Source organism: Candidatus Eisenbacteria bacterium, assembly GCA_035712145.1.
Lineage (GTDB): Bacteria > Eisenbacteria > RBG-16-71-46 > RBG-16-71-46 > RBG-16-71-46 > DASTBI01.
In genome coordinates this window covers 1-56783 of sequence record DASTBI010000182.1, presented here as the reverse complement: position 1 = coordinate 56783, position 56783 = coordinate 1, and the positions used below count along the sequence as shown (strand labels likewise).

The 56783-nt window shown below is 67.9% G+C and carries 54 protein-coding genes and 2 pseudogenes (1 of these 56 running past the window's edge); 44 read left to right on the top strand and 12 right to left on the bottom strand.

Annotated elements, in window-relative coordinates; all coding sequences use genetic code 11:
* Positions 1–567 carry the final stretch of a diacylglycerol kinase family protein gene (locus VFQ05_12550; GenBank protein ID HET9327594.1) on the top strand. The gene continues 678 nt to the left of window position 1, outside the view, so 567 of the gene's 1245 nt are visible here — the last part of the coding sequence; its start codon lies off the left edge, out of view; it ends in the stop codon at positions 565–567.
* Positions 568–576: 9 nt separating this feature from the next.
* On the opposite strand, the gene VFQ05_12545 is transcribed toward VFQ05_12550, so the two are convergent.
* From VFQ05_12545 to VFQ05_12535, 3 genes are all read right to left on the bottom strand, one after another.
* Positions 577–3945 (bottom strand): DEAD/DEAH box helicase, encoded by a 3369-nt coding sequence (locus tag VFQ05_12545; protein ID HET9327593.1) that lies wholly within the window; start codon positions 3943–3945, stop codon positions 577–579.
* Positions 3946–4008: 63 nt separating this feature from the next.
* A complete protein-coding gene (locus tag VFQ05_12540; GenBank protein HET9327592.1) occupies positions 4009–4947 on the bottom strand; it encodes a hypothetical protein in 939 nt (312 codons plus the stop codon).
* 198 nt (positions 4948–5145) lie between these two features.
* Positions 5146–5349, bottom strand: coding sequence for a cold-shock protein (locus VFQ05_12535; protein HET9327591.1), 204 nt, complete (start codon positions 5347–5349; stop codon positions 5146–5148).
* 317 nt (positions 5350–5666) lie between these two features.
* Here VFQ05_12535 and VFQ05_12530 point away from each other — a divergent pair, with 317 nt between their 5' ends.
* The 21 genes and pseudogenes from VFQ05_12530 (at position 5667) to VFQ05_12430 (ending at position 22461) form a co-directional block, all read left to right on the top strand.
* Positions 5667–6749 carry a DUF481 domain-containing protein gene (locus tag VFQ05_12530; GenBank protein HET9327590.1) on the top strand — a complete coding sequence of 361 codons (1083 nt, stop codon included), beginning with the start codon at positions 5667–5669 and terminating at the stop codon, positions 6747–6749.
* Positions 6750–6782: 33 nt separating this feature from the next.
* Positions 6783–7529 (top strand): SDR family oxidoreductase, encoded by a 747-nt coding sequence (locus VFQ05_12525; GenBank protein HET9327589.1) that lies wholly within the window; start codon positions 6783–6785, stop codon positions 7527–7529.
* Positions 7526–7927, top strand: a complete 402-nt coding sequence (locus tag VFQ05_12520; protein ID HET9327588.1) for a DUF1801 domain-containing protein — start codon at positions 7526–7528, stop codon at positions 7925–7927. The genes VFQ05_12525 and VFQ05_12520 overlap by 4 nt, the downstream gene beginning before the upstream one ends.
* On the top strand, positions 7924–8418 hold the full coding sequence (locus VFQ05_12515; GenBank protein HET9327587.1) for an STM3941 family protein: 495 nt from the start codon (positions 7924–7926) through the stop codon (positions 8416–8418). Before VFQ05_12520 ends, VFQ05_12515 begins: the two co-directional genes overlap by 4 nt.
* A 59-nt stretch (positions 8419–8477) precedes the next feature.
* Positions 8478–9677 (top strand): annotated as a pseudogene (locus tag VFQ05_12510) (NADP-dependent isocitrate dehydrogenase).
* A 58-nt stretch (positions 9678–9735) separates the two neighbouring features.
* Positions 9736–9951, top strand: a complete 216-nt coding sequence (locus tag VFQ05_12505; protein HET9327586.1) for a hypothetical protein — start codon at positions 9736–9738, stop codon at positions 9949–9951.
* A gap of 126 nt (positions 9952–10077) precedes the next feature.
* Positions 10078–10623: a MerR family transcriptional regulator gene (locus tag VFQ05_12500; GenBank protein HET9327585.1), complete on the top strand. Its 546-nt coding sequence runs from the start codon at positions 10078–10080 to the stop codon at positions 10621–10623.
* Positions 10620–10943: an iron-sulfur cluster assembly accessory protein gene (locus VFQ05_12495; protein HET9327584.1), complete on the top strand. Its 324-nt coding sequence runs from the start codon at positions 10620–10622 to the stop codon at positions 10941–10943. The genes VFQ05_12500 and VFQ05_12495 overlap by 4 nt, the downstream gene beginning before the upstream one ends.
* 79 nt (positions 10944–11022) lie before the next feature.
* Positions 11023–11826 carry a Fe-S cluster assembly ATPase SufC gene (sufC, locus tag VFQ05_12490; GenBank protein ID HET9327583.1) on the top strand — a complete coding sequence of 268 codons (804 nt, stop codon included), beginning with the start codon at positions 11023–11025 and terminating at the stop codon, positions 11824–11826.
* Entirely contained in the window at positions 11823–13232 is a 1410-nt protein-coding gene (gene sufB / locus VFQ05_12485; GenBank protein ID HET9327582.1) for a Fe-S cluster assembly protein SufB, read from the top strand. Before sufC ends, sufB begins: the two co-directional genes overlap by 4 nt.
* Positions 13229–14569 (top strand): Fe-S cluster assembly protein SufD, encoded by a 1341-nt coding sequence (gene sufD, locus VFQ05_12480; protein ID HET9327581.1) that lies wholly within the window; start codon positions 13229–13231, stop codon positions 14567–14569. The genes sufB and sufD overlap by 4 nt, the downstream gene beginning before the upstream one ends.
* 25 nt (positions 14570–14594) lie before the next feature.
* A complete protein-coding gene (locus VFQ05_12475) occupies positions 14595–15860 on the top strand; it encodes a cysteine desulfurase (GenBank protein ID HET9327580.1) in 1266 nt (421 codons plus the stop codon).
* Positions 15861–15865: 5 nt separating this feature from the next.
* On the top strand, positions 15866–16270 hold the full coding sequence (locus VFQ05_12470) for an SUF system NifU family Fe-S cluster assembly protein (GenBank protein ID HET9327579.1): 405 nt from the start codon (positions 15866–15868) through the stop codon (positions 16268–16270).
* On the top strand, positions 16267–16593 hold the full coding sequence (locus tag VFQ05_12465) for a non-heme iron oxygenase ferredoxin subunit (GenBank protein ID HET9327578.1): 327 nt from the start codon (positions 16267–16269) through the stop codon (positions 16591–16593). The genes VFQ05_12470 and VFQ05_12465 overlap by 4 nt, the downstream gene beginning before the upstream one ends.
* Positions 16590–16979 (top strand): metal-sulfur cluster assembly factor, encoded by a 390-nt coding sequence (locus tag VFQ05_12460; GenBank protein HET9327577.1) that lies wholly within the window; start codon positions 16590–16592, stop codon positions 16977–16979. Before VFQ05_12465 ends, VFQ05_12460 begins: the two co-directional genes overlap by 4 nt.
* Positions 16980–16981: 2 nt before the next feature.
* Positions 16982–17440, top strand: a complete 459-nt coding sequence (locus VFQ05_12455; protein HET9327576.1) for a DUF2214 family protein — start codon at positions 16982–16984, stop codon at positions 17438–17440.
* 65 nt (positions 17441–17505) lie between these two features.
* Positions 17506–18729 (top strand): ATP-binding protein, encoded by a 1224-nt coding sequence (locus tag VFQ05_12450; GenBank protein HET9327575.1) that lies wholly within the window; start codon positions 17506–17508, stop codon positions 18727–18729.
* 11 nt (positions 18730–18740) lie between these two features.
* Positions 18741–18899, top strand: a pseudogene (locus VFQ05_12445) (type I restriction enzyme endonuclease domain-containing protein).
* Positions 18900–18919: 20 nt separating this feature from the next.
* Positions 18920–20674: a hypothetical protein gene (locus VFQ05_12440; GenBank protein ID HET9327574.1), complete on the top strand. Its 1755-nt coding sequence runs from the start codon at positions 18920–18922 to the stop codon at positions 20672–20674.
* Between the two features lie 28 nt (positions 20675–20702).
* Positions 20703–21479, top strand: a complete 777-nt coding sequence (locus VFQ05_12435; protein ID HET9327573.1) for an SDR family oxidoreductase — start codon at positions 20703–20705, stop codon at positions 21477–21479.
* A complete protein-coding gene (locus tag VFQ05_12430) occupies positions 21457–22461 on the top strand; it encodes an alpha/beta hydrolase (protein HET9327572.1) in 1005 nt (334 codons plus the stop codon). The genes VFQ05_12435 and VFQ05_12430 overlap by 23 nt, the downstream gene beginning before the upstream one ends.
* A 3-nt stretch (positions 22462–22464) precedes the next feature.
* Here VFQ05_12430 and VFQ05_12425 read toward each other — a convergent pair whose 3' ends face one another.
* The 4 genes from VFQ05_12425 to VFQ05_12410 all read right to left on the bottom strand — a co-directional run bounded on the left by VFQ05_12425 (position 22465) and on the right by VFQ05_12410 (position 26528).
* Positions 22465–23070 carry a hypothetical protein gene (locus tag VFQ05_12425; protein HET9327571.1) on the bottom strand — a complete coding sequence of 202 codons (606 nt, stop codon included), beginning with the start codon at positions 23068–23070 and terminating at the stop codon, positions 22465–22467.
* Between the two features lie 157 nt (positions 23071–23227).
* Positions 23228–25195 (bottom strand): hypothetical protein, encoded by a 1968-nt coding sequence (locus tag VFQ05_12420; GenBank protein HET9327570.1) that lies wholly within the window; start codon positions 25193–25195, stop codon positions 23228–23230.
* Positions 25141–25992 carry a hypothetical protein gene (locus VFQ05_12415; protein HET9327569.1) on the bottom strand — a complete coding sequence of 284 codons (852 nt, stop codon included), beginning with the start codon at positions 25990–25992 and terminating at the stop codon, positions 25141–25143. The genes VFQ05_12420 and VFQ05_12415 overlap by 55 nt, the downstream gene beginning before the upstream one ends.
* Positions 25993–25997: 5 nt before the next feature.
* Positions 25998–26528: a hypothetical protein gene (locus VFQ05_12410; protein ID HET9327568.1), complete on the bottom strand. Its 531-nt coding sequence runs from the start codon at positions 26526–26528 to the stop codon at positions 25998–26000.
* A 708-nt stretch (positions 26529–27236) separates the two neighbouring features.
* Here VFQ05_12410 and VFQ05_12405 point away from each other — a divergent pair.
* The 4 genes from VFQ05_12405 to VFQ05_12390 are packed head-to-tail and all read left to right on the top strand — an operon-like array spanning position 27237 to position 32618.
* Positions 27237–27590 carry a hypothetical protein gene (locus VFQ05_12405; GenBank protein HET9327567.1) on the top strand — a complete coding sequence of 118 codons (354 nt, stop codon included), beginning with the start codon at positions 27237–27239 and terminating at the stop codon, positions 27588–27590.
* Positions 27590–28963 carry an efflux RND transporter periplasmic adaptor subunit gene (locus VFQ05_12400; protein HET9327566.1) on the top strand — a complete coding sequence of 458 codons (1374 nt, stop codon included), beginning with the start codon at positions 27590–27592 and terminating at the stop codon, positions 28961–28963. The genes VFQ05_12405 and VFQ05_12400 overlap by 1 nt, the downstream gene beginning before the upstream one ends.
* A 5-nt stretch (positions 28964–28968) precedes the next feature.
* A complete protein-coding gene (locus VFQ05_12395; protein ID HET9327565.1) occupies positions 28969–32067 on the top strand; it encodes a CusA/CzcA family heavy metal efflux RND transporter in 3099 nt (1032 codons plus the stop codon).
* Positions 32064–32618 (top strand): TlpA disulfide reductase family protein, encoded by a 555-nt coding sequence (locus tag VFQ05_12390; protein HET9327564.1) that lies wholly within the window; start codon positions 32064–32066, stop codon positions 32616–32618. The genes VFQ05_12395 and VFQ05_12390 overlap by 4 nt, the downstream gene beginning before the upstream one ends.
* On the opposite strand, the gene VFQ05_12385 is transcribed toward VFQ05_12390, so the two are convergent.
* From VFQ05_12385 to VFQ05_12375, 3 genes are read right to left on the bottom strand one after another with little or no spacing between them, the layout of a single operon-like run.
* The gene (locus VFQ05_12385) at positions 32599–34173 is read right to left on the bottom strand and encodes a phospholipid carrier-dependent glycosyltransferase (GenBank protein HET9327563.1); all 1575 of its coding nucleotides are present in this window, start codon (positions 34171–34173) and stop codon (positions 32599–32601) included. The two genes, VFQ05_12390 and VFQ05_12385, sit on opposite strands and share 20 nt — an antisense overlap.
* Positions 34170–34448, bottom strand: coding sequence for a lipid-A-disaccharide synthase N-terminal domain-containing protein (locus VFQ05_12380; GenBank protein ID HET9327562.1), 279 nt, complete (start codon positions 34446–34448; stop codon positions 34170–34172). The genes VFQ05_12385 and VFQ05_12380 overlap by 4 nt, the downstream gene beginning before the upstream one ends.
* Entirely contained in the window at positions 34445–35170 is a 726-nt protein-coding gene (locus VFQ05_12375) for a glycosyltransferase family 2 protein (protein HET9327561.1), read from the bottom strand. Before VFQ05_12375 ends, VFQ05_12380 begins: the two co-directional genes overlap by 4 nt.
* 162 nt (positions 35171–35332) lie before the next feature.
* On the opposite strand from VFQ05_12375, the gene VFQ05_12370 reads away from it, so the two are divergent.
* Together VFQ05_12370 and VFQ05_12365 are read left to right on the top strand one after the other, a co-directional pair.
* The gene (locus VFQ05_12370; GenBank protein ID HET9327560.1) at positions 35333–35896 is read left to right on the top strand and encodes a hypothetical protein; all 564 of its coding nucleotides are present in this window, start codon (positions 35333–35335) and stop codon (positions 35894–35896) included.
* 9 nt (positions 35897–35905) lie between these two features.
* Positions 35906–37093 carry an RtcB family protein gene (locus VFQ05_12365; GenBank protein HET9327559.1) on the top strand — a complete coding sequence of 396 codons (1188 nt, stop codon included), beginning with the start codon at positions 35906–35908 and terminating at the stop codon, positions 37091–37093.
* A gap of 6 nt (positions 37094–37099) precedes the next feature.
* Here VFQ05_12365 and VFQ05_12360 read toward each other — a convergent pair whose 3' ends face one another.
* Positions 37100–37564 (bottom strand): AAC(3)-I family aminoglycoside N-acetyltransferase, encoded by a 465-nt coding sequence (locus tag VFQ05_12360; protein ID HET9327558.1) that lies wholly within the window; start codon positions 37562–37564, stop codon positions 37100–37102.
* Positions 37565–37741: 177 nt separating this feature from the next.
* Here VFQ05_12360 and VFQ05_12355 point away from each other — a divergent pair, with 177 nt between their 5' ends.
* The 14 genes from VFQ05_12355 to ftsY all read left to right on the top strand — a co-directional run bounded on the left by VFQ05_12355 (position 37742) and on the right by ftsY (position 54635).
* Positions 37742–38161 (top strand): (deoxy)nucleoside triphosphate pyrophosphohydrolase, encoded by a 420-nt coding sequence (locus VFQ05_12355; protein ID HET9327557.1) that lies wholly within the window; start codon positions 37742–37744, stop codon positions 38159–38161.
* A gap of 21 nt (positions 38162–38182) precedes the next feature.
* Positions 38183–38356, top strand: coding sequence for a hypothetical protein (locus VFQ05_12350; protein ID HET9327556.1), 174 nt, complete (start codon positions 38183–38185; stop codon positions 38354–38356).
* Positions 38357–38595: 239 nt separating this feature from the next.
* Positions 38596–39423 (top strand): hypothetical protein, encoded by an 828-nt coding sequence (locus tag VFQ05_12345; GenBank protein ID HET9327555.1) that lies wholly within the window; start codon positions 38596–38598, stop codon positions 39421–39423.
* The gene (locus VFQ05_12340) at positions 39420–40238 is read left to right on the top strand and encodes a hypothetical protein (protein ID HET9327554.1); all 819 of its coding nucleotides are present in this window, start codon (positions 39420–39422) and stop codon (positions 40236–40238) included. The genes VFQ05_12345 and VFQ05_12340 overlap by 4 nt, the downstream gene beginning before the upstream one ends.
* A 38-nt stretch (positions 40239–40276) precedes the next feature.
* Positions 40277–40852 carry a LemA family protein gene (locus VFQ05_12335; GenBank protein HET9327553.1) on the top strand — a complete coding sequence of 192 codons (576 nt, stop codon included), beginning with the start codon at positions 40277–40279 and terminating at the stop codon, positions 40850–40852.
* A gap of 127 nt (positions 40853–40979) precedes the next feature.
* On the top strand, positions 40980–43805 hold the full coding sequence (locus VFQ05_12330; GenBank protein ID HET9327552.1) for a T9SS type A sorting domain-containing protein: 2826 nt from the start codon (positions 40980–40982) through the stop codon (positions 43803–43805).
* Positions 43806–43923: 118 nt separating this feature from the next.
* The gene (locus VFQ05_12325; protein HET9327551.1) at positions 43924–44811 is read left to right on the top strand and encodes an NAD-dependent epimerase/dehydratase family protein; all 888 of its coding nucleotides are present in this window, start codon (positions 43924–43926) and stop codon (positions 44809–44811) included.
* Positions 44812–44815: 4 nt separating this feature from the next.
* A complete protein-coding gene (locus VFQ05_12320; protein ID HET9327550.1) occupies positions 44816–45898 on the top strand; it encodes a Gfo/Idh/MocA family oxidoreductase in 1083 nt (360 codons plus the stop codon).
* Complete coding sequence (locus tag VFQ05_12315) at positions 45895–46791, top strand: hypothetical protein (GenBank protein ID HET9327549.1); 897 nt, start codon at positions 45895–45897, stop codon at positions 46789–46791. Before VFQ05_12320 ends, VFQ05_12315 begins: the two co-directional genes overlap by 4 nt.
* 375 nt (positions 46792–47166) lie before the next feature.
* Positions 47167–48249: an HNH endonuclease signature motif containing protein gene (locus tag VFQ05_12310; GenBank protein HET9327548.1), complete on the top strand. Its 1083-nt coding sequence runs from the start codon at positions 47167–47169 to the stop codon at positions 48247–48249.
* 55 nt (positions 48250–48304) lie between these two features.
* Complete coding sequence (locus VFQ05_12305; GenBank protein ID HET9327547.1) at positions 48305–48643, top strand: hypothetical protein; 339 nt, start codon at positions 48305–48307, stop codon at positions 48641–48643.
* Between the two features lie 82 nt (positions 48644–48725).
* Positions 48726–50120: an L-seryl-tRNA(Sec) selenium transferase gene (selA, locus tag VFQ05_12300; protein ID HET9327546.1), complete on the top strand. Its 1395-nt coding sequence runs from the start codon at positions 48726–48728 to the stop codon at positions 50118–50120.
* Between the two features lie 18 nt (positions 50121–50138).
* Positions 50139–53726 (top strand): chromosome segregation protein SMC, encoded by a 3588-nt coding sequence (smc, locus tag VFQ05_12295; GenBank protein ID HET9327545.1) that lies wholly within the window; start codon positions 50139–50141, stop codon positions 53724–53726.
* Between the two features lie 9 nt (positions 53727–53735).
* On the top strand, positions 53736–54635 hold the full coding sequence (ftsY, locus tag VFQ05_12290; protein HET9327544.1) for a signal recognition particle-docking protein FtsY: 900 nt from the start codon (positions 53736–53738) through the stop codon (positions 54633–54635).
* A 9-nt stretch (positions 54636–54644) separates the two neighbouring features.
* On the opposite strand, the gene VFQ05_12285 is transcribed toward ftsY, so the two are convergent.
* Positions 54645–55598, bottom strand: coding sequence for a hypothetical protein (locus VFQ05_12285; protein ID HET9327543.1), 954 nt, complete (start codon positions 55596–55598; stop codon positions 54645–54647).
* A gap of 60 nt (positions 55599–55658) precedes the next feature.
* Between VFQ05_12285 and radC the strand changes: the two genes are divergently transcribed.
* Both radC and VFQ05_12275 read left to right on the top strand, forming a co-directional pair.
* Positions 55659–56342 carry a DNA repair protein RadC gene (gene radC, locus VFQ05_12280; protein ID HET9327542.1) on the top strand — a complete coding sequence of 228 codons (684 nt, stop codon included), beginning with the start codon at positions 55659–55661 and terminating at the stop codon, positions 56340–56342.
* Positions 56343–56370: 28 nt separating this feature from the next.
* Positions 56371–56783 (top strand): CoA pyrophosphatase (locus VFQ05_12275; protein HET9327541.1); only part of this gene is annotated, 413 nt, incomplete at its 3' end.

Here is a 56783-nt window from a genome sequence, read left to right as displayed (position 1 = left end):
GCGGGCCAGGAGTTCGTGAAGCGACGCTGGTACCACCTCCCGGGAGCGTTTCGAAAGTTCGTCGAGGCGAAGCGAGGCGCCATCAAAGTCGAGATGGACGGGACTCTCGTCGAGGCCGCGACCGGTATCGTCACGGTCTCGAACGCCCCGCTGATGGCGCACAACATGCTCGCGGCGCCGGGGGCGAAGATGGACGACGGGCTGCTCGACGTGCACATCTACGACGGCATGAACGATGCCGCGCTGGTGAAGCATTTCATGGCGGCGTCGTCGGGATCGCCCGACGATCTCAAGACCTATCGTGTGCGGCGCGTGCGGATGACCGCCGAGGAGCCGGTGCCCGGCAACTCCGACATGAACATCACCCCACAGCGGCACGTGATGGAGATCGAAGTGGTGCCGGGGGCGGTGTCGATGGTCGTGGGCAATGGCATCGCCCTCACCGTGCCTGTCGAGTCCGCGCCCAACGCGCCCACCTTCGCCCCCGACCCACCGCACACCAACGGGGCGGAGGCCAAGAACTCCGCTGAAACGCAGCCCTCGGACGCTGCTTCCAACCTTCGCTAGCCCGCGCCCTCACTCCTCCTCAAACAAATACTGCAAGGCCTCGCGGTCGAGCGTCCGGGCGAATCCCTCCTCGCCGAGCACGTCGCTGGCGAGCGCGGCCTTGCGCTGCTGCAGCTCCCAGATCTTCTCCTCGATCGTTCCGCTGGCCAGCATGCGATAGGCGATCACCGTCCGTGTCTGACCGATGCGGTGGGTGCGATCGATGGCCTGGGCTTCGACGGCGGGGTTCCACCAGGGATCGAACAGCACCACATAGCTCGCCGCCGTGAGATTGAGGCCGGTGCCTCCGGCCCGCAGCGAGATCAGGAACACGCAGGGCTCGGAATCGGACTCGAATGCCGTCACCACCTCTTCGCGCCGCGTCGTCGAGCCGGTGAGCATGTGACGCCCGATGCCGCGCGCCTCCATCTCCTGGTCGAGCAGCTTCAGGCACTCCACGAATTGCGAGAACAGAAGCACCTTGTGGCCCTCGGCGAGCAGCGGCTCGAGCAGCTCGAACACCGCGTCGAACTTGCCGGAGCCGAGCGACGGTTTGCCGCCGGCCAGCGCCGGGTGGCAGCAGATCTGGCGCAGTCGGGTGAGCACGCTCAGGATCTCGAGCCGGCTCTGCTGCACCTCCCTGGGTGTGATGAGTCGGGCCATCAACGCGCGCCCACGCTCGAGCTCGAGCAGGTAGAGCTTTCTCTGGCCCGTGGTCAGCTCGCAGTCGCGCTGCTCCTCGATTCGATCGGGCAGCTCGAGCGCCACCTGGCTCTTGAGCCGCCGGAGGAGCATGGGGCGCAGGCGGGCAGCCAGCAGCCGTCGCCGATAGGGCGGCGCGTCGGGAGCGTCGTAACGGGCCACGAACGCCTTGCGACTGCCGAGGTATCCGGGGTTCACGAACTGCATGATGCTCCACAGGTCGAGCGCACGATTCTCGAGCGGTGTCCCGGTCAACGCCATCCGGTGACGGCACTGGAGCTGCTGCACGGCGCGGCTCACCGCGGCGTCGGGATTCTTGATGTTCTGCGCTTCGTCCAGGATCACGGCCCGCAATGCGACGTTCCGCCAGTCGGCCAGATCGCGGCGCACCAGCGCGTAGTTGGTGACCACCAGGTCGACGTTCGAGATCTCCTGCCGGAGCGCGTGCCGTTCATGCCCGCTGGTCAACGCCAGCACGCGGAGGTGTGGCAGGAACCGCTGGGATTCGCGGATCCAGTTGTGCACCACCGACGCCGGGCACACCACCAGCACCGCTCCGCCGGCGGGATCCGCCTGGCGCGCGTGCTCGATCCACGCCAGGGCCTGGATGGTCTTTCCCAGGCCCATGTCGTCGGCCAGGATCGCGCCGAGGCCGAGGCCCGTGACGTAGGCGAGGAAGTCGAGACCCTCCTTCTGATAGTGGCGAAGCTCGCCGCGGAAGGTGTCGGGGACGGGCACCGCGGGCAATCCGGCGAACGATCCCACGCGCTCCCGCAGCTCCCGGATCTGCCGCGCGGTGTCGGTTTCGAGCGATTCGAGCGCGGCCAGGCTCTCAGGCCGCGCGCGAGCGACCTGCCACAGCGTGAGTCGTTGCTCGCCGGCATTGACCTCGATGCCCATGTCCGCCAGCAGCTCAGCCGTTTGGTCGTGCTCGGCCACGCGCTCGCGCCGCACCCAGCCCGTCGACAGCTTCACGAAGCGCGATCGTGACGAGCGCAAGCGGGCGAGGTCCTCCTCGGTGAGCGCACGTCCTTCGGCCTCCCAATCGGCGCGCACCGAGAACCAGTCCACACCACTCGCGGTCACCCGAACCCGAGCGCGAAGGGGGGCGCCGGCCAGCAGCTCACGCATGCGCCCGTTCCCGATGTAGGTGACATCCCGAGGCCGTCGGTCCCAGGCCTCGGCCAGCGTATCCAGACTGCGCGCGTCGATCCGCATCCACCCCGTGAGGCGGCTCTCGGATGCAAGCGCGCCTCCCTTTCGCTCGGGCACCAGCGGCAGGAACGCCAGCCACTCGCGCGCGACGCGCACCGATTCGGGATCGGGCATGTCGAGCAGCCAGTCGCCACCGGTCTCGAGGGCGGCAGAGCTCCCGCCTCCGCCATCCTCGGACGGTCCCGTGGATCGGCCCGGCTCCATGGTCACCAGAGCGTCCTCCGCGTGCCCGGTCTCGGTGAGTCGCTCCCAGCGCCCCTCGCCGTCCAGCGCGAACACGGGGCCGCCCGCCTGGCCCGGGCGCCACGCGGGATCGGGCGCGGCGTAGAGCCGCACGCTCAGCCAATCGGACAGCTCCATCACCACGATGGGGTGCGCGCGATGCACTCTCGTGAGGGGGGCCAGCGCTTCGGCCACGCTGTCGAAGCTCGCCGCCAGGAGCTCGAGGAAACGCTCGCGTCCCTTGATCGGAACCTCGACACCCGCGTCGCCGGCCAGGCGCAGCAGCAGAGCGCGGGGCGGTTCCTCGTTCACGCGCCAGAATCCGCCGCCGGCCAGGACCAGGCTCGGGTGGAGATCGTCATGGCTCTGCAGATACACCACCTGGTCGAGCGTCCGCTGGCGTCCATCGGCCCAGCGGACGGCAAGCGAGATGCGCATGGCCTCGCCCTTCACCTGACACACCGGCGCCACGTCCACCAGGCCGTCCTCGAGGCGCGCGCGCGCTCCGGCCACGACGCCGGCGCGCGCGGCCAGATCCGGATCGAGCGGCGCGCCCCAGGTCACGAAAGGCGAGCTCGGGAAGGCGTCGAGCAGCTGGTTGAGGACAACCACCGGGACCTCGATCGTGTGTCCGTGACGCTCCCGCAGTCCGCGCACCCGTTCGGCGAGCAATCGGGCCAGCCTGGCTTGAGGTGGCGACAGCCCATGGCGTCCGCCCTGCGCGTCATACGCCATCTGGGCGATCTGCTGCTGCGAACGGGTCTGGTCCTTGAGGCGAGGGCTCGTGACGCGCGCCTCCAGCACGACGCCGGGGCCGTCGTCGCGATGCTCGAGGCCCAGCACCACGCGCAGGCTGCGCGACGGAGGAGTGGTGTGGCGATGCGCCCACTCCTCCAGCTCGGTCGCGACGCTGGATGACGGACGCTCCGTCCATGTCGTCTCGACGGCGCCACCGCGGTCGTGCTCGCGGAGTACGGCCAATGCAAGCGCATAGGAGTGTTTGCAGAAAGGACCCACCGGGCACGAGCACTGCGGATTGGCCTCGTGGCCGTTCCACCGCCAGCCGCTCTTGTAGGTACGGGTACCGTAGACCTTGGCCTGGATGGTGTCGGGCCGCAGCTCGATGGATCCGACACGCCGGCGGTGGAAATAATCGGCGCCGCGGGTGCGCACGTACGCCGGAAAGCGCTCGCGAGCGCGCCGGAGCGCGTCGATCAGACTGCTGGAAAGCGGCTCGAAGCCACGCGAAGGGGATGCCATAGCGTCCGGCAGACTCTCACACGCCGCTGGCCCCGGGGCCAGCGGGGCATCGCCGCGGTCGAGCTAGCCCGCCAGGACGCGCTTGCTCTCCAGGTGCTCCAGCGCGGCCAGCATCAGCGCCTGCATTGGCGCGAGTGATTCGACGTCGTTCAGTGTCCCCGGGCACTCCAACCGCATCTCGGCCAGGCCGGCGGTCGAGGTCGGGCAAAGGGTCCAGTCCCAGCGCCGCGTTCGCTCGTTCAGCGCACCAATGGCCGAAGTCACGGTCCTGGACATGAGAAGGGCTCGCGCGGCATCGGAGTGGTTCGCGCGCAGGACGACGGCGCGATCGAGCGCATCGTTGCCGAGTGTGATCGGCGGCTCGGCCAGGTAGGCGAACGGGGCCGCGGCCACCGCCGCACGCGGGTCGTCCGTTCGGGCGGCCACCTGGCGCATCGCGTGGCCCAGTGCCCATGGGTGGAGCCCGCGCATCACCGCCGGCTCACGGTCTACCCCGCGCGCCGCGAAGCTGAACCCCGATTCCGTCTGCAGCACAACCTTGGCGACCGTCCGTGCGTGGCCATCGCTCTTCCACGTGCCCACCACCATCGACCACCGTCCAAGCGGAACGCGAAGGCCCGGCCCTGCGGGAAGACCGTCGGTGGGATCGATGCCGCGTCGCGTCACGAGGGTTGCGCCCATGGCGCGCGCGAGCTTGTCGTGGGCGGCGCGCTGCTGCGGTGTGTTGAGTAGCTCGAGCACCGAGATCAATCCGAGCAGTGCGAGAGGCGGCGCCGCCAGCCAGAGTACCCAGCGATGATGGAGCAGCCAGCGTGCGATCCCCTCGCCGCCGACGTAGTCGAGGAAGTGCGGGTTCGCCCACACCGCGATCATGATCCAGACCATGACGCGGAAGATGTTCCAGCCGATCACGAAGCCGTGGCTGACGGTCGCTGGCTCGCTTGGAGCTGCGTCCAACGACTCCGTGGGCTCTGGCTCGGGCTCCAGCAGGGAGGAGGACATGCGGACCTCATGGCCGAAACGCGTCGCGGGCGACCGCTCTGCTTCTTATCGGCCCGGCGCAGCTCCGGCTCGATCCGCCCCGGGGAGCAGATCGATCAACTGGCCCCGGGCCAGTGGCGTCACTCTCGAGCGAGAAACGCCAAGGGCGGCGTCCTTGCGGACGCCGCCCTCGTTGGCGCGAGGTGGTACCTCGGGCGCTTAAGCCTTGCGGACGTTCGCCGCCTGCAGGCCCTTCGGGCCCTTGGTCACGTCGAACTCCAGTGCCTCACCCTCGGCAAGCGTCTTGAAGCCGTTGCCTTGGATCGCGGAGAAGTGGACGAACACGTCGTCGCCACCATCCGACTGGGTAATGAAACCAAAGCCCTTCGCCTCGTTGAACCACTTCACAGTGCCACTAGCCACTTTGAAACTCCTGTTGTATCAGGGTCGAGACCCTTACTTTTGCCGCGAATCAACGCTGCGGCCGCGTCCGGTCCTCATGACCGTGTCTCGACTGTCGCGAGCGGCCGACCAACAAAAAGCCGCCAGAGAGTCCTCTGGCGGAATCTGAACGTCGACAACCATCCACAGGCAACCGAAGACGCTAGCAATATCGGCGCGAACCCCGAATAGCGCCAGTGAATTCTTTGTGATGCCCCAGGGGCCGCTGCCCCCATGGACACCCTTGGCGCCAGCCACCTACCATGCCGCGGCCGACTTCCCATAGGGGACCGGAGCCGATGAGCGACGCGTGCCGAAACCATCGTTCCCGACCGATTCGGCTGCACTTCCTCAATGTGACGCTGCTGGCTTGGCTGGTCGTCCTTCCTCCCACGACAGTCTTCGCCGCCAAGACCGATGTGATCGTGCTGAAGAACGGCGATCGAATCACCGGTGAGATCAAGGGACTGGAACGCGGAAAGCTCGACTACAGCACCGACGACGCCGGGCGGCCCGCAGTCGAATGGGTCAAGATCGCTCGGGTCACGAGTCCCAACTCGTTCGAAGTCGAAGTGTCCTCCGGCCGGAAGTATGTCGGAAGGCTGGTCACGGCCGGCCGGGACGGCAGAATGGTGGTCGCAGGCGAGAGAGTGGACACGCTCGCGATTGCCGATGTCGTCCGGATCAATGGTTTGCAGTCCGGGTTCGCCCAGCGGACTCAAGCCTATCTCGACGTCGGCCTCACCTACGCCAAAGCCAACTCGGCGACGACCTTCACCACCGCAGGAGAAGCGGCCTACCGCGGCGACCAGTTCGGGAGCCGACTCTCGTACGATTCCTACGCCCAGGGCCAGGAGTCCGTTCCCACGACGTCGCGTAACTCGGGTGTGGCTCAGGTCGTCTATTTCCTGCCGAAGCGCTGGTCCACGGTGGTCCTGTTCTCGCTCGAGCAAAACGACGAGCTCAGTCTCGATCTCCGCTTCACCGGCGCCGGCATGCTGGGCCGGACGCTGATCCAGTCGAATGCCATGGCGCTTGGTGTTGCGGGGGGGCTGGCCGTGGCGCGCGAGCGTTTCGCCGCCACGGCAGGGAGCAGCAGCGAAATGCGAACGAGTTTCGAAGGCGTCGTGGCCTCGCAATGGGATGCCTTTCGCTTCGACGCTCCCACGCTGGACTTCAGCACGTCGCTGTACATCTTCCCGAGCCTCTCGGATCCTGGCAGAGTCCGTGGCGAATTCAACGCCCGGCTCAAGTACGAGATCATTTCCGACGTCGACGTCGGAGTCACGCTCACCGATACTTTCGACAGTGATCCGGGCGAGAACGCGAGCACCAATGACTTCATCACCACCTTCACCATCGGCTGGTCCTACCGCCGCTAGGCTTTCACCGAACAGCCGGCTTCCGAGAGCCGGATGAGCAAGGTCGTGGTCATCACCGGAGCGAGCGGCGGGATCGGAGCGGCCACGGCGCGGCTCCTGGCCGAGCGCGGCATGTCGGTGGTGCTGGTGGCGCGGCGCCAGGATGCGCTGATGGCGGTGGCCCAGTCGTGCGGGGTGAACGCGTTGCCGCTTCGCGCCGACGTCTCGGAGCGCGAAGAAGTGCAGCGCGTGGTCCAAGCCGCGATCGATCACTTTGGGCGGATCGACGTGTGGATCAACAACGTGGGCCGAGGCATCACGCGCCAGCCGTCGGAGCTCATCGACGACGACGTCGACCACATGGTGCGGATGAACATCAAGACCGCGCTGTACGGAATGCAGGAGGTGCTGCCGCACTTCAAGGAGCGCGGGGAAGGCCACGTCATCAATGTCTCGTCGATGCTCGGCCGGGTTCCGTTCGCGGTCTTTCGCTCCGCCTATATCGGCGCCAAGCACTTCCTCAATGCGCTCACCGCCGCGTTCCGCGCGGAGGTCCAGGAAGCGCACCCGGGCATCCAGTTCTCGGTGGTCAGTCCTCCGGTCGTACGCACCGAGTTCGGAGTCAACGCGCTGCACGGCGGCCCGGATTCCCGCACGCTGCCCGGCTCGCAGAGCGCGGAGGATGTCGCGGAGGTGATCGCACGGGTGATCGAGACCCGGCAGCCCGACGTCTACACGCTCAAAGGCGCCCATGACCGCGTCGCGAGCTACTACGCGCAGCTCGGGGAGGATCCGGAATGAAGGCCAGGCCCGCCGTGAGGGAGAGTGCCGGAGCGCAGGTGCGTGAGTATCTCGCGGCCCTGCCGCCGGAGACGCGCAAGCGTATGAAGCAGATCCGGACCGCCGTTCGCTCGCTGGCTCCGAGTGCGCAGGAGATCTTCAGCTACGGCATCCCCGGCTTCCGCCTCGAGGACCGGCCGCTGGTCTGGTACGCGGCGTTCAAGAAACACATCAGCCTCTATCCGATGACGGAGACGATTCGTCGCGCCCATGCCGCGGAGCTCGAGGGTTACAAGACGGCGAAGGGCACGGTGCAGTTCCCGCTCGACGAGCCGATGCCATTGCCCCTGGTGAAGAAGCTCGTCAAGGCACGGGCCGTCCAGGCGAGGAGGGAAGCGACGGCCAGGAAGGGGCGATGAGCTGTTCCATCTCGCTTCCGAAGCTCATCGGACTGCTCGCGCTGGACGTCATGATGGTCGCCGCCTCCTGGCTCGCGACCAGGCTGCCTGCGATCGAGGCGAAGATCGCAGGTTGGATCGGCATCGTGTTCTTCGGGGCGATGGGCCTCGTGATCGTGCGCCGCTTCTTCATGTGGGGCCCGATCGTCGTCCTCGACGGCATCGGCATCCTGGATCGCCGTGTTTCGCCCGACGTCGTTCTGTGGTCGGATATCCGCTCGATGCGTCTCGTCACCTATGAGAGGCAGCGTTTCATCGGCGTCGAGCTCATGGACCCCGTCACGTTCAGGTCGCGACTCCCGGCCAGCAGCCAGTGGCTCACGCGGCTCAGCGAGCACATGGGCTTCAACTCGTTTAACCTGGGCTTCAACGATCTTTCGCCGGGGGTGGACGCGGTGTGGAGCTATCTACGGCAGCATCATCCCGGCAAGGTGAGAAGCGAAGGCTCCTGACTTGTCTCGGGAAGCGCGCGTGCTAGTCTCTCCGGCCCAACTCTGACGGAGGACATCGCATGGCAGGCCAAAGAATCGTCGCCAGGAACCCGATCGTCGAGATGGACGGCGACGAGATGACGCGCGTGATCTGGACCATGGTCAAGGAGCAGCTCATCGAGCCGTTCGTCGAGCTGAAGCTCGAGCCCTACGACCTGTTCCTGCCGAACCGTGATCAGACCGACGACGCCGTGACCACGCAGGCCGCCGAAGCGATCAAGCGTCACAAGGTCGGCGTGAAGTGCGCCACCATCACCCCGGACGCCGCACGCGTGCAGGAGTACCACCTCAAGAAGGCCTGGCCGAGTCCCAACGGCACGATTCGAGCGATCCTCGACGGCACGGTCTTCCGCAAGCCGATCATCGTGAAGAACGTGCCGCCGATGGTGCGCGCGTGGAAGAAGCCGATCGTGATCGGTCGTCACGCCTATGGCGACGTCTACCGCGACGTCGAGATCAAGATTCCGAAAGCGGGCCGCGTCGAGCTGGTGTATCGGACCGCCGATGGCAGTCCGGGAGAGACGGTGCTGGTCCACGAGTTCAAGGGCCCCGGCGTCATCAAGGGCGAGCACAACACCGAACGCTCGATCCGGTCCTTCGCCAAGGCCTGCATCGCCTACGCGCTGTCCGAGAAGATGGACCTCTGGTTCGCCGCCAAGGACACGATCAGCAAGATCTACCACGCGGCCTTCAAGAACATCTTCCGCGAGGAGGTCGAAGCGCACCGCGCCGAGTTCGAGAAGGCCGGCATCACCTATCAGTACATGCTGATCGACGACGCGGTGGCGCGCGTGGTGCGCCACGAGGGCGGGTTCCTGTGGGCATGCCGCAACTACGACGGAGACCTGTTCAGCGACATGCTGGCCTCCGGCTTCGGAAGTCTGGGCCTGATGACGTCGGTGCTCGTGTCACCCGAAGGCTGCTTCGAGTACGAGGCCGCTCACGGCACCGTGCAGCGCCACTACTACGCGCATCAGCGCGGCGAGGCCACGTCCACCAACTCGACGGCTACGATCTTTGCCTGGACCGGTGCGATCGCGAAGCGGGGTGAGCTGGACGATACGCCCGAGCTGACCGCGTTCGCACGCCACGTCGAGGCGGCGGTGATCGAGACCATCGAGTCGGGCGTCATGACCAAGGATCTGGCGGCCATCGCGGAGCCTCGACCGCTTGGGCATCAGACCACCGCCGGCTTCATCGACGCCGTCGCCGAGCGGCTCCGAGCCCGGGTGGGTGGCGCCGCGGCCGTCCGCTAGAGTCGATCCACAGGGGGTTCTCATGAGAGCTGCGGGAATCGTTCTGGTGATCGCGGGGTTCATCGGCCTCCTGTGGGGCGGCATCCCCTACAAGAAGACCGAGAACGTGGCCGAGATCGGCGGGATCAAGATGCAGGTCACCGAGAAGAAGCAGATGTCGATCCCGCCCTGGATCTCCGGCATCGCGATTCTGGCCGGGGCCGCCCTGATCATGCGCGGGGGCAAGTCCGCCCTCTGACATCGGGCAAGTGCCTAGCGCACAGCCATCTGCCCTCAAACCCAGCATGGTTTCGGTCGGGCTGACCTTGCATATCTCTGTAACATCCATTAGGTTTCGGCCCTAATCTAACCTATACGTAAGGGTATGAGTCAGCCCATCGAAAGCGTCTCCCTTCACGGCGGCATGCTGCGCGTCGGCGATCTCGCCAAGCGGACCGGCAAGACGGTGCGCGCCATCCACCTCTACGAAGAGCTGGGGCTCCTCAAGCCGGCCACCCGGTCGAGCGGGGGGTTCCGGCTCTACGAAGAGGCGGCGGTCGACCGGGTGCGATGGATCGACCTGCTCCACGGAATGGGCTTCTCGCTCCACGAGATGCGAGAGGTGCTGCGCGCGTGGTGGGGGGCCGAAGTCGGGCCCGAAGCCATGAGCCGCTTGCGGGAGCTGTTCGAGACCAAGCTGGAAGAGACGCGACAAGCCATCGAGCGAGGAAAGAAGACCGAAGCGGAGCTGCTGGCAGGGCTGGCGTACCTCGAGACGTGCAAAGTGTGTCCGACGCACGAGCCGTCGACGGGATGTGTACGGTGCACGCAGGACCATGGAATGAAGACCCGGCCGTCGCTCGTGGCGGGCATTACTTCGGCGCCGCAAGGGCGAGGCAAGAGAATAGGAAAGGAGCTGGACCCGAGATGATCACGTTCACCCCGATCGCGGCGGAGAAGGTGAAGGACCTGCTCTCGCAACGGGGCACTCCGGAGATCGGTCTGCGGCTCGGAGTGCGGGGCGGTGGCTGTTCGGGAAACTCGTATTTCATGGAGTTCTGCGAAGCCGAGTCTCCCGGCGACGAAGTCCTCGAGAGCCACGGCATTCGCCTGTTCGTCGACCTGAAGAGCGCCGTGCTGCTGGGCGGAACCGAGGTCGACTACGTCGAAGGTCTGATGGGCGCGGGCTTCAAGTTCAACAACCCCAACGTCCGTCACAACTGCGCCTGCGGAGAGAGCTTCTCGGTATAGAAACGAACGTTCACGGATCCGCTCCGAACGGCGCGGATCCTTCGATGGCTCGCGAGAGCCTTGTGGAGAGAAGGAGCACATGAGCCAGACGCCGGAACTCGTCATCCAGGACCTCCATGTCGCGGTCGAGGGCAAGGAGATCCTCAAAGGCGTGTCCCTCGCCGTGAAGAAGGGCGAGATCCACGCCCTGATGGGACCCAACGGATCGGGCAAGAGCACGCTCGCCAACACGCTGCTGGGACATCCTCGCTACGAGGTCACCGGTGGAGACATCCTGTTCAAGGGCGAGAGCGTGGTGGAGATGGAGCCCGACGAGCGCTCGCGCAAGGGATTGTTCCTGGCGTTCCAATACCCGGTCGCGATTCCCGGCCTCTCGGTGGCGAATTTCCTGCGCACGGCGCTCAACATGCGGCTGGCCCCGCCCGAGACCAACGGCTCCGGCGCGATGCCGCGCAATAAGGGGATCGCGCCCAAGGAATTCCGCAATCTGCTGCGCGAGAAGATGGCGCTGCTCAAGATGGACGAGTCGTTCGCGACCCGTTACCTGAACGACGGATTCTCGGGGGGCGAGAAGAAGCGCGCCGAGATCCTCCAAATGGCGCTGCTCAAGCCGGAGATCGCGGTGATGGACGAAACCGACTCGGGGCTCGACATCGACGCGCTGCGAGTGGTTGCCGACGGCGTGAACGCGCTCGCCGGCCCCGAGATGGGCGTGCTGGTCATCACGCACTACCAGCGCATCCTGAACTACATCAAGCCGCACCATGTACACGTCATGGTCGACGGTCGGATCTCGATCTCGGGTGGTCCTGAGATGGCGCACGAGCTCGAGACCCGGGGCTACGACTGGGTGCGAGAGAGGCAGGAGGTGGAGTCCCAATGACCACCGCAACGACCACCGGAATCCGCGAAGGCTACGAGGAGAAGTACGGCTTTCACGACGACGAGCAGCACGTCTTCAAGAGTCGACGAGGCCTCGACCGCGCGATCGTGGAAGAGATCTCGGGCATGAAGGGTGAGCCCAAGTGGATGCGGGACTACCGCGTCAAGGCGCTCGAGATCTTCGAGAAGAAGCCGACTCCCACCTGGGGCGGCAACGTCTCCGAGATCGACTTCCAGAACATCTATTACTACGTCAAGCCGACCTCCGAGGAGTCGAAGACCTGGGAGGACATCCCCGCGGACATGAAGCGCACCTTCGACAAGCTCGGCATCCCCGAGGCCGAGCAGAAGTTCCTGGCCGGCGTTGGCGCGCAATACGACTCCGAGGTCGTCTACCACAAGATCCAGGAGAAGCTCGAGAAGCAGGGCGTGATCTTCCTGTCCTGCGACCACGGACTCAAGGAGCACGAAGAGCTGTTCAAGCAGTACTTCGGCACCGTGATCCCATCGACCGACAACAAGTTCGCGGCGCTCAACTCCGCGGTGTGGTCGGGCGGGTCGTTCATCTACGTGCCGAAGGGCGTGCACGTGGACGTGCCGCTCCAGGCCTACTTCCGGATCAACACCAAGGACATGGGCCAGTTCGAGCGCACGCTGATCATCGTCGACGAGGGCGCGTACGTGCACTACGTCGAAGGCTGCACCGCGCCGACGTACTCGAGCGACTCGCTGCACTCGGCGGTGGTCGAGATCATCGTCAAGAAGGGCGCGCGCTGTCGTTACACCACCATCCAGAACTGGTCGAACAACGTCTACAACCTGGTCACCAAGCGGGCGGTCGCCTACCGCGACGCGACCATGGAGTGGGTCGACGGGAACCTGGGCTCGAAGCTGACCATGAAGTATCCGAGCGTCTACATGGTCGAGCCGGGGGCGCATGGCGAAATTCTCTCGATCGCCTTCGCCGGCAAGGGCCAGCATCAGGATGCGGGCGGCAAGGTGATCCATGCTGCGCCGAACACGACCAGCAAGATCATCTCGAAGTCCATCAGCAAGGACGGCGGCCGCGCCGGCTACCGTGGTCTGGTCAAGGTGGCGAAGGGCGCGGTGGATTGCCGGAGCACGGTGAACTGTGACGCGCTGATCCTCGACGAGGCGTCGCGCTCCGATACCTATCCCTACATGGAGATCGAAGAGAACCGGGTCACCATCGGGCACGAGGCGACGGTATCGAAGATCGGCGACGAGCAGCTCTTCTACCTGCAGAGCCGCGGGATCAACAAGGAGGAGGCGGCGGCCATGATCGTCTCCGGCTTCATCGAGCCGATCGTGAAGGAGCTGCCGATGGAATACGCGGTCGAGATGAATCGTCTCATCCAGCTGCAGATGGAGGGCTCGGTCGGATGACGACGACGAACCTGTCCGGGACCGGATTCGACGTGGAGGTGGCGGCGCGCGCCGAGGCGCGCGCGGCCGAGGCGCGCGAGACGCCGTGGGCGCGCGATCGCCGTCGCGCGGCAGCCGGCACGATGAAGGCGCTCTCGTTCCCGAGCCGCACCGACGAGCTGTGGCGACGCACGGACTTCCGCACCCTCGAGGCTGCGCTCCCCGAGCTCGATCCGTTCGCCGCGGGAACGCGGGCGCGGAACGTGGACGACTTGCCCGCGCCCGTGATCGCTGCGCTGGCGGGGGCGACCTCGGCCTACGCGTTGGTGGTCCAGCGCGATGCGGACGTCGTGCTGGAGCAGACCCATCCCGGCCTCGAGCGGCAGGGCGTGGTGGTGTGCTCCCTCGCACGGGCCTTCCGCGAGCACGAACCCAAGCTGCGCGAGCGTTACGGCGCGCTGCTTCACGACGACTACGACTGGTACACCGCTTTCGGCGCCGCGCTGCGCACCGGCGGTGCTTTCGTCTACGTGCCCGAGGGCGTCACGGCCACGATTCCGATCCGTCTCTTCCAATGGCTCGACGGCCCGCGTCGCGTGGCCGCCCCGCGCAGTGTGATCGTCGTCGAGAAGGGCGCGAGCGCGACGGTGATCGAGGAGCAGCTCTCGGAGACGGTCGAGGGTATCGGCGCGCACCTGGGAGGCACCGAAGTCTTCGTCGGCGAGGAGGCCAAGCTGGTGTACGGCACGCTCCAGGACTGGGGGCGCAACGTCTACCACTACTCGAATCACCGCGCGCGCGTCGGTCGCGAGGGCGAGCTGCAGTGGATCCACACCGTGCTCGGCAGCCGGATGACCAAGACCAACTCGTACTTCGATCTCGATGGCCCGGGCGCCCGCGTGTACGTGCACGGGTTCATGTTCGGCGACCAGCGGCAGCACTTCCATCTGCACACGCTGCAGCGCCACCTCAAGGACCACGGCACCAGCGACCTGCTCATCAAGGGCTGCCTCAAGGACCACGCCCGCAGCGTCTACCAGGGCTTGATCCAGGTGAGCGAGGGCGCGCAGCGCACCGACGCCTACCAGGCGAACCGCAACCTGCTGCTCTCCGACACCGCCCGCGCCGACAGCATCCCTGGACTCGAGATCCTGGCCAACGACGTGCGCTGCACGCACGGCGCCACCATCGGCCAGGTGGACGAAGAGCAGCTCTTCTATCTCATGGCGCGCGGGCTCCCACGGTCGCAGGCCCAGCGGCTGATCGTCGAGGGCTTCTTCGCCCCGGTGCTGGACCGCATCCCGCTCGAGGGCGTCCGCGAGCAGCTACGGCAGGCCATCGAAACCAAGATCGGGTGATGTCGTGAAATCAGAGGCGCAGGTGATGAGCTCCGGAGCCGCGGCCGGCGCGAGAGTCACGCCTGCCCGCGCCCTCGACGCGCATCGCGTGCGCCAGGACTTCCCGATCTTCCGTACGCCGCGAGACAAGCCGCTCATCTATCTCGACAGCGCCGCGACCTCGCAGAAGCCGGACGCGGTGCTGGAGGCGATGAACCGCTATTACGCGGGGTACAACGCCAACATCCATCGCGGGATCTACAAGATCGCCGAGGAGGCCACCGCGGCGTACGAAGACGCCCGCCGCAAGGTGGCCGCACACGTCAAGGCCTCGCCGCGCGAGATCATCTTCACCCGCAACAGCACCGAGGCCATCAACCTCGTGGCCTACGCGTGGGGACGCACGAACGTCGGCGCAGGCGACGCCATCCTGCTCACCGAGATGGAGCACCACTCGAACCTGGTGCCCTGGCAGATCCTGGCCGAGGAACGTCAGGCCGAGCTGCGCTACGTCCCGGTCACGGGCAACGGCGAACTGGACCTGGAAGCGCTGCCGCGTCTGCTTGCGGACGGCCGGGTCAAGCTGATGGGCTTCGTGCACATCTCCAACGTGCTCGGCACCATCAACCCGGTGGCCGAAATCGCGCGCCTCGCTCACGAAGCGGGCGCCGTGGTGCTGGTCGACGCGTCGCAGAGCGTGCCGCACTGTCCGGTGGACGTTCAGGCGCTGGGCGCGGATTTCGTGGCCTTCACCAGCCACAAGATGCTCGGCCCAACCGGCATCGGCGCGCTGTGGGGGCGCCGGGCGCTGCTCGAGTCCATGCCGCCTTTCCTCGGTGGCGGCGAGATGATCCGCGAGGTGAAGCTCACCGGCTCCAAGTGGAACGAGCTGCCGTGGAAGTTCGAAGCCGGCACGATGGCGATCGCCGAGGCGGTCGGGCTCGGCGCGGCGGTCGATTATCTGCAAGGGCTGGGGATGGACGCCGTGTTCGCTCACGACCGCGAGCTGGCGGCGCTGACGATGGAGAAGCTCGGCGAAATCCCTGAGGTGAAGATCCTGGGCCCCTCGGCGGATCGGCGCGGAGGCGTGGTGGCGTTCACGCTGGCCGACATCCATCCGCACGACGTGGCCACCGTGCTGGACGACGAAGGCGTGTGCGTGCGCGCAGGCCATCACTGCTGCATGCCGCTCCACGAGAAGCTCGGCGTGCCGGCCTCCGCGCGGGCGTCGTTCCATTGCTACTCGGTGCCGGAGGAGGTCGACGTGCTGGCGCGCGGGCTCCGGCGCGCGCTGAAGGTGTTCGCGCGATGAGCGGCATGGACGATCTCTACCGCGAGAACATCCTCGAGCACTACAAGCACCCGCGAAATCAGGGCACGCTCGATCACCCGGATGTCTCGTACGAGGATGCCAATCCGCTGTGCGGCGACCGCATTCGCATGGATCTGAAACTTCGTGACGGGCACATCGACCAGATCCGTTTCTCGGGCCACGGCTGCTCGATCAGCCAGGCCGCGGCGTCGATGCTGTGCGAGGCGGTGGAAGGAAAGCCGCTCGAAGAGGTGAAGAAGATCGGCCGCGATGACGTGCTCGAGATGCTCGGCATCGAGCTTGGCCCGGTGCGGCTCAAGTGCGGCCTGCTCGCGCTCAAGACGCTGAAGGCCGGCGTCTATGGAATCACCCAGTGGCCCGGTGAGAATGAAGGGGAGGAGGGGTCGTGAGCGAGACGCGCACGGGAGGGTTCGTGACCGTCGCGAAGGCGGGTGAGATCCCGGAAGGGGGCATCAAGGTGGTGAGGCTCGGTGACCAGTCGCTCGCCATCTTCAAGGTCGATGGGAGCTACCATGCCCTGGAAGACGTGTGCACGCACGACGGTGGACCGCTGGCCGAAGGCACTCTCGAAGGCCACGTGATCGAGTGTCCGCGTCATGGCGCGCGCTTCGACGTGAGGACCGGTGCGGTGCTGTCGCTCCCCGCCATGGTCCCGGTGCCTCGGTACGAGGTGCGAGTGGTGGGCGACGATATCCAGGTGGCATGGTCATGAGCGAAGAGAACGAGAAGAAGGACCCGGCGCCCGAGGAGGCGAAGGCCGCGGCACCCGAAGCCACGCCGCAGCCGGCGACACCTGCTGCCGCTCCAAGCCAGCAGGAGATGGCGATCCGCTCGGCGCTCGAGACCGTGATGGACCCGGAGATCGGCCTCTCGGTGATCGACCTCGGCCTGATCCGGGAGGTCCTCGTCGAGCCGGACAGGACGCAGATCAAGATGATGCTCACGACGCCCTTCTGTCCCTACGCGCCGCAGATGATCGCCGACGTGAAAGCGGCGACGCAGAGCGTGGTGCCCCAGGAGTGCGAGGTGGAGATCCTGCCGGACGCCTGGAGCCCGGACTTGATGCCGGATCCCGGGCTGCTCGGCTTCTCTTACTGACGATGGCCGTCCTGGCCGCCGTTCTCTCTGCGCTTCACGTGCTGGCGATCGCGATCGGGTTGCCCGCGATCTATGCGAGGACCCGCGCCCTCAAAGGGCCGCTCGATGCCGAGGGCCTGCGCAAAGTATTCGTCGCCGATGCCTGGTGGGGCCTGGCCGCCATCCTTTGGATCGTGACGGGGACGTTCCGGGCTTTCGGTCCCTTCGAGAAGGGCGCGTCGTTCTACCTCGGCACCTGGCTCTTCCACCTGAAGCTCACGCTGTTCGTGCTGGTCTTCCTGCTCGAGATCATGCCGATGGTCGGACTGATCCGCTGGCGCATGGCCCTCAAACGTGGCGAGAGTCCCGACGTTTCCGCGGCGCCCCTCTACCGGATGCTGAGCCACATCGAGATGGCGCTGGTGGTGGTGATCGTGCTTGTCGCCGCCTTCATGGCGCGCGGCTTCGGCCGCATCGGGTAGCCGAGAGCCGAGACGCCTGGGCGTGTGCGTGGCCTTCCACGCCATGAATGATTATCATACATGCCATGAATATCGCTCCGCTGCCCCGGCTCGTCACGTCGGCGCTCGCCGAGCGGTTGCGCGCGATGCCGGCAATCGTGGTCACCGGTCCGCGACAGGCGGGCAAGAGCACGCTGGTGCAGCGCCTCGCGCCGGGCAAACGCCGCTACCTTTCGCTCGACGACCTGGATGTCCTCGACGCCGCGCGGCGGGACCCGGAGGCGCTCGTCGGCGGCAACGAACCCGTCACGCTTGATGAGGTGCAGCGCGCGCCGGAGTTGCTGCGCGCCGTAAAGCGCGCCATCGATCGGCGCCGCGCGGTGGGGCGGTTTCTGCTCACGGGCTCCGCGAACCTGCTGATGATGCGCAGCGTGTCCGAGTCGCTCGCCGGTCGCGCGACCTACCTCACCTTGTGGCCGATGACGCGCCGCGAGCAGCGCGGAGAGGGGCGCGCCGGCCTATGGGAGGAGCTGATCGCCGCGCCCGACGCGCAGTGGCTCGATCTGCTTTCGGCCGGTCTCGACGAGCCCGACGACTGGCGTGCGCTTGCGTTGCGGGGGGGCTTCCCGACTCCGGCCGTCGAGATGAAACGCTCCGCCGATCGCGAGATTTGGTTCGACGGCTATGTGCGCACGTATCTCGAACGGGACTTGCAGGCACTCGCGTCGATCAGCGCGCTGCCGGATTTCCGGCGTCTGATGCGGGCCGCCTGCCTGCGGCTCGGTCAGCTTGTCAATCAGGCGGAGATCGGCAGGGATGTCGGCTTGCCGCAGCCCACCATGCACCGCTGGCTCAATTTGCTCGAGACGTCATACCTTCTGGTTCGGCTCCCGGCCTACGCCGTGAACCGCACCAAACGCCTCATCAAGTCGCCGAAGCTCTACTGGGGCGATACCGGAGTCGCCCTGCATCTCGCAGGCGGTGCGGAGCCCGCCGGACCGCATCTCGAGAACCTGGTGCTCCAGGATCTGCTCGCGTGGCGCGACGCGCGGCTCGAACGGGCGGAACTCACGTACTGGCGCACGGCGAGCGGCGAGGAGGTGGATTTCGTGATCGAGACCGAAGGCCGTTTGCTGCCCATCGAGATCAAGGCCGGCGCCCGGCCCGGGCTCGGCGACGCGGCGCGCCTGCGAAGCTTCCGCGCGGAGTACGGCAAGAAGGCGCGCGCAGGGCTGCTACTGCACACGGGGCGAGAGCTCCATTGGCTGGCGCCGGATGTGCTGGCCGCACCATGGTGGCGGGTTCTATGACGGCAGGTACGAGGAACAGAGCGATCGAGACAGCCCAAGTGATCGAAGAGATGATGGGCTCGTCATAAGATATGCGCGAGGCCGGCCGCGGTGAGAAGCTCGGGCTCACCGATGACGAAGTGGTGTTCTACGATGCGTTCGAGACCAGCGCCGTGAAGGTGCTGGGTGACTCGGGGGCGTGGGCGCTGGGTTGAGCGAAGGCCGTGTCCATCGCTTTCGGCCCGCTTGGCCGGACATCCTGCTCGCGCTCGGATGCGCGGTCGCCTCCCTCTGGGTCTACCGCTCCGCGTTAGGCGCCTACTTCTCGCCCGATGACCTGATCCTGCTCGAGCGGGCGAGAGGACTCGCTCCGCAGCTCACCACCGTGTGGCGCTATCTCTCGGGACGCGCGTATTTCGACCTCGTCTCGCCCTGGTTCGGCATCGAACCAAGCCCGTACATGGTGGTCAACGTCCTGCTGCACGCTGCCTGCGTCGCGCTGCTCTACGCCTTCGCGCGCCGGCACGGAGGAAGGCTGGCCGCCACGGTCGCCGCGGGACTGTTCGGCACCTCGCGCCTCTTCTATTCGGTCGTGTCGCAGGTGGTCGGCGTGGGGGAGATGCTCGCTCTCGCGCTGGCGCTGGCCTCCGCCCTTGCGCTGAGCGCCCAGGGAGTCTGGGCACGGCGGAGCGCGCTGCCGCTCTTCGTCGCCGCGCTGCTCTCCAAGGAGAGCGTGGCTCTTGTTCCCCTCGCGCTCCTGCTCTCGCCGGCCGTGGGAAAAGCGTGGCGCGAGCGCGCTCGTCGTATCGCGCCGCTGGTGGCGGCGAGCGTGGCGATGATCGGCTACGTGCTGCTCTCGGGTGTGCGGGAGACGGCGCTTGGCGGGCGGCCGTACGAGACCGCGTTCGGAGCCAATCTGTTGAGAGCTGGCGCTCACTACGCGTCGTGGTCCACCGATCTCGTCACGCTGATCCCGGACTACTATGGTGCGACGACCACGGTGCCGTGGATCTGGGCGGCGCTCGTTCTGGTCGTGGGCGCGGGCCTGGCTTGGCTGGCTCGAGGACGAACCCGGGCACCGATCGTGGGGTGGGCCTGGTGGCTCCTGGCTCTGCTCCCGGTGCTGCCGCTCCAGTGGCAGCGTTATCTCAACTACCTCTACGCGCCCGCTGCGGGTCTCGCCCTGGCTCTCGGCGGCATCACCGAGTGGCTCCTCGCACGCGAACGAATCACGCGCCCGACGGCCGCCCGACCCGCGAAGCGATCGCGTCGACCAGAGCGACGTCCATGGCCTTGGAGGAACACCATCGCCTGGGCTCTGGCGGTGCTGATCGTTGGGGCGCACGCCGCCCGGTCCGATCAGCTGCTTCAAGTGCGGCTCGGCCGGCGTCTGCCTTACATGGACATTCCCCTCGACCCGTTCGTCCGCAAGGTCGAGCTGGCGCGTCGCGTGGCGACCCGTATCGAGGAGTCCCTCGGCGGCCGTCACGCAAGCATCGTGTTCTACATCCCAAACGTCGGGGACAACCCCTTCTTCGCCAATCTCCTGAAGTCGGTGCTCGACGATGGACGCGGGTTGCGCGCGGTGTGCCCCACGGTCGACTCGGTCGCGTTCGTTTCCCGCTGGACTCCGGAATACCGGGACTTCGAGCTGATCGCCGGCAGTGTCGATGGGTTCGTGGACAATCTCGGCCGCGGCGCCGAATCTCATCTGCGGCTGGCCGACAAGCTCGTGCGCTTCAACTTCCCGCGTGAGGCCGATGAGCACTTGCGGGCTGCTGCGATCGCCTATCCAGACGACGCGCGCCTCGCTCTGGCGAGGGCGACTGTCGTCGCCCAACTCGGCCGATCCGACGAAGCCGCCGCGGAGTGCCGCCGGGCGATCGAGCTCTCCTCCGCGGGATCCTTGGCCGACAGCGCGCGTGCCATGCTGCGCCGACTGGACGCAACCGCGGCGCGCGACTAACGTCGCGCTCCGTCCTGGAGGCTGGCCCATGTCCGAAAGACGCCGCTTCGCCAACAAGGTCGTGCTCGTCACCGGCGCCTCCAGCGGTATCGGACGCGCGTGCGCGCTCGCGCTCGGTAAGGAAGGCGCCAGGGTGGTCGCCGCGGGAAGGCGCGCCGAGCGCCTGGAAGAGACGGCAAAGGCCATCCGCGCAGCCGGCAGCGAGTGCGAGATCGTGACCGGCGACGTCCGCGATCAGGCGACGTGCGAGGCCTGGGTGAAGACCGCGGCCGCGCGTTTCGGCGGACTGGATGGCCTGGTGAACGCCGCGGGCGTGATCGGCAGCGGCGGCTTGCTCGACATCGATGCGGCGGAGTGGGACCGGGTCATGGACTCCAACCTCAGGTCGATCTTCCTCATGACCAAAGCGGCCGCCCGTGCGCTCATCGAGCGCAAGGGCAGCATCGTGAACCTCTCCTCGGTGGCAGGACCGAGGCCGTACCCCAACGTCCTCGCCTATTGCGTGAGCAAGGCTGGCGTCGATCAGCTCACCCGCTGCGCCGCGCTGGATCTGGCGCCCCACGGTGTGCGGGTGAATGCGGTCAATCCGGGCGTCGTGGTCACCGAGCTCCACACCGTGACCAACGCGATTGCGGACTACGAGGGCTTTCTCGAGCGCTCCAAGACCACGCATCCGCTGGGACGGGTCGGAAACGTGGAGGAAGTGGCGGCGCTCGTGCTCTTCCTGCTCAGCGACGAGACGCCGTGGGTGACGGGAGCGACCTATGCCATCGACGGAGGCCGTGCCCTCGCCAGCGCCCGCTAAGTCTCGGCGGCGTGTCAGCCGGCTGGCGCTGGCCATCGCGCTCGCCGCCCTGCTGGCGATCGCCTGGTTCCTGTTCGTCCCGCCCTTCGCGCGATTTCCGGGCCGTCCTCGCCCTGCGCCGGATTACGCGCAGGCGATCCAGCGCGTCGAGGCGCTTCGCGCGGCGGACAAAGGAGAGCTCCATCCCCTGTGCCGGCTCGAGCTGATGACGCACGGACACCGCACCGAGCGCGCCGTGGTGCTCCTCCACGGACTGACCAATTGCCCGAGGCAGTTCGTGAGCCTGGGCCGCACGCTGCACGAGCGCGGGGCCAACGTTCTGATCGCGCGCATTCCACACCACGGGCTGGCGGACCGATTGACGCCCGATCTCGCCAACCTCACGGCTCAAGAGCTGACGCGCTTCGGGGACGAAGTCGTCGACATCGGGCACGGGCTCGGGGACAGCGTGTCGGTCGCGGGACTCTCGCTCGGCGCGGTGCTCGCGGCGTGGCTCGCGCAGGAGCGAAACGACGTGGATCGTGCCGTGATCATCGCGCCGGTGTTCGGCGTCCCTCAGCTCTGGTCGCCGCTCACGCCCGGGCTGACGCGATTCTTCCTCTGGATTCCCAACCAGTTCGTGTGGTGGGACGACAAGCTCCGCGAGAAGGTCCTGGGGCCGACGTACGTCTATCCGCGTTTCTCGACGCGCGGGCTCGGCGAGGTCTTGCGCCTGGGCTGCGCGGTGACGGTGTCCGCGGGTCGCGCCGCGCCGAGGGCAAGGTCGATCACGATGGTGACGATCGAGAACGATCACGCGATCAACAACCAGTCGGCGCGCGAGGTCGTGCGGGCGTGGCGCGCGCGAGCGGGAGAGCGCATCAAGGACTACGAATTCCCCGGCTCCCTGAAGCTCGGGCACGACCTCATCGATCCGCTGCAGCCCTACCAGCAGGTCGACGTCGTATACCCCGTGCTGGCTGACCTGATGCTGTGTCCCTGAGGCTCAGAAGTCGTAGCTCAGGCCCCAATTGAACTTGGTCTGGCTGTGCTCGCCGAGGCCGTGGTACTCGAGCTCGATCAGGTTGCCGAGCTTTCCGGCGAGTCCGAACTTGATCCCGCCGAGCAGGATGACCCCGCCTTTCATCAGCGACTCGGACGCGTCGTTGAAGCCGAGCGAAGGCGCGTCGAGCTCGCTGGACAGGAAGTGCAGCCCCATCCCGGTGCCGAAGTAGGGCTGCCAGCCTTCGCGCTTCAGGTCGTAGCGGAACAGGGCGCCGAGCGTGGCGTCTTTGCGCGTGGCCTCGACACCGAAATCCTTCAGCGTGCTCCGGTTTCGCCAGTACTCGATCATGGGCGCGACCGAGAAGCCTTCGATGAGCTGCGGCAGCCGGACTCGTACGCGGACTCCGATCCCGGAGAACGAGCTCTGCCGCTCCTGGAAGATGGTGGAGGTGATGCCTTCGACCGACCGCAGGCTTCCGCCAGGGGTCGCGCCGGGTGTGGGCGGGGGTGTGGGCGTCGGTGTGGTCTGGGCGTGCGACGTCGCCGCGATCGTCGAGAAGGCGATGAGCGCAGCCAGCGCGAGGAGCATCCTTGCAACGAGGCGCATGTGAACCTCTTTCTTGTGCGGCCAACGGAACCGCGAACATGCGGCCCGCGAGTCAATCCATGACCGGCCGTGATGGCTCGGGGAGCACGGGCACTATAGCGGCTGATCGATCACGGATGCCAGCCCAGGGACAACCCGAGAGCCATCGAGGCATCGCTCAGAACTTCGTGCGCCGCTCGCTGCGAGCGATCGCGAACCTCACCACGTCGGTAACCCGGCCCCGCTCGACGGTCACGAAGACACGGCTCGCCTGGACCACCTGGTGGTTGGCGGGGAGCGAGCGCTCCTCGATGGCGACCACGTGGACACCGGGAGTCACGCGATCGAAGCGCACCATGCCGTCGGCATCGGTGAAGCGCAGCTCCTTGCCGTCGAGCGAGACGAGAATGTCCGGGGCGCCGCTGCCGTTCCCCGAGCGCACCACCTGGACCGTGACCCGGCCGGTGTCACGCCCCGCAAACCACCCCTGGCCGGGCGTCTCGTAGCGCTCGAGCTCGGTCTCGTAGGCCATGCTGTACTCGAGCAGCGCCCGCCGGTCCTGGTCGAAGCGCCTGACTTGGAGGTCACCGCGGTCGCGCAGGCGAGGCACGAACGAGATCGACAGCTCGGCTTCACGGACCCGGCCCTGGAATCCTTCGTCGCGTCCGCCTCCGGCGGTGAGGGAGGCCGTCACGCGCGACGACATCCAGCCGAACGGCCACGAGAGGCGAGTGGTCACGTCGGCGCGATCGTAGCGGCCGTCCTGCCAGCCGACGCGTGGCTCGATGCCGAGGCGCGCTCCGCGACGCATGGCGAGCGAGAAGTCGACCATGGCGCTCAGCGCGCCTCTGGCGTGCCCGCGGGCAGCGTGCTCGAGGCGCGCGAGCAGAGCGTCCCCGCCGCCGAGCATTCCGCCCCCGTACAGGGAGAGGCGGCGTTCCTCGCGCCCGGTCACCGCGCGCCAGTCCCACACCGCGTCACTGCCGCCGTACCAGGACGATTTCCCGATGCTCCCCGAACCCCCGAGCTGGACGGTCCGGGAGGCGAGCGCGGGATCGCCGCCGTCGCGCAGGACCCCGGTGAAGTGCATCTCGGCGCGGCCATCCACGAGGCGGCTCTGGATGTTCCAGCGATCCTCGCGGCGTGGCGCCGGCGGCAGGCGGTCGGTGCTGATCGTGCGCAGCCGCCGCGTGCCGCGCTGGTCGCTGAGCGTCGCCGAGAAGGTGGGCGAGCGGTACGTCCACTCCAGCCCGTGCTCCGCGGCCAGCGCTCGGTGCCCTTCGAGGCTGTGGAGCTGGGCTCCAAGGTGTCCGGTCAGCCATCCGCGGGCGAGCGCCACGCCCCAGTCGAAGTTGCCGGCCGCGCCGCGACCGGGAAGCGTGTCGGAGCTGGGTGGAACGCCGAGAGCCTGTGGCGATCCGCCGCGCCAGAACGTGAACGCGTTGACGGAGAAGATCCCCTCGTCGAAGCGGACGTTCTCGATCGCGATGCCGCCGAGCGCGAGTCGCGGTGCTTCGAGGTGCGGGATCGGCGTCGGCACTCCGCCGAGGGCCACCCATTGGTTGTTGCGCCGATCGATGTATCGCACCACGCCGCCGCGCAGGCGGTTGAGCAGCACCTGGCGCCCGATCGTGAAGGCCTCGGCGTCCATCAGGCTTCCCGAGAGCCGGCCATGGCGGCCCGAGACCCGCAGCGCGTGCAGCTCCGGATCGCCGACCCGATAGCTGCCCGCGGCGTTCACGTCGAACGAACGATCATCGCGATAGAGCTCACCGCCGCCGACCTCCCAAAGAGTGAGCGCATTGGGCCTCGATGGGGTTTGATGAAACACCTGTCCGCGGAAGTGATCGAGCGCCCGCAGCGGACTCCGCGCGTTCGGCATCATCGCGGGCCCCGCCGTCGTCGGCGGCCGGTAGCGAGGGTTGAGGACCCGGCGTTGAGTGAACGAAGGCACCGTGATGGCCGTCGGCTGAAGGGTGGCGATCAGCGTATCGGCGGGAACGAGATCCAGCTCGGGCCCGAGCAGCAGGGCGCGCGCCTCGGCGTGGCCGAGGAGCGCGATGCTCAGCGCGAGGACCGCGACTCGACGAGCTAGCGGTCGTCGCCCGCGGCGACCGGCAGCGGAGCGGGAGTCACGATCGGCCACCGCACACGGGTCTCGCCGACGATCAGCTCGGATTCCCCGGTGTCGAGGGTGGCCGTGACCGCGTAGAAGCCCGGCGCCAGTCGATTCGAGCACGTCCATGTGAACGTCCGGAAGGTCCGGGGCAGCACCACCCCGGTGCCGACGCTTCCCCGCGCCACGACGGCGCCCGAGGAATCGCGCAGCGCGACCTCGCCCGTGGCATACAGATGCCGCTCGCCCGGGTTCCTCAGCTGGAAGGCGACGGCGAGCGCGGTGTCTCCCGAGGCCCGCGTGTCGAGCCCGATCAGCTCGGCGCGCGTGAGGTCCGCGGGAATGCGTGAGAGGTAGAGCGTGGTCCCGAGCTCGGCGATGGCGCGCGGGCCGAACTGCGTCTTGGGCCAGGTCGTGGGCCGCACCTCGCTGAGCAGCACGCCGTAACGCGTGGCTGGTCCCGATTCCGGCAGGTGCATGACGACATGGACGACGCCGGTCTCGCCGGGGCCCAGCGAGAACTGCCGCGGCTCGAACTCGACGGATCCATGGAGGGTCGCCGGCGTCTTGCCGGGCTCCACGAAGGTCATGTTGCCGCTCTCGTCCATGGTCCAGTCGGAGAGGCGGACCTTGACCACCACCGGAGCGTCGCCGAGGTTGCGGATCGCGACGTCGCGGCTGACCCGCTCCTCACCGTGGACGGTGAGGTTGTACTTGGAAGGCACGACCTGGGCCTGCACGCCTGCAGAAGAAGCCGAAGGGACCGTCGCCGCGAGGGCGACGGTCCACATCAGCCAGTAACGCTTCTTCCGCGCGGCAGGGGTCACGGCGATTACTGCGTCACCACCGAGTAGGTCAGCGTGTTGGTGTAGCTCGTCGTCCCCGCGCCGCCGGCGTCGTTGTAGTTGAAGAGGTTCGAGACGCGGATGTCGGTGGTGACGGTGAACAGCGCATTCTGGGCCTGTCCTGTGCTCCACAGGTTCTGGTCCGCCGCCGTGATCGGAGAGTAGCTCGACAGGGTCGTTCCGCCCGTACCCGCGGCCGTCGCCGTCTTGACCGCCAGGTCCGCCAGCGCGATCTGCGGCGCCGCGTCAGGGCAGCGAACCCGCAGCACCATGCCGGTCGACGAGTTGCTGCGCACCCGCACGCGGAGACCCGAAGCGCCGGTGATCTCGGCGAAATCGTTGTCGTAGTCGGCAGGCAGGGGAACGATGGTGACCGCAGCGTCGACGATCTGCACCATCGTGCTCGCGCTCGCGGCCAGGGTGACCGTGGCATTGCCGGAGGTCGCGGCGTCGGCCGGCGGGGCCACGCACGCGGCCACGAGCGCCACCGCGACGAGGAAACCAATGAAACGCTTCATTGAGAGGACCTCACGGTTCGAGACAAACGCAGGACATGGCGCGGCGCGGGGCGGAATGCTGGCCATTTCCGGAACAGCCCGCCGACCTTCGGCGTGTGCGCCTTGGTTATCGGGTGGTGAGCGCCTGAACTTGAAGGGCGGGTTCGCCCGGGCCAGGGGCGCAGAAAAGCCCCTCTTTGCGAGTCCTTGAAAGGCCGATGACTTCATGGGCCGGAAGTGTGCGACGTGGCCCGATCCGTGGCCCATGGGGTATAGTCTTTCGCCGTGAATCGAATCCTCAGCGTCTTCCTGCTCCTTCTCCTCCTGGGGCCGTCCCTCGGTCAATTCGCCAGCTCCGAGGTTTGCGCCGACGAGCAGGAGTGCTGTGATCCTGGGCCGGGTGGCGCCGTCTGTCTGCAGTGTGCTTGCTGTGGAGGCCGGGTGACGGTGACCAGCACGACGGGATTCGAAGACCTCGTCACCCCTCCCGAGCCGGCCCGCGCCGTCGCCTGCGTGCAGGATCCGCCCGCAGCGCCTCCCTCCGATATCCTTCACGTCCCAAAGCTCTCCTAGTCTCCGACGATCTCGGAACAACGCCTCGTCGAAGTGATCGCTTCGACGGGTGCTCGAACTTGCGTCGTGCTCGCGAATGAGGTGAGCGCGAACGTCGGATGTTTCCTGCGCACGGGGAGATGATTCTCTCGTGCCTTGCACGACGAGGAGAGATGCATGCGACGAATGATGGCGTGGATCGCGATGTTGAGCCTGTTGCTGGTGGCGGCCGGATGCGGAGCCAAGAATGCGGCGCAGACCGAACAGACCCAGGCCGCGGCATCACCGGAGGCCGCTCCGCCCCAGGGAGAAGGTCATGCGGCGGTGAACGTCGTCCCCGGCTCCTACGAGGACTGGTGCGAAGAGCATGGGGTTCCCGAGACTCAGTGCACTCGCTGTGATCCGTCGCTGATTCCGGCCTTCCAGGCCGCCAATGACTGGTGCCCGGATCATGGGCTTCCGATGTCTCAGTGCACGATCCACAACCCCAACCTCAAGATCGTCCGGCCGCCGAAGCCGGAGGCCCAATGATGGGGTGGCGTTCTCTCATCGGGGCCCTTCTCATTGGCTCGCTGATGGCTGGCTGCGGCCAGAGGGCGGAGGTCGAGTCGGAAGCCCGCTCGACCCCGACCACCGAGGCCACGGTCGCCTCCGACATGTGCGCCGAGCACGGCGTGCTCGAAGCGATCTGCACCAAGCACCACCCCAAGCTCATTCCTGTCTTCCAGGCCAAGGGGGACTGGTGCCCCGAGCACGGGTTCCCCATGTCGGTCTGCCCGATCCACCACCCGGAGCGAGGCGGACGGCCGGAAGCGCAGGTGGCCATCGACGAGGCGCCGGCAAGCGGCACCAGGATCCGCTTTCGCACCCTCCAGGCCGCCAAGGACGCCGGCATCGAGACGGTGGCGGCCTCGGAGGGAATGGAAGGGGCCGGCGTGTTCGCCACCGCCACCTTGGTGGCCGACGCGTCGCACATGGCGGTGGTCAACGCGCACGCGGCAGGCGTCGTGCGCTCGATCCAGGCGGATCTCGGAAGCCGGGTGACGCGTGGCGCGCGGCTCGCCACGCTCGAGAGCTCGGAAGTCGGAGAGGATCGGTCGCGGCTCCAGGCGGCGCAGGCGCGGGCGAGCGTGGCCGAGGCCAACTACCGAAGAGAGAAGGCGCTCTTCGAAAAGGGCGTCTCCTCGCAGCGCGACGCGCAGGAGGCAGAGCGCGAATGGACGGCGGCGAAGGCCGAGGTCTCTGCGGCCTCGGGCGCGCTCGGCATGATCGGGACCTTGGAAGGGTCGGCGGGGACCTACGTGCTGCGCTCACCGATCGCGGGAACCGTGACCAAGCGCACGGCGACGGTGGGCACGCTGGTCCACACGGAAGACGCGCTGTTCGAGATCGTCGACACCGCCCAGCTCTGGGCGGAGATCGACGTGCCGGAGCTGCACGTCCCGCGCGTGCGAGCCGGCCAGCGCGTGGTGCTCGAGGTCAACGGATTTCCCGGACGAGAGTTCGCGGGAACATTGAAGTTCGTCTCGCCCTCGATCGATCCAGCGACTCGCACCGCCAAGGCGCGCGCCGCGTTCTCCAACCGCGATGGCGCGCTGCGCGCGAACATGTTCGCCAAGGCGCGGATCATCGACGACGCCAATCGTCCCGCGGTCCTGATCCCGAAAGCGGCGGTTCAGGACGCCAAGGGCGTTCAGATCGTCTTCGTCCAGCTCGCCCCGGATGCCTATGAAGCGCGGCGCGTGCGCACCACGCCCGCGACGCACAACATGGTCGCCGTGACGGCGGACGTGCGCCCCGGCGACCGTGTCGTGACGACCGGAAGCTTCCTGCTCAAGACCGAGACGCTCAAGGAGAGCATCGGGGCCGGGTGCTGCGAGGTCGAGGCGCCCAAGAAGGACTAGCCGGCATGCTCAATCGAGTCATCCACTGGTCGATCCGGCATCGCGTGGCCGTGCTGATCATCGGCGTCGCGCTGATCGGCGTGGGTGTCCATGCATTCCTGCGGCTGCCGCTCGATGCCTTCCCGGACACGACGCCGATCCAGGTCCAGGTCAATACGGTGGCCCCCTCGCTCTCGCCGCTCGAGATCGAGCGTCAGATCACCGCACCCATCGAGCAGGCCATCTCCGGGCTGCCGCACCTCGCCGAAGTTCGGTCGCTCTCCAAGTTCGGGCTCTCACAGGTCACGGTCATCTTCGAGGAGGGCGCGGACATCTACCTCGGCCGCCAGGTGGTGGCCGAGCGGCTCGGTACGGTCGAGCTGCCTTCGGGCATCGAGCGGCCCCAGCTCGGTCCCGTCGCCACCGGGCTCGGAGAAGTCTTCCATTACCTGGTGACCGGCCCCGGAAAGTCGCTGGCTGAGCTGCGCACCATTCAGGACTGGGTGATCAAGCCGCAGATGCGCTCGGTTCCGGGCGTCGCCGAGGTCAACACCTGGGGCGGCGACGAGCGCCAGGTTCAGGTGATCGTCGATCCGGTCCACCTGCAGTCCCGCGGCCTGACGCTCGGACAGCTGATCAGCGCGCTGGAAGCCAACAACGCGAACGCGGGCGGCGGCACGCTCGACCAGGCGGGCCAGTCCTATCTCATCCAGGGCGTCGGCATCGTGACCCGGCCGGAGGACGTCGGGAGCATCGTCGTGGCTTCGCACGACGGAGTGCCGACCCGCGTGTCGGACGTCGGCCGCGTGGTCGAGGGACGCGAGATCCGCCGCGGCGCCGTCACCGCCGACGGGAAGGGCGAAGTGGTGCTCGGCCTGGGCTTCATGCTGATGGGCGAAAACAGCCACGAGGTGACGCGGCGGCTGAAGGCCCGCCTCACGGAAGTGCGCAAGAGTCTGCCGGCCGGCGTGCAGGCCCAGCCCGTCTACGAGCGCACCGCGCTGGTGGACCAGGTCCTCGGCACGGTCGAGAAGAATCTGTTCGAGGGCGCGCTGCTCGTCATCGCCGTGCTCTTCGCCTTCCTCGGAAACATCCGCGCCGCTCTCATCGTGGCGGCCGCGATTCCGCTTTCCATGCTGTTCGCGTTCGACCTCATGCTGCGCGCCGGCATCACCGGAAGTCTGATGAGCCTGGGAGCGATCGACTTCGGCCTCATCGTCGACAGCTCGGTGATCATGGTCGAAAACACCGTCCGCCGGCTGGGCGAGGATCAGACGCTTCGGCCGCGCGAGGAAGTGGTCGAGGAGGCCGCGGTCGAAGTGCGCCGGCCGACGATGTTCGGCGAGCTGATCATCCTGATCGTGTACCTGCCGATCCTGGCTCTCGAGGGGATCGAAGGAAAGCTGTTCCGGCCCATGGCGCTGACGGTCATCTTCGCGCTCGTGGGCTCGCTGATCCTGTCGCTCACCCTCATGCCCGCGCTGTGCGCGACTTTTCTGCCGCGACGGCTGCGCGAGCGCGAGAACCGGTTCGTCGCCATGCTCCAGCGCCGCTACCGCGCCGCTCTGCGCTGGGCCGCGGCGCGGCCGCGGCTCGTGCTGATCGTGGTGGGGCTCCTCCTGCTCAACGCGGGATGGCTCGCCACCCGGCTTGGATCCGAATTCGTTCCGCGTCTTCACGAAGGCTCGGTGGTGATCAACACCATCCGGCTCGCGGGGGTCTCGGTGGACGAATCGGTCCGCTATGGCCTCCAGATCGAGCGCGGGCTGCTCGCCGCGTTCCCGGACGAGATCGAGCGGGTCTGGAGCCGCACCGGAACCGCCGAGGTCGCGACCGATCCGATGGGGGTCGAGGTCACCGACGTGTTCGTCACCCTCAAGGACCGCAAGCACTGGAAGAAGGCGCGCACGCAAGAGCGCCTGGTGGAACAGATGGAGGCGAGGCTCTCGAGCTTCCCCGGCATGCGCATGGTGTTCACGCAGCCGATCGAGATGAGGGTCAACGAGATGATCGCCGGCGTCCGGTCCGACGTCGGTGTCAAGATCTTCGGAGACGACTTCGCCACGCTCAAGGCCAAGTCGCGCGAAGTCGAGCAGCTGATTCGGGAGACCCGCGGCTCGGCGGATGTGTTCGCCGAGCAGGTCACCGGCCAGCCGACGCTCGAGATCGAAGTCGATCGCGAGGCCATCGCGCGTCACGGCATCAACGCCCGAGAGGTCCTCGATGCGGTCGAGGCGCTGGGCACCCGCCGGGTGGGCGACATGCAGCAGGGCGACCGGCGGTTCCCGATCACCGTGCGGCTGGACGATTCCTATCGTGAGGACGCGGCGTCCGTCGGACGGATTCAGGTGATGTCGGCCGGGGGTTCGCGCGTGCCCTTGAGCCAGCTGACGCGGATCCGGGTGGTGGAAGGGCCGTCGACCATCCAGCGCGAGTGGGCAAAGCGCCGGGTGGTCGTGCAGTCGAACGTGCGCGGTCGCGACGTCGGGAGCTTCGTCGCCGAGCTCAGGGACAAGATCGATGGTCGCGTCAGCCTGCCCGCCGGATACTACGTGCGGTTTGGAGGGCAATTCGAGCACCTTCAGCGGGCTCAGCAGAGACTCATGATCGTCGTGCCGCTCGCTCTCGGTCTCATCTTCGGTCTGCTCTATCTGACCTTCAGGAATCTCCCCGACGCCGCACGGGTCTTCCTGGCCGTGCCGCTCGCCGTCGTGGGTGGCGTGGTCGCCCTGTGGGTGCGGGGACTGCCGTTCAGCATCTCCGCCGCCGTCGGCTTCATCGCCCTCTCGGGAGTTTCCGTGCTCAACGCGATCGTCCTGGTTTCCACGATGCGGCAGATGCTGAGCGCGGGATCCTCGATCGAGGAAGCGGTCCCTGCCGCCGCCGAGCGGCGACTGCGTCCGGTGCTCATGACCGGCCTGGTCGCGAGCATGGGATTCGTGCCCATGGCGCTCAACACCGGAATCGGCGCCGAAGTGCAGCGGCCGCTGGCCACCGTGGTGATCGGGGGCGTCATCTCCTCGACGGTGCTCACGCTCTTCGTGCTGCCCGTCATCTATCTGCTGACGGAACGACGCGCGCGTCGTAGCGCCGAATCGACCGAGCTGCGCGCGGTCGGATCGTGACGCGGCGCGGACGCTGGGTGGCGGGCGTCGGCGTGCTGCTCCTGGCGCAGCTCGCGGCGTTCGGGGTGTGGCAGCGGGTGGATCGGGAGCGCAAGACCGCCGGGCTCATCGTGGCCGCCGAGCCGCGATCGGAGCCGGGCCACGACCTGGTGATCGAGCGGCCCGACGGCGCCGTCCATCCGATGGCCGCGCGCTCGGGTGGTTTCCAGCTCGTCCACTTCTGGGCGACGTGGTGCCCGCCATGCCGCAAGGAGATGCCGACCCTTCTCGAGCTCGCCCGGCGAGAGCGAGAGCGACTCGACATCTGGATCATCACCACCGACCGGGACTGGAAGCCTGTCCGCGCGTTCTTCAGGGGGAAGATCCCGGCCAACGTGGTGCGGGACGTGAGTGGCGGCCACCGGGCTTACGGCGTCGACGACCTTCCCGACTCCTATCTGCTCGATCCCAGCGGCCGCGTCGTCGCCCGTTTCGCCGGTGGGCAGCACTGGAGCTCGGCCGCGATGCGGAAGACTCTCGACCGGCTCATGCTCAGGGAGCCGGGGTCATGAATCCCAGCGTCTCCGTGCGCCAGCTCGCGATGGAGACGAAGTCGAGTCCGATCGCCGTCGCGATCTCACGGCTGGGTCGTTCGGGGCCGAAGGTCCAGACCCGCCCATGCCGCTCCGCCCAGAGCCGCAGCGAGTCACGCGTCGCGAGCACCGCCGGCAGAGTCTCGGGAGGGTCGAAGTTCTTCTCGCGCGCCACCTCGAGCAGCCACACGCGCTCGCGCAGGTAGAACGGTAGGGCTGAAGTGAAGTGGTTGATCTCGACGACGGGTTCTCCGCGGCGATGCTCGGCCAGCAGCGCGGCGATGCGCCGCGGCGAGCCCAGCTGTGAATCGTACGGCGCGAGCGCGATCGCCAGCGCGGCCATCGCGAGCGCGCTCCCGAGCGCGGCGAGCGTCATGCGCCCTCGCGCCGCGGCAAGAGCGCCCAGCAGCCAGACGACGCAGGCGCCGAGCGCCAGCGGCCCCATGGCGCCGCGGGTGACCCCCGCTTCGAACAGCTCGAACGCTCCGTAGAGCGCCATCCCGGCGAGCGTGACCATGGCGCCCCAGCGCGCGAGACCTGAGTCGAGCCCGCGAGCGGCCAGCAGCGCGGCAGCCGGAAAGCACGGCAGCAGGTAGGAAGGCAGCTTGGAGCCCGAGAAGGAGAGGAAGATCACCGGCGCCAGCAGCCAGGCGAGCAGCAGCCGGGCTTCGGGATCGGCTCGATCGCGCCAGGTGCGCGCGATGCCGACCAGCGTCGCCATCGTCCATGGCGCGGCTCCGGCCAGCAGGACGAGCACGAAGTAATAAGGCGGCCCGCCGCGGTCGTGGGTCACACTGGCCACCCGCGCCACGACCTGGTGGCCGAGAAAGTACCCGAGCAGTCCCGAATTCATGGACACGACCGCCACGTACCAGGGCAGCCCGATGAGCGCGAACACGATCCATCCGCGCCGCGGGCCGAGCAACGCGAGGAAGCGGCGGTCGCGAGCCCAGAGCGCCGCGACGAGAACGGGCAGCAGGGTGTGGATGAACACCACCGGCCCCTTCGTCATGAAGCCGAGACCCAGGGCCGCCAGCGCGAGAGTGGACGGCGCGAGCGCCCAGTAGAGCGCCACCGTCGCGGCGAGGAACGGATCGGTGGCCAGCCCGCGGCCGATGACCGCGAACAGCAGCATCGTTCCGAGAACCCAAGCTGTCCTGCCCGAGTCGATCATGAGCGCTGCGAACCGTCGCGACGCGATCCAGGCCGCGAGCGCGATCGTCGCCACGTTGGCCAGCAGCGCCATGAGGCGGGCGCCCCATTCGTTGACTCCCACCGCGGCCATGCCGGCGGCGGCGGCCCAGTAGGCGAGCGGAGGCTTGTGGAAGTGATGAAGGCCGTCGAGGCGCGGGGTCAGCCAGTCCCCGCTCGCGAGCATCTCGCGCGCGATCTCGGCGTACCGCGCCTCGGTAGGCTCGATCAGGCCGATCCAGCCGCCGCTGCCGATCAGCAGGAGCCCGATGAGAAGGATCGCGACGCGCGGATGCTCGAGCCCCGCGCGCCGGGGTTGCGGCTCGGCCGATCCTTCGTTCAAGCCGTGTTCTCGCGGCGCATCAGCACCAGGTTCCTCATGTAGATGAAGAGGCCTGCTCCCTGGCCGATCGCGAACACCGGGTCCTTGCGATGGATCGCGTAGACCAGCAGCGCCACCCCCCCGAGCAGGCTCAGATACCAGAAGAGCCCGGGAAAGACCACGCGTCCGCGGCGCTCGGACGCGATCCACTGCACGAAGAAACGCGAGCCGAACAGGAGCTGTCCCGCAAAACCGATCGCATACCAGCCAGCTGGAGAAAGAAACCAGTCCTTCATCGCGTCACCTCGCGCACCCGGTAGCGAATCAGGCGTGACTTGAGCCAGCGCACGCCGAAAAGGTCGTAGATCCCGCGCCACAGGCGATTCGAAACGCCGTACTTCGACCTGCCGTGACGACGGGGACGATGGGAGAGCGGCACTTCCGCGTAGCGGCTGCCGCGAAACACGCACAAGGCCGGCAGGAAGCGGTGGGCGCCGACGAACCAAGGGAGGCCTTCCAGCGCTTCGCGCCGGTAGGCTTTGAACGAGCAGCCGATGTCGGTGACCGGATCGCCGAGCACGGCCCGGCGGGTCGCGTTGGCGATGCGTGACGAGACGAGCCGCAACCAGCGGTCCTGGCGGTTCTGCCGCACACCCGAGACCACGTCCGCGTGCTGCAGCGCCTTGAGAAGCCGACCGAGATCGGCAGGGTCGTTCTGCAGATCCGCATCGAGCGTCACCACGATCTCGCCGCGCGCGCGCAGCAGGCCGGCCGCCAAGGCGCCGCTCTGGCCCACGTTCCTCTCGAGCACCACCGGCACGATGCGCGGGTCGAGCGCCGCCGCCGACACCATCCAGCCGCCGCTGCCGTCGCCGCTGCCGTCGTCCACCAGCACCAGCTCCCAGCGTTTGCCGGTGGCATCGAGCGCGGCGCGCAGCTCCTCGACCAGCAGGGGGAGGTTCTCGCGCTCGTCGTAGGCGGGCACGACCGCCGACAGGTCCGGCCGTTCGGTGCTCATGCGGGGCGCCAGTGTGCCCGGGGGCATCGTGGTTGTCCACCGGGCGCGGCCGACGCGCGTTCCAGACTGGCGTCGCGTTTGAGACGAAGCCCTGCGCTGTGCTAGAAGCAGCACGGCATGGCACGACGCCGGCGTCGAGCGCGACCGCTCGAGCAATTGGCCATGGACTTCGGCCCCGAGCGACCACCGTGGAAGTTCTCGCGGCTGGTGCTCGCGTCCCCAAGTCTTGCCCGTATCCGCGAGCGGCTCGAATTCGTGCGCACGTTCTTTCCCGAGCTCGCTTCGCTCACCATCCGCGTGGGTCTGGTCAAGAAGCCTGGGGTGCTCGGCTGGGGATCACTGGACCCCGAAGACCCCGGCGTGTGGGTGCGGCCAAGAAGACTCGATCACTTCACGATCGCGCACGAGTTCACCCACTTGTTGCAGGCGCGCGGGCTGGTGCCGATGGGCGAGCGGGCCTGCGATCTGTTCGCGCTCGCGCGCTCGCCCCTGCTGATCGATCAGCCGCCGGGATACCTCAAGCTGCCGCGGGATGCTCATAGGCTCAGGCAGCTCGATCCGGCTCACGGGAAGCTGCTCCACGAGGCCGCCCGGCGAGCGGTGGAGGCTCGCGCCGGCGGCGACCGCCGCTATCTCCAGCGTTTCGAGCGCGAGGTCGCCGAGTCTTGGCGAGCTCTGATCATTTCATCGCCGCCCCGGATGGACGAGGCCTTCGTCCGCGCTTAGCCTGGGGGCATGACTCCCAGGAAGGTCGAAGCCCCCACGGCCCCTTACCGGCAGTGGGGTGAGGACCTCGAGCCGAGCGCCGTGCAGCAACTCGTCGACGCCTGCACGCTCCCGATCGCGGTGCGCGGTGCGCTCATGCCCGACGCGCACCCCGGCTACGGGTTGCCGATCGGCGGCGTGCTCGCCACCCGCAACGCCGTGATCCCGTACGCCGTGGGCGTGGACATCGCCTGCCGCATGAAGCTCACGGTGCTCGACCTGCCGCTCGCGACCCTTCGCGAAGACGAAGAGCGGCTGCGCAAGGCCATCCAGAAGGAGACGCGCTTCGGGATCGGCTCCGAGTTCGAATCACGCCGGCAGCACGATGTCATGGACCTCGACTGGAGGGTCTCGCCGATCACTGACAAGCTGCGGAACAAGGCCTGGGCGCAGCTCGGCACCAGCGGCAGCGGCAACCACTTCGTCGAGTTCGGGATCTTCCACGTCGACCACGGCGAGCTGAAGGTGCCGCCCGGAGATTATCTGGCGCTGCTCAGCCACAGCGGCAGCCGCGGCACCGGGGCCGAGGTGGCGGGCCATTACAGCCGGCTCGCCAAGAAGCTTCACCCCGAGCTGCCGCAGCACTTGAAGAACCTGGCGTGGCTCGACCTCGATTCCGAGGAAGGGCAGGAATACTGGAACGCGATGGAGCTGATGGGCCGCTATGCCGCGGCCAATCACGCATGCATCCATCGCCACATGGCGAGGAACCTCGGCGCGCAGGTGCTGCTCGATCTCGAGAACCATCACAACTTCGCGTGGAAGGAGCGCCACGACGGCGAGGAGCTGATCGTCCACCGCAAGGGCGCCACGCCGGCCGGTGAAGGCGTGCTCGGGATCATCCCCGGCTCGATGGCCACCACGACTTACGTGGCCCGGGGCAAGGGCAACGACGCCTCCCTCGACTCCGCATCGCACGGAGCGGGGCGGGTGATGAGCCGGACGGAAGCGAGGCGCCGATTCCGCTGGCCCGAAGCGATGGAGGTGCTGAACGCTCGAGGTGTGAAGCTGATTTCCGCCGGCCTCGACGAAGTCCCGATGGTCTACAAGGACATCGACCAGGTGATGGCGGCCCAGGCCGACCTGGTCGAGCCGGTGGCGACGTTCGATCCGAAGCTGGTGAAGATGGCGCCCGCCGGAGAGCGCCCCGAGGATTGAGTCGGGTTACGGGACGGGGATGTCGAAGTGGTGAACGTCCTCGCGCCTTCCCAATGACTCGTAGAGACGGATCGCCGGCTCGTCGCCGCGGTCGGCCTGGACGAAGATGACGTACACGCCGCGCTGCCTGGCGATCCGCTTGAGCTCCTGGATCAATCCGGTGGCGATGCCGAGGCGGCGATGCTCCTTCAGCACCGCGAGGTCGTAGATGTACGCCTCGCGGCGCTCCTGCTCGAACTTGTCCAGCACGTAGGCGGTCAGCCCGCCGACGACCCGGCCGTCGTGGAGTGCCACCAACGCGATGAAGTGCTCCATGTCCAGGAGTCGCTTCAGATAGGCACCGCTCGGGGGCCGCTCTCCGTAGGTCGGCGCGTCCTCGAACGCCTCGGAGAAGACACGAAGCAAGTCCCTCATCTCCGCGACCTCACCGTGCTCCAGGAGCTTGAAGTCGTAGGACTGGGAAGGTGACATAGGCGCGAGTGTGTCGTATGAAGAGGTTCACGCGCCAGTGATCCCTGTCTCCTGAGAGGGAACAATGACGGATTCGCAACGGTGGCTGGCAGCGGCGGACGATCCGGATGAGCGCTTTCTAGCGCAGCTGAGAACAGTTCTAGAGAAGCCATGGCCCGATCCTGACGAGGATGCGCCATGAGTGAAGCGTCGCGTCTTCAGGTCGTTGCTGCCGTAGTGTGGCGAGACGGCAAGCTGTTGCTGACTCAGCGGCCGCCGGGTGGACCGCTCGGAGGACAGTGGGAGTTTCCCGGCGGCAAGATCGAGCCAGGTGAGACGCCGGAGCAGGCGCTGGTGCGCGAGATCCGCGAAGAACTGCATGTCGGCGCCACTCCAGGCGAGGTGATCGCGGTCGACACGCATCGCTACGAGCACGGTCTCGAAGTCGAGATCTGGTTCATCGCTTGCGAGCTGGACTCGCTGGAACTCGTCGAGGGGCCGGGAATTCACGAGATCCGCTGGTGGGATCTCGAGGCGCTCGATCCCTCGATCGTGCTCGAGGGCGATCGGCGCTTCCTCGCGGAGCTCAAGCGCGGGGCGCGAAGGCCAAGCTCGTAACCTCGCCGGCTCGCGGCTAGAATGCCGGCCATGTGGATCCTCGACGTTGCCGGCACCGTGCTTCCCGAAGGCCTTCGCTTCCTCACCATCGGGTGGTGGGCGATCCATCTGCTCGCCGTCGCCGTGGTGTTCGCGTGGGGTTACCGCAAGGGCCGCACCGACGAGAAGAAGGGCCGGCCGAATCCCTTCGAGTAGGTCGCGCGCCGTGCCTCGAACCGACCTGCGCCTTCGGCTCGCCACGCGCGAGGACCTGCCGGCGCTGCGCGACCTGATCCCGCTCTCCTCTGGTCGCTGAGCCGTCGCGACACGCTGTTCGGCGGCGATCAGGCCGCGCGCGCCGAGGATCGCCCGCTCGACCCGGCCACCGAGCCGGCTCGCATCCGTTCTAGCGCGCGCTCATCTCGCGCGCGGCCTCGGCCGATAACCCCGGGGCCATGGCTCTCGTCATTCAAACCACTCCGGTGGGAGGCGCCATCGCCGCGGCGCTGGTGGTCGCGGGCGCTTCCATGTTCGGCGCCGGCCTCCGCAGCCTGAGGCTCCGCCGCCAGCTGAGCCGTCTCGAAGTGCTTTCGCCCGGCGACGAGCGAACCGGCTTCGGGCGGGTCGAGGGGCGCGTCGCGCTCGAGAGCCCCCTGGTCGGGCCGCTCTCGGGTCAGCCCTGCGCCGGTTACCGGCTCGAGGTGCTCGGACCGCGCTCGATGAGGCTGGCGACGCTGGACGACCTCCGTCCTTTCCGCCTCATCGCCGAGAGCGGCACCGCTCACGTGGCCGGAGTCGACGGCGGAACCTGGGACCTGCCGGTCGTGGCCCAGCGCGGGGTGGCGCCCGCCGACGAGCTCAGCGAGAACCTCCGCGCGCTGCTCCATCAATCCCCGGAAGCCCAGTGGATGCGAAGGGCCGGCATGACCGTGACCTTGGTGGAGCGCGCGTTGCGAGCGGGAGAGTCGTGCTGCGTGATCGGCGCCGCGCGCCCGGCGCAGCCCTACGAGCTGATCTCCGACGTGGAGCTGGCGCGCACCGGCACCGACGACGCGCCGCTGTCGGCGCTTCGGCGCGCCCAGGCCCCGGAGCTCTGGATCGAGCCGGACCCACAGCTCCAGTACCTGCGCATCAGCCTTGAGCCGCCGCCCACGGCGACGCTCGCGGTCTCGCCCTGGCGGACGCTGGGCTTGATCGCGGGTCCGCTGCTGAGTCTCGCCGGCATGATCTACCTCATGGCGCTCGCGGATGCGCTGCGCGCGCTCACGAGGTTCGTGCGGTGATCGAGATCGACCCCCGTCTCCCGATCGCGGCTGCGATCGGCCTGGTCGCCGGTCCGTTGATGCTCTGGCGCGGCTTCAAGCACATGCGCACCTGCCGGCTCATCGAGAACACGCCGACGGCGCGCGTGCGCTCGATGGCCATGGGCCTGGTGGAGCTGAACGGCAAGGTCGAAGCGCGGAGCACGATGACGGCGCCCTTCTCCGGCAGAGCCTGCGCGCACTGGCAGGTGGAGATCGCGGTGCGGGGCAAGAAGCGCGGAGGGTGGTCGGTGGTGCACCGCAATCAATCCGGCAATCCGTTCTACATCGAGGACGATACCGGCGTGGCACTGGTCTACCCGCATGGCTCGGACTGCCGCGTGCGGTTCGGCACCGACGAGGAGTGCTCGGGCTTCAACCTTCCCGAGGTCTACGCCGATTACCTGCGCGAGTACCCGGCGGCGATCGGGCCGATCCACCGGCTCTCCTGGCTGCGGTTTCGCGAGCGCACGCTGGAAGACGGAATGCAGGTGTACGTGCTGGGCACCGCGATGCCGAGGAGTCGCGCCATCGTGGTGTCCGAGGGCGAGGCGCTGGCGGCGACCGGGACGGATGGGCTCGGCGATCGCCAACGGAGGGAGCGCGACGACGCCACGACCGCGGTGGTGCGGCAGGGAGAGAACGAGAGGACGTTCATCATCAGTCAGGAGTCCGAGCGTGATCTGGCGTTCGGGCTCAAGGTGAAGGCCGTCGCCATGATCTGGGGCGGGCCATTGCTGGCGTTGTTGGGACTGGCTTACTGGCTGAACGTGATCGCATCCCGCAAGCTGCTCTGAGCCAGGCACGACCGTCATGAAGACGGAGGGAGGAAACGATGTTCGTCGGTGAGATCTTCTGGACGGCGGTGATCGGTTTCGCCGTGGTGGGCACGATCGGCTACGTCCTTTCCATCTACAACGGCCTGGTGGCGCTGCGGAACAACATCTCGCGCTCGTGGTCCAACATCGACGTTCTGCTCAAGCAGCGGCACGACGAGCTGCCCAAGCTGGTCAAGACCTGCGAGGGATACATGCGGCACGAGCGCGGCGTGTTCGACAAGCTGAGCGAAGCGCGCGCGGCTCTGGCCGAAGCCAAGTCGGTCGGGCAGCGCGCCGGCGCCGAGGGCATGCTGAACCGTGCGCTGGGAGCGATCTTCGCGGTGGCCGAGGCGTATCCAGACCTCAAGGCCAACCAGTCCTTCATCCAGCTGCAGAACCGCATCAGCGAGCTCGAGAACCAGATCGCCGACCGCCGCGAGTTCTACAACGACACGGTCACCACCTTCAATACGCGCATCCAGCAGATCCCCGACCGCTTCGTGGCGGACATGCTGACCTGCGTTCCCGCCGAGCTGTTCCAGGTGGACGCCGAGGATCGCCGGGACGTGGAGATCAACTTCCAGGCCGCGTGAGAACCATCGGATCGCCAGGGGGGGCGCCGCCACAAGGCGCCCTCACTCTTTTCCGGATCGGCCTTGAAGGCGGGGGGCCGGATGCTAGACTTTGCCCCCTCGCTCGCACGGTTGGAGACCCCCGCCTATGCGCTGTCTTGCTTGGCTCCTCACGCTCTCATTGCTGGTGCTCGGTCTCGGCTCCCTGCCGGGGCTGCTGATCTCCCGCACCAGCGATACGCACGACTTCGTTCACTTCGAGAGTTCGCACGTCCACCCGCTGGCGCTGACCCCGAACGGCAACCGACTGCTCGCCGTCAACACGGCGGACAACCGGCTCACCGTGTTCGACCTGGCCGGCGCCTCACCGGTGCGGCTCGCGGAGATCCCGGTCGGCCTCGAGCCGGTGTCGGTCGTGGCGCGGAGCGACGTCGAAGCCTGGGTGGTCAACCATCTCTCCGACGACATCAGCATCGTCGATCTCAGCACCCTCCACGTGAAGGCGACCCTCCAAGTCGGTGACGAGCCGAGCGACGTCGTCTTCGCCGCGGGCAAGGCCTACGTGAGCGTGTCGCAGGAGGACGCCGTCAAGGTCTACGATGCCTCGACACGCCAGTTCCTGCAGAGCATCCCGATCGCCGGGCGGATGCCACGCGCGCTCGCCACCAACGCCGCGGGCACCCGCGTCTACGTGGCGGTATTCCACGCCGGAAACCGCACCTCGGTGCTTTCGGAGCAGGAGGTGACCTTTGGCAGTCCGCCCCGGAGCGCCGCACCCCCGCCCAATCCTCCTTTGAGGCCGGGCCTCCCTCCACCGCCGATCACAGGGCTCATCGTCCAGCAGCAGGCCGGCCAGTGGCGGGACGAAGCGGGTCAGGTATGGAGCTCCACCGCCAATCCCACGGGTCAGCGCAAGATCTTCTACGACCTCTTCGACACGGACGTGGCCGAGATCGCGACGGCGACGAACACCGTGGTCAACACCTTCTCGGACATCGGGGCCGTAAACTTCGGTCTCGCCGTGAGCGCGACCGATGGCCGGGTCGCGGTGACGGCGACGGAGCCGCGCAACCTCACGCGTTTCGAGCCCAACCTGCGCGGTCACATGGTCGACACGCGCGCCGGCCTCATCACCGCGGGGGGTGCGGTCTCGACGTTCGACCTCAATCCGACCATCAACTACGCCACGACACCCGGCCCGCCTTCGGACCTCGCCGTGGCGATCGGCCTTCCCACCGGGGTCGCGTGGGGGTCCACCGGGCAGCGGCTCTACGTCACCGCGCTCGCCAACGACCGGATCGCCGAGATCGACGTCTCGGGCGTGCCCGTGATCACGCGCCGGATGCCGACCATTGCCGGGCCGACCGGGATCGCGGTGGACGCGGCGCGCAACCGCGTGTACGTGCTCGGGCGCTTCCGCAACCAGCTCCAGACGCTCTCTGCGGTCGACCTCTCCGTGGTCGCGACGAACGTGATCGGCTTCGATCCGACGCCCGACGCGATCGTCAACGGCCGGAAGTTCTTCTACGGGGGCTTCACCTCGGGGCATGGCGACCAGGCGTGCGCGAGCTGCCACGTGTTCGGCGATTTCGACAACCTGGCGTGGGACCTGGGCAATCCGCAGGGGAACATGGAGCCGGTCGATCTCACCGGTCAGGCGTTGGCGCCGCTCCTGCAGCCGCAAGTGCACCCCATGAAGGGCCCGATGACCACGCAGAGCTTGCGCGGACTCTCGGCCCCGACTTACGGGGACTTCCACTGGCGCGCCGACCGGGCCAGCCTCGACGCGTTCAACCCGGCGTTCGTGAACCTGATGGGCCGGGCGACCGCGCTTCCCGACACCGAGATAGCGGCCTTCAACGCCTTCGTGGCGCCGCTCGCATACCCGCCCAATCCGAACCAGACGCTCAACCGCGACTTCTCCGACGCCCCGCTCCATTCACCGAGCGCCAAGCGTGGCCAGACGTTCTTCTTCAACCAGCCCGTGGACGGGGGTCAAACCTGCAACTTCTGCCACGCCGCGTCGAGCTTCGGGCCAGGCACTGGCGGCCAGATCACGCCCGCGGCCGCGCTGCAGGAATCACAGGACATGAAGGTTCCGCAGCTTCGCAACATGTACAAGAAGACCGGCTTCACCGATGGGCCCGTGACCAGCAAGCGCGGCTTCGGTTTCATTCACGACGGTTCGACCGACAACCTCTTCAACTTCCTCCGGTTCTCCGGCTTCAACTTCAGCCAGCCCTCCAACCAGACGCCCGACGAGAACCGGCGCGACGTCGAAGCGTTCCTGCTCGCCTTCGACACGGGTCTCGCGCCGTCCGTGGGAGCCCAGGTGACGTTACCCGGCGGCTCGACCACGCGCTTCGACACGCTCGCGGGCGAGGCCCAGCTCGGTCACTGCGCGCTGATCGCCAAGGGTCGTGTGGGCGGGCAGCCACGCGGCTGGTGGTATCAGGGGGCCGGCACGTGGATGTCCGACAAGGCCGGCGAGTCGATCTCGACGACCAGCCTGATGGCGCTGGCCGGTCCGGGCTCGGAGGTCACCGTGACCGGCGTCGCGCCCGGTCTCGGCCGGCGCATGGGAATCGATCGCGACCGCGACACGTTCCTCGACTTCGATGAGGTTCTGGCGGGCAGCAATCCCGGCGACCCGGGGTCGACTCCGAACAACGTCGGCGTGGGGGACGTCCTCAAGGTGGCCGGCATCCGCGGTCTCAAGCCCAACCCGTTCGGCGTCTCCACCGAGCTGACCTTCGGGCTCTCCCGGACCGGCCGTGTCGATTGCGTGGTACACGACCTGCTCGGTCGCCACGTACGCAGCATTGCACGCGGCGAGTGGCGGGAGGCTGGCCTCCAGAGTCTCCGCTGGGATGGCCAGCGCGATGACGGCCGTTCCGCGAGCCCCGGCGTCTACTTCATCCGCCTCACCACCGGCGAAGGAAGCTGGAGCCGCAACGTCGTCAAGCTCCGCTAGATCCGCGTACGTGGACGCGCTTCCGCGCCCCGTGTAGACTCGCGCGCGCTCCGTTGTCGGGAAGGATCCTGGCCCGGAGCGTTCGCATTCCCGTCCCACGAGAGCGGCCCAAATCACCATGAAGGTGCTGGTCACCGGAGCTTCGGGCTTCATCGGCCGGCCGCTGGTTTCACTGCTCGCGGCGCGCGGTCATCACGTGCGCGCTCTGGTGCGTCGCTCCGATGAGGCCCAGATCATTCCCGGCGCCGAGGTCGAGGTCGGAGACGTCCGGGACGCGGGAGCCGTCGACCGCTCCACGCGCGGGATGGACGCGGTCGTCCATCTGGCCGCGGCCACAGGCGTCGCCCGCGCTTCGGTGGCGCGCCAGGTCAATGTCCAGGGCACGCGGCAGGTCCTCGACGCCCTGAAGGTCAATGGCGGCCGACGGGTGGTATTCATTTCCTCGATCTCCGCCTCGCGCGATCGCATGGGTCCCTACGGCCAGACCAAGCGCGAAGGCGAGGCGCTGGTCGCGCAGTCGGCGCTCGAGTGGGTGATCCTGCGGCCTTCGCTGGTCTACGGCCCGGGGCCCGCCGGGCTTTTTGCACGACTTCAGCGCTCGATGAAAGGGCCGGTGCTGCCGATGATTGGGGAGGGCTCGATCGAGCTCGATCCGATCCACGTGGACGACGTGTGCCAGGTGATCGGGCAATGCCTCGAGCGTGACGACGTGCTCTCCAAGACCTACGACCTCCTGGGGCCTGATCGCGTGACTTTTCGACAGTTGATCGACCGTCTCGCCGCTCGGACCGGCGCCACGCCGCGCATCGTGAAGCTCCCGCCGGAGCTGGCGCTCGCGATCGCGCGCGCTCTCGGGGTGGTTCTCGAGCGGCCGCCTCTCACCGAAGACAACGTGCTGGGCATGATCTCTCCCGCGCGCGTGGACGGTGGACCGGCTCGCCGCGATTTCCCGATCTCGTGGACGGGCCTCGAGGCCGGGCTCGAGAAGCTCGGCCAGGCGGCGTGAACCCATGACCGCACCCGCCATCCGCACCACGCTGCTCGATGCTCCGAAGCCGCTGCGCGCCATCCGCGCCGCGGTGATCGGCCTCGGCAAGATGGGCGTCGCGCACACCGCGGTGCTGGCCACCATCCCGGACGTGGAGCTGGTGGGTCTCTCGGATCATCACGCCCCGCTCGGCCGCAGCGTGCGCGGTCTGGGCCACAAGGCGCCGTTCTTCGACAACCCCGCCCGGTTGATCGACAAGACGCGCCCGGAGGCGGTGTTCATCTGCACGCAGCCCGACGCGCACAGAAAGCTCGCCGAGATGGCGCTCGAGGCGGGCGCCGCGATCTTCGTGGAGAAGCCGCTGGCGAACACGCTGTCCGAGGCCGAAGCGATCGCGGCCGCGGTCGAACGCCATGGCAAGCCGGGAGCGTGCGGCTACAACCTGGCATTCGTCCCGATCTTCGCCGCCGCGCACCACGTGCTGCGCACCGGCGTGCTGGGCCAGGTCCAGCAGACCCGCGCCTCGATGTACCTGTCCCAGACCTTCGGACCGCGCAAGGGATGGATGTACGACCTTGCGCGCTCGGGGGGAGGCGTGGTCACCAATGTCTCGTCTCACCTGCTGTTCCTCCTGCAGTGGATGCTGGGCACGCCCGTCGACGCGCGCGCCGAGGGATCGTGGTTCTTCGGCGAGGTCGAGGACGAGGTCCACGCCATGATGCGGCTCCAGAACGGCGCCGAGATCGGCTTCGACTCGTCGTGGAGCGTGCCCGGCTATCCGTACTCGGCGGTGGTGATCGAGTTCGAAGGCCGGAACGGCAAGATGCTGGTGTCGAACGACGGGCTCGAGCTGGAGCTGGCGACACCTCAGGGCGACTGGCCGGCCGGGCTCACGCAGCTGCGCGAAGCCGACCTGCCCCAGCCCGCGCGCTTCGACGTCAACGGCGAGAGCTACTACCTGCAGGACGCCGCCTTTCTGCACTGGGCGACGGGAGGGGTCGAGCCCCCCAACACGGTGGCGGCTGCGCTCGAAGTTCAGCGCATGATCGACGCCATCTATCGCTCGGCGCGCGATCATGGCGCCACCGTGCCGGTGAAGCCGTGAAGCGCACTCCTCCCGAGACGCCGAAGCTCCTGCTCGGCGCCGAATCCCTGCTGGGGTTCACGCGCGCGCCGCGGGACCGGCTGCTCCAGATCACCGCGCGCTTCCGCGAGCCCGAATCGCTGGCCGTGACGTTTTCCAAGGCCATCCAGCTCGGCGCCGACGGCGTGCTGGCGAGCCCTTCACGCGTCCTCGGTGACGCGCTCTCGGAGCTGCGTCACACCGTGCCCGTCTTCGCGCTGCTTCCCAACGTCCCCGAGTACGTGCGCGACTCGTCGGAGCACGGACTGGCCGGGACCGCGATGAAGCGTGTGGCGCGTGCCGGGACGGGCGCGCGGGCGCGTCTCGCCTGGACCGGTCTCACGCGCGTCGGCGGCGTGCTGCGCAGTGACTTCGCCGCGCTGGTGCCGCTGCTGCTCGAGCTCGAGTCCACCTCGTTCCGGCGGTCCGAGCTTCGCGGCGTCGTGCTGGCCGCGGCGATCACCGATCTGGCCCTGGCCGGCAAGCACAAGAGCTTCTTCGACAGCACCGTGCGTTTCGTGCGCCGCCGCTTCCGCGCGGCCGCCGCGTTCCAGACCCACAACCTCGGCCACCTGCTGTCGGCGCTGTCCGAGTGGGGAGTGAGACCGGACTTCGTGGTCGGTCCCGTCAACCCTCGCGGTCTGATGATGAAGCCGACGCCGGCCGCGGTGGAGGCGGAGCTTTCGCGCACCGAGATTCCGGTGCTCGCCAAGGAGCTTCGCGCCGGCGGCGCGGTGCCGCTGGTCGAGGGTGCGCGCTATGCGCTCGAGCACGGCGCCAAGGGCCTGGTGCCCGACCTGGTGGACATCGAGGACCTGAACGCCGAGTTCAAGGAGCTGCACCGCACGCTGACGGAGACCTCGGCGAAAGCGTAGCCCGCCCGGGCCGACGCGTCGTACCCGCATCCCGGAACCGGGGCGCCAAAGAAAACCGCTTGACGCATTGTTCTTCGCGTTCTGGCCCATCTCGGCATCGCTCACCAGAGATCGCGCGACACGGCTCTGGCTTGCGCCCACGAAGCCATTTCGGTTCGTTCCGACCGCGTTTTCAAATCAGCACCCGTTCCTCGCTGTACGAGTCGCTGAGAACGGCGCAATAGCTCGTGATATGAAGTAAGCGCAGCCCCCGGCACACTCGCCCCCGCCGAGATTGCCGTGAGGAACTACTCGCTGACGCATCTGAGCAACGAGACACTGCTGCGCGAAGCGGTCGTCATCGCCGGTCGTGAGCGCACCGCCACCGCGGAGCTGTTGGCTCACATCGCCGAGATCGACGAACGACAGCTCTACTTGCCGGCTGGCTACGCCTCGATGCATGCCTACTGCGTCGGAGAGCTGAAGCTGTCCGAGGAAGCAGGGTTCAAGCGCATCCACGCCGGACGGACTGCTCGTCGCTTTCCACGCATCTTCCGAGCCCTCGCGGAGGGCCGGCTTCACCTGAGCGCCGTGATCCTCCTGGCGCCCCACCTCGATTCGGAGAGTGCTGAAGGTCTGATCGAGGCTGCCGAAGGCCGAAGCAAGTCAGAGATCGAGGCACTGCTGGTGGAGCGGTACCCACGACTGGAACTGGCGACCGGCCTGTGTGCGGTGGCAGTTCCCGAAGATCCTCGATTCGGAAACGCTAGCTCGGCCGAGGTCGGGGAAGCCGTCCAACACGCCCCGGGGCGTGTTGGGGCTGCCTCGAAGATGACGCCAGTCGCCCCCCAGCGATACGCCTTCGAGGTCATCATTGACCAAGTGACTTTCGACAAGCTGAGACGTGCCGAGGAGTTGCTGGCCCACACCGTTCCAGCCGGCGACATGAGCAAGGTCCTAGGACGCGTTCTGGATCTCGCGATTGGACAGCTCGAGAAACGGAAGTTCGGAGCCACAGACAACCCGCGAGATGCGAGACCTTCAACAGACATTCGCCACATTCCTGCCCACGTGAAGCGAGCCGTCTACGAGCGGGACGGCGGCCAGTGCACCTTCGCAGGAGAAAGCGGTCACCGATGCGCCGAGAAAAGAGGCCTGGAGTTCGATCACATCGAGCCGGTGGCCCGAGGGGGCCGGACGACGGTGGAGAACCTGCGACTCCGCTGCAGACCACACAACCAATACGAGGCGGGGCGAGTGTTCGGAACCGAGTTCATGAACCAGAAGCGCGAAGCGGCGCGCAGGGCCAGGGAGCGCATCGACGAGGTGGCGCACTGTCTCCGGCAGCTACGTTACCGGGCGCACGAGGCAAGGCGGGCCGCGGAGTTCAGTGACTCGATCCCGAGCGCCCCGCTGGAGGAGAGAGTGAAGCGCGCCTTGACCTGGTTCGCGCCGAGAGTCTCTAGCGCAGCGGGGTGAGCTCGCCCCCTGCGAGGGGCGAAACAAGGGCTCCCGACCGGGTAGGAGGCTTGGCATGAAGCCGCTCAAGGATCTCCTGCTCCTTCCGGCGCTTGCCGCCGTGCTCACGAGCTGCGATCTGCCGGGTGCCCCGGGCGCGTGCACCCACGATTTCGTGCCCGGGATCGTCGTGGAAGTCTACGATGCCGAGACCGGAGCACGGGCCGCCGAAGGGGTCGATGGCTGGGTCTTCGATGGATCGTACTCGGACTCTCTGCACTTGGACCGCAAGAGCTCGACGGGAGAGTGGCTCAGCCTGAGCGGCGCGGGAGAGCGCCCCGGCGACTATGTCATTCGCCTCCGCAAGCCCGGCTACCGACTGGGTCATGAGCCACGTTCGGGTCGGAAAGGATGACTGCCACGTCATCACCCGCACCGTCGTCGCCCGGCTCCAGCGCGCCCCCTGAGCGGCTCATGTAGAATCGCGGGCCGTGCCCGTGCCCAAGCCTCAATTGCGCGCTCTGCCCTCCGTGGAGGCGCTGCTCCAACATCCCAGCCTCGCCAATGGTGATCGGGATCTTCCCCGCCCATTGCTGGTCGAGGCCGCCCGCGCCGAGCTGGCCGAGGTGCGAGCCCAGATCAAGAAGGGGGGTGGCGCGCCGCCCCCCACGGAGGCGCTCGTCGCCCGGGTCGCGGCCCGCGCGGCCGCCGCGCAGCGCCCGGACCTGCGCCGAGTCCTGAACGCCACCGGCATCGTGCTCCACACCAATCTCGGCCGGGCGCCGCTCTCCCAGGCAGCCCGCGAGGCGCTCGACCGGGTCGCCGTTGGTTATTCGAACCTCGAGTTCGACCTCGACTCCGGGCGCCGCGGCGAGCGCGGGGGAGGCGTCGAGCGCTGGCTCCAGCGGCTGACCGGGGCCGAGGCGGCGCTGGCGGTCAACAACGGCGCGGCCGCGCTGCTGCTGGTGCTCTCGGCGATCGCGGCCGGCCGCAGGGTGGTGGTCTCGCGCGGCGAGCTGGTGGAGATCGGGGGCTCGTTCCGCATCCCGGAGATCCTCGAGAAGAGCGGGGCCTCGCTGCTCGAGATCGGAACCACCAATCGCACGCATCTCCGCGACTACGAGCGGGCGCTCGAGAAGCACAAGGACGTGGGCGCCGTGCTCCGCGTGCATCGGAGCAACTTTCGCGTCCAGGGCTTCACCGCGCAGCCGGAGGTCGAGGATCTGGCGGCCCTCGCCCACCGGAGAAAGGTGCCGCTCATCGAGGACCTCGGCAGCGGCGCGCTCGTCGATCTCTCGACGCTCGGTCTCGAGAAGGAACCGACGGTGAGAGAAAGTTTGACCGCCGGGTGTGACGTCGTTACTTTTTCCGGCGACAAGCTGCTCGGTGCTCCACAAGCAGGCCTGATCGTGGGCCGGAAGTCCTTCGTCGAGCGCGCGCGCCGGGATCCTCTGGCCCGCGCCCTGAGGCTGGACAAGCTGGCTCTGGCCGCGCTGGAAGCGACGCTTCCGGCGTATGCCGATCCGATGCGCGCCGTGCGCGAGATTCCCGCGCTCGGCATGCTCGCGATCGCGGGCGAGGCTCTGGAGCGCCGCGCGAGGTCGTTGGCGGACGCCTTGCGGCAGCGCCTGCCGTGGCTCGAAGTGGAGGTCGAGCGAGGCGCTGGAGAAGTAGGGGGCGGCGCGCTGCCGCTGCAGCGGCTGCCGGGGTTCGTCGTGACGCTCGAGGCGCGAGGCCGCGCCGTCGATGCGCTCGACCGATGGGCACGGGCCGCGGATCCGCCGGTGATCGGTTACATCCGAGCAGGGAAGTTCAGGATGGACGTGCGCACCCTCGGCGACGCCGAAGTCGCGGAAGTGGTCGACGCACTCGCGAAGGCCACACCTCCTTAGAGAGGGGAGACAGGGATCATGTTTCTCCACAGGCTCGAGCTCCAGGGTTTCAAGTCGTTCGCCGACAAGACCCAAGTGCAGTTCGGTGGCGGCGTCACCGGAGTCATCGGGCCGAACGGCTGCGGCAAGACCAACGTTTCGGACGCCATTCGCTGGGTGATGGGCGAACAGAGCGCTCGCCAGCTGCGCGGCGACACCATGGAAGACGTCATCTTCAACGGCTCGCCGACCCGCAAGCCGCACGGCATGGCCGAAGTCCATCTCACCTTCAAGAACGATCGCGGCATCCTGCCCACGGAGTTCAGCGAGGTCACGGTCTCGCGGCGCGTGTTCCGCTCCGGCCTCTCCGAATACTTCATCAACAAGACGGCGTGCCGGCTCAAGGACATCCGCGATCTCTTCTTCGACACCGGCATGGGAAGCCATGCGTACTCGGTGATCGAGCGGCAGATGGTGGACCACATCCTCTCCGACAACACCGGTCACCGCCGGTTCCTGTTCGAGGAAGCCGCGGGGATCACCAAGTACAAGGCGCGCAAGAAGGAGACGCTGGCCAAGCTCGACTTGACCGAAGGCGATCTCGTGCGTCTCAACGACATCGTGTTCGAGATCGAGCGCGAGCTGCGCTCTCTGGCGCGGCAGGTCGGAAAGGCGCGCCGGTACCAGCGTCTGCGCGACGACGTGCAGCGCCTCGACCTGCTGCTCACCGCGGGGCGGGTGCAGGAGCTTTCGCGCAAGGAGAAGGAAGCCGCCGATCAGTGGCAGGAGGAGGCGGTGCGTCGCGAAGGCGTCGCCGCCGAGCTCGATGCGCTCGAGGCCAGGCTCAATGACCAGAAGCTGGTGGCCCTCGAGCTCGAGCGCGAGCTGTCGACCGCTCAGGGCGGGTTGCGGGATCGCGAGGAAGCGCGGAGCCAGGCCGAGCACCAGTCGGTGCTGCTCGGCGAGCGCGCCGCGGGGCTCGAGCGCCGCGGAAGCGAAGCCGCCGAAGAAGCCGCGCAGATCGAGCGCCGTCTGGCCGAGGTGCTGGAGCGGGAGCGCGAGGCGCAGAGCCGGCTCGCGGAGGTCCGCGAGGCGCGAACCCGCGCCGAGGCCGAGCTCGAGGCCGCGGAGCGCGAGCTCAACACGCTCGAGGCCGGACTGCGGGAACGGCGCGGCGTGGCGGCCGGGCATCGCCAGGTCTCGCTCGAGCTCTTCTCGACCGAAGCCGAGAAGCGCGGCGCGTGGGAAGCGTTGCGCGCCCGCGGCCAGTCGCTCGAAGAGCGCGGCCAGTCGCTTGGCGCGCGCATCGAGGAGCTCGCGGCCCGCGAGGGCGAGCGAGCGCGCGCCGGGGAGGCCGCGGAGGAGCGCCGCAGCGGCCTGGCGGACGAGTTCGATCGGACGCGGCGGCGCTGGCTCGAAGCCGATCAGGCCCATGCCGAGCTGACCACCGCGGCGCACGACGCCGAAGAGTCCTTGTCGCGCCGGCGCGAGGAAGCCGCTGCCGCCGACTCCCGCCTGCAGACGCTGCTCGAGCTCAAGCGCAACTACGAAGGCGTGTCCGAAGGCGCGCGAGCTCTGCTGGCCGAAGAGGACCGCGTGCCGGGGCTGCTCGGGATGGTGGCCGATGTCCTGGAGGTCCCGACCCAATATCTCGACGCGCTCGAGGCCTCCCTCGGCGAAGCATCGGCGTTCGTGCTGGCAGAGGACCGCGAGGCGATGGAACGGGCGTTGGGCCGCCTGCGCGGCCTGACGTCCGGGCGCGCGACGTTGATCGACCTCAGCGCGATCGCCGCATCGACGCTCGGGCCGATTCCCAAGGACCCGGGTGTGCGCGGCCGCGCATCGGAGCTGGTGCGCTGCGAGCCGCGCTATCGCCTGCTGGTCGACCGGCTGCTCGGCTCGGTGGTGGTGGTCGAGGACCGCGACGCGGCGGCGCGACTGTCCGCTCAGTCGGAAGGCGGACTGCGCTTCGTGAGTCTCGAGGCCGAGGTCTGGGAGCGCGGACGCGTGCGCGCGGGCTCGACGCGGAGTCTGGCGGGGCTGCTGCATCGTGAGATGGAGGTGCGCGAGCTCTCCGGCCGGTTGGCCGAGCAGCGGCTGACGATCGAGGGTCAGCAGCGGGAGCTGGACTTGCTCGAGAAGCGCCGCGACGACGAGGCCGCCCGTCGCGCCGAAGCGCAGACCGAGCTGGAAGCGCGCCGCGAAGCGCTGGAGACGCTGCTGCGCGAGTTGGAGGGCGCCGAGCGTGAGCGGCAATGGGCGCAACGCGAAGCCGAGGAGCGCCGCTCCGAGCTCACGGCGCTGGAGCACGAGCGCGGAGCGCTTGAACGCGCCGCGGCCGAGGCCGAGCGCGAGCTGCTGGAGTTCCAGGCCGAGCTCGAGCAGGCGCGCGCGCTCGTGGTCGACGCGGACGGGGAGCTCAAGGCCCTCGAAGCCCGCCGCGACCAGGCGGCGACGGGAGCGCAGGCGGCACGCGACACGCTGCTCGCACTGTCCCGAGAGCTCGGTGAGATCGAATCGCGCTGGGCGCGCGAGGAGCAGACCCAGCGGGAGCTCGAAGCCAGTCTGGTCCAGCGGCGTGAAGAGGTCACGCAGGCGGCCGCACGCGTGGCCGAGATCCAGGCCGAGGTCAGCGGGCTCGCCGCGGGTCTCTCGGGCCTGCGTGACTCGGAAGCTTCACAGCGCGAGCGCGTGGTCGAGCTGCAGAACCGCTTCAACGCGCTCAAGGAGGAGATCCAGGGCAGCGAGGAGGTCGTGCGCGATCGCCGCCACGAGCAGGCGGAGCTCTCCGAATTCCTGCACCAGATCGAGATCGGCAAGCTCGAAGCGCGCGCCGAGCTGGAGCGCACCTTCGAGCGCCTGCGCACCGAATACAAGATGGATCCTCGTCGCTGGGAGCCCGAGGCGCCGCCGGAAGGGTTCGATCCGGTGGTGGCCGAATCCGAGCTCACCGCCGCCCGGGAGCGGCTCGGTTCGCTCGGCGCCGTCAATCTGCTGGCGGTCGAGGAGTACACCAAGCGCAAGGAGCGCTACGAATTCCTCACGCGACAGCGCGAGGACCTGCTGGCCGCCAAGGCCCAGCTCCTGGAAGCGATCGAGAAGATCAACACCACGGCCAGCCAGCTCTTCGTGGAGACCTTCGCCAGGGTTCAGGAGCACTTCCGCGACGTGTTCCGCACGCTGTTCGAGGGCGGCGACGCCGAGCTGCGCGCGATCGGCGAGGATCCGCTCGAGTGCGAGATCGAGATCGTCGCCAAGCCGCGCGGCAAGCACCTCCAGAGCATCAGCCTGATGTCGGGCGGCGAGCGCGCGCTGACCGCGATCGCTCTCCTGTTCGGCATCTATCTGGTCAAGCCCTCGCCCTTCTGCCTGCTCGACGAGGTGGACGCGCCGCTCGACGACGCCAACGTCGAGCGCTTCCTCAAGATGCTGAAGCGCTTCAGCGACAAGACCCAGTTCGTGGTCATCACGCACAACAAGGTGACGATGGAAGCGGCCACGCTTCTGTACGGCGTCACCATGCAGGAGCTGGGCGTGTCCAAGCTGGTGTCGGTGCGGTTCGGAGAATCGCCGGCCAGCGCCGAGACCACAGCACCCCGCGAGCTGGCCGAAGCCACCACCGGCTAGGCGCCGGCCATGGATGTCTGGGGACGTCTTCGTCAGGGGCTGGCGAAGACGCAGGCCCGCCTGGGCGAATCGCTCTCCGGAATACTGGGACGCCGCGGCGCGATCGATCCCGCGATGGTGGAATCCCTCGAGGATGCGCTGCTCGCCGCCGACGTCGGGCCCGCCACCACCGATCGGTTGATCGCCGGCGCTCGCGAGAGCATGAAACGCCAGGATCTTTCCCTGCGCGAGGCGCTGGAGAAGAGCGCGGTCCAGCTGCTCTCCACGCGCCGGGCCGCCTTCGAGCCCGGTTCCGAGCGGCCGTGGGTGGCGCTGGTCGTCGGCGTCAACGGCTCGGGAAAGACCACGCTGGCGGGCAAGCTCGCCGCGCGCTTCGCGGGCTCGAATCGCTCCACGCTGCTGGTGGCGGCCGACACGTTCCGCGCCGCGGCGGCGGAGCAGCTCGAAGTCTGGGCCGAGCGTGCAGGCGCTTCGATCGTTCGCGCCAAGGAAGGGGGAGACCCGGGGGCGGTCGTGCACGACGGTCTGGCCGCCGCGCGGGCGAGGGGGGTCGAGATCGTGCTGGTCGACACCGCCGGGCGTTTGCACACCAAGCAGAACCTGATGGCCGAGCTTCAAAAAGTGATGCGGGTCTGCCAGCGTCAGATCGAAGGTGCGCCGCACCACACGCTGCTGGTCCTGGACGCCACGATCGGCCAGAACGCGGTGGCTCAGGCGCGCGAGTTCCACCGGGCCGTGCCGCTCACGAGCCTCGCCATCAACAAGCTGGATGGCACCGCTCGCGGAGGGGCCGTGCTGTCGATCGCGGTCGAGCTGGAGCTGCCGATCAGCCTGGTGGGCGTGGGCGAGGGAGTCGACGACTGGGCGCCGTTCGACCCCGAGGCCTTCGCGCGCGGGTTGTTCGGTTAGAGCGGCGTTTCAGCGGTTCGAGGGGCGCTTCGGCAAAGGCGGCGTCCCCGTGGCGTATTCGGCGAGCGTCGCCTCGATGACCTTGCGGTCGATCGGCTTGCGCTTGTCGGCCGGCACCAGCAGGGCGGTGAGCCCCGTCGAGCCCATCTCGATCAGCTCGGTCCTCCCGCGTGCCCGCTCCAGGGTATTCAGCGGGCCCTTGTCGAACTTCCCGGCCATCCAGGTCTTGCCCTTCTGGTGGTCGTCGACGTCCACGAGGGCCAGATTCGTGATCGGAACCTTGGGCGTCAGGTATGAGGTCCGATCGAGCCGCCGTTCGTAGTAGGTGGTGCTGTCACCGAGCTCCGCCGTCTCGGCATTGACGTAGCGGCGAACCACCTTGCGCGTATCGAACGTTCCGGCGGGAACGGTCACGGTCTCGGCGCCAAGGCTGTCGATCGATGTCGGTCCGTTGTCGTCCTTTTCCCAGTTCACCCGCCGCAGCTGAATCTCGTTCTTTCCGCGGGTATAGAGCCCGATGTCGGGAGTGCCGTCGGGTTTCATTCCATTGATGGTCTTGCGGATGAACCACATGAGGTGCTTTTCCGCCATCGTGTCGCCGAATGCGGCATAGGAAACGAGCGACGCGGTGACCCGCTCCCGGTCACCGGCCTTCTTGGTGCGCGTCTCGATCCAGAAGCACGGCTCTCCCCACCAGACCTCCTCGCCGCCGACCAAGATCGTCACGGTGTAGTCGTCCTTGAAACCTTGTTCACTGCTTCCCCTCGTGTGGTACTTGACCCAGGAGCCCACGGTGAACGTCGGGCGCGTCATGTAATTCACCAAGCCGGAGCCGTCGAGGACGTCGGCGGCCTTCTGCACCCGCTGCGCGTGCGAGCCGAAGGGGACGAGGACGAACACGAGGATGCCGAGAGTCAGGACGGCACGGCGTGTGCTGTGGGGCAATGTCTTTACGGGCTTCAAGGCTCCCTCGGGGGTCGGCGCGGGTCGGACGGGTGGGACGTGGATCGTGAACGGGGGATTATGGCCGAAGAGGGGGGCTCGGGAAAAGGGTCGCGAAGCACCGCGCGCCCGCGGCCTCGCGAGCGGCTACGCGACGTGGGCGCCGCCGCCCTGGCCGACGCGGAGCTGCTGGCGCTGATCGTGGGCAGCGGGACGCCGGGTCGGAGCGCCATCGGCGTAGGCCGGCTGCTGGCGCGCACCCGCCCCGGCGAGCTCGCGGAGTGGCCGCCCGCGCGATGGATGCGGATTCCTGGCGTGGGGGCGGCCCGGGCAGCCGCGCTGGTCGCCGCGTTCGAGCTGGGCAGAAGGGCGGCCAGGGCGCCGGTCTCCGGCGGGCCGATCCGGGGACCTGAAGACGTTCTCGCCCACGTGCCCGACCTGGCCCGAGCACGGCGTGAGCACTTCGTCGTCCTGCTGCTCAACGCCCGCCACGAGATCCAGTGCCGGGAGACGGTCTCGATTGGAAGCCTGAACGCATCGATCGTCCATCCCCGCGAGGTGTTCCGGCCGGCCATCCTGCACGCCGCGGCCAGCGTGGTGCTCGTGCACAACCACCCGAGCGGCGACCCGGAGCCGAGCGAAGAAGACCTCGGCATCACGCGCCGGCTCAGCGAGGTCGGAGAGCTGGTCGGAATCGGCGTGCTCGACCACGTCATCGTCGCGTCGCGCGGCACCGTGAGCTTCCGCTCGCGACGATTGCTGTAGGAAGGCCAGGTCCCCGTAGACTCCGCCCATGCGAGAAGGTGGTTCACGGCCGTTCCTGGGCGAGCAACGCTCGGCGGACATGGCGGCAGTGCTGGTGCCCGTCTATCGGGCGCCGAGCGGAGAGGTCCGCCTGGTGCTGATCCGGAGAGCCGAGCGCGGACGGCACGGCGGTCAGATCGCGTTCCCTGGAGGGCGCAGCGATCCCGGCGACCGGACTCCCGTCGAGACCGCGCTGCGCGAAGCTCACGAGGAGATCGGCCTCGAGCCCGGCCGGGTGGAAGTGCTCGCGACCTTTCCAGAGATCGAGACCCGCGCTTCGGGATTCGTGATCGTTCCCGTGCTCGGACGCATTCGTCCTCCCGAACAGTGGCGACCCGATCCACGGGAAGTGGCGGAGATTCTGGACGTTCCCGTCGCGTTGCTCGCGCTTCCCGAGTCTCG

Bases quoted from the DNA above. Each gene is read 5' to 3' on its own strand.
- VFQ05_12520 (HET9327588.1), top strand. From the start codon at position 7,526: ATGAAGGCCAGGCCCGCCGTGAGGGAGAGTGCCGGAGCGCAGGTGCGT.
- VFQ05_12540 (HET9327592.1), bottom strand. From the start codon at position 4,947: ATGTCCTCCTCCCTGCTGGAGCCCGAGCCAGAGCCCACGGAGTCGTTG.
- VFQ05_12470 (HET9327579.1), top strand. From the start codon at position 15,866: ATGGACGATCTCTACCGCGAGAACATCCTCGAGCACTACAAGCACCCG.
- VFQ05_12405 (HET9327567.1), top strand. From the start codon at position 27,237: ATGCGACGAATGATGGCGTGGATCGCGATGTTGAGCCTGTTGCTGGTG.
- VFQ05_12400 (HET9327566.1), top strand. From the start codon at position 27,590: ATGGGGTGGCGTTCTCTCATCGGGGCCCTTCTCATTGGCTCGCTGATG.
- VFQ05_12345 (HET9327555.1), top strand. From the start codon at position 38,596: ATGGCTCTCGTCATTCAAACCACTCCGGTGGGAGGCGCCATCGCCGCG.
- VFQ05_12475 (HET9327580.1), top strand. From the start codon at position 14,595: ATGAGCTCCGGAGCCGCGGCCGGCGCGAGAGTCACGCCTGCCCGCGCC.
- VFQ05_12425 (HET9327571.1), bottom strand. From the start codon at position 23,070: ATGCGCCTCGTTGCAAGGATGCTCCTCGCGCTGGCTGCGCTCATCGCC.
- VFQ05_12320 (HET9327550.1), top strand. From the start codon at position 44,816: ATGACCGCACCCGCCATCCGCACCACGCTGCTCGATGCTCCGAAGCCG.
- VFQ05_12365 (HET9327559.1), top strand. From the start codon at position 35,906: ATGACTCCCAGGAAGGTCGAAGCCCCCACGGCCCCTTACCGGCAGTGG.
- VFQ05_12515 (HET9327587.1), top strand. From the start codon at position 7,924: ATGAGCTGTTCCATCTCGCTTCCGAAGCTCATCGGACTGCTCGCGCTG.
- VFQ05_12375 (HET9327561.1), bottom strand. From the start codon at position 35,170: ATGAGCACCGAACGGCCGGACCTGTCGGCGGTCGTGCCCGCCTACGAC.
- sufD (HET9327581.1), top strand. From the start codon at position 13,229: ATGACGACGACGAACCTGTCCGGGACCGGATTCGACGTGGAGGTGGCG.
- VFQ05_12505 (HET9327586.1), top strand. From the start codon at position 9,736: ATGAGAGCTGCGGGAATCGTTCTGGTGATCGCGGGGTTCATCGGCCTC.
- VFQ05_12500 (HET9327585.1), top strand. From the start codon at position 10,078: ATGAGTCAGCCCATCGAAAGCGTCTCCCTTCACGGCGGCATGCTGCGC.
- VFQ05_12495 (HET9327584.1), top strand. From the start codon at position 10,620: ATGATCACGTTCACCCCGATCGCGGCGGAGAAGGTGAAGGACCTGCTC.
- VFQ05_12545 (HET9327593.1), bottom strand. From the start codon at position 3,945: ATGGCATCCCCTTCGCGTGGCTTCGAGCCGCTTTCCAGCAGTCTGATC.
- VFQ05_12460 (HET9327577.1), top strand. From the start codon at position 16,590: ATGAGCGAAGAGAACGAGAAGAAGGACCCGGCGCCCGAGGAGGCGAAG.
- VFQ05_12525 (HET9327589.1), top strand. From the start codon at position 6,783: ATGAGCAAGGTCGTGGTCATCACCGGAGCGAGCGGCGGGATCGGAGCG.
- VFQ05_12435 (HET9327573.1), top strand. From the start codon at position 20,703: ATGTCCGAAAGACGCCGCTTCGCCAACAAGGTCGTGCTCGTCACCGGC.
- VFQ05_12370 (HET9327560.1), top strand. From the start codon at position 35,333: ATGGACTTCGGCCCCGAGCGACCACCGTGGAAGTTCTCGCGGCTGGTG.
- ftsY (HET9327544.1), top strand. From the start codon at position 53,736: ATGGATGTCTGGGGACGTCTTCGTCAGGGGCTGGCGAAGACGCAGGCC.
- sufC (HET9327583.1), top strand. From the start codon at position 11,023: ATGAGCCAGACGCCGGAACTCGTCATCCAGGACCTCCATGTCGCGGTC.
- VFQ05_12330 (HET9327552.1), top strand. From the start codon at position 40,980: ATGCGCTGTCTTGCTTGGCTCCTCACGCTCTCATTGCTGGTGCTCGGT.
- VFQ05_12530 (HET9327590.1), top strand. From the start codon at position 5,667: ATGAGCGACGCGTGCCGAAACCATCGTTCCCGACCGATTCGGCTGCAC.
- VFQ05_12335 (HET9327553.1), top strand. From the start codon at position 40,277: ATGTTCGTCGGTGAGATCTTCTGGACGGCGGTGATCGGTTTCGCCGTG.
- VFQ05_12455 (HET9327576.1), top strand. From the start codon at position 16,982: ATGGCCGTCCTGGCCGCCGTTCTCTCTGCGCTTCACGTGCTGGCGATC.
- VFQ05_12380 (HET9327562.1), bottom strand. From the start codon at position 34,448: ATGAAGGACTGGTTTCTTTCTCCAGCTGGCTGGTATGCGATCGGTTTT.
- VFQ05_12410 (HET9327568.1), bottom strand. From the start codon at position 26,528: ATGAAGCGTTTCATTGGTTTCCTCGTCGCGGTGGCGCTCGTGGCCGCG.
- VFQ05_12450 (HET9327575.1), top strand. From the start codon at position 17,506: ATGAATATCGCTCCGCTGCCCCGGCTCGTCACGTCGGCGCTCGCCGAG.
- VFQ05_12360 (HET9327558.1), bottom strand. From the start codon at position 37,564: ATGTCACCTTCCCAGTCCTACGACTTCAAGCTCCTGGAGCACGGTGAG.
- VFQ05_12355 (HET9327557.1), top strand. From the start codon at position 37,742: ATGAGTGAAGCGTCGCGTCTTCAGGTCGTTGCTGCCGTAGTGTGGCGA.
- sufB (HET9327582.1), top strand. From the start codon at position 11,823: ATGACCACCGCAACGACCACCGGAATCCGCGAAGGCTACGAGGAGAAG.
- radC (HET9327542.1), top strand. From the start codon at position 55,659: ATGGCCGAAGAGGGGGGCTCGGGAAAAGGGTCGCGAAGCACCGCGCGC.
- smc (HET9327545.1), top strand. From the start codon at position 50,139: ATGTTTCTCCACAGGCTCGAGCTCCAGGGTTTCAAGTCGTTCGCCGAC.
- VFQ05_12395 (HET9327565.1), top strand. From the start codon at position 28,969: ATGCTCAATCGAGTCATCCACTGGTCGATCCGGCATCGCGTGGCCGTG.
- VFQ05_12305 (HET9327547.1), top strand. From the start codon at position 48,305: ATGAAGCCGCTCAAGGATCTCCTGCTCCTTCCGGCGCTTGCCGCCGTG.
- VFQ05_12325 (HET9327551.1), top strand. From the start codon at position 43,924: ATGAAGGTGCTGGTCACCGGAGCTTCGGGCTTCATCGGCCGGCCGCTG.
- VFQ05_12350 (HET9327556.1), top strand. From the start codon at position 38,183: ATGCCGGCCATGTGGATCCTCGACGTTGCCGGCACCGTGCTTCCCGAA.